The following is a 54,781-nucleotide window of genomic DNA, read 5'->3' as shown; positions in this document are numbered from 1 at the left end:
CACGTTCGTGCTGCGCGACGGCACGAAACGCGCGTTGTTCAGCGTCAGCCTTCGCGGCGCAGCGCCGCGGGTGTGGTGCCGAGCTGGGCGCGCAGCACCCGCGTGAGGTGCTCCTGGTGGGAAAACCCGCAGCGGACGGCGATCTCGGCGATCGGGTCGTCGCCCGTGCGCAGCAGCAGCCCGGCCTGTTCGACGCGCAGCCGCAGCAGGTAGCGGTGCGGTGGCAAGCCGGTGCGGGCCTTGAACCGGCGGGAGAACCGGCTGACGCTCAGCCCGGTGAGCGCGGCCAGGTCGGCCAGCGGCACCGGCTCGGCGAGCCGTTCGGCCATCAGGTCGCGGACCCGCGCGAACTGGCGGTCGGAGAGGCCGTGGGCCGGCTCGGGTTCGGGGACCCGCCCGGCCCGGTGCCGGCGCACGAGCTGCGCGGCGACGAGGGCGCCGAGCTGGTCGGCGTAGGTGCGGGCGCCCGGCTCCCAGTCGCGGACGACGCCGTCGAGGCCGAGCACGAGCTGTTCGAGCAGCGGATCGTGGCTGCCGAGCTCCTCGGCGAGCCGCACCGGCGCGTGCTCCCCGGCGGCGTCCTGCACGGCGTCGTCGGCGAGGTAGACGTGCACGGTGTCGAGCGCTCCGCCCAGCTCGACGGACAACTCGGCGTGCGACGGCTGCAGGAAGAGCCCGCCGGCGGGCATCCGCCGGCTCTGTTCGCGCGCGGTCCCGACCCCGCGGCGGACGGTGACCGGGCCGTCGACGTGCAGGATCAGCTGGTGGCTGCGGGCGGCCCCGAACTCGGCGCGGTAGGGACGTTCCCGCTGGCGGGAGACGTAGACCCGGTCCCAGCCGAGGCCGGCGCTGGTCCGGTCGGGGCGGACCCAGGGCAGCGCGAGGATGCCGTTGGTGTCGGCCAGCCCGAGTTCGCCCACGCTGCCTCCTCGACGTCGAGGCTGAGCGCGATGGTACCCGCCCTAAGCTGGGCGGCCGGACAGTCAGACACCGGGGGGAGTCCGTTGCCGTTCACGTTCGCGCACCCGGCCGCCGTGGTGCCGCTGGCCCGGTGGCTGTGGCTGCCCGGCCTGGTCGCGGGTTCGCTCGCGCCCGACGTCGCCTACTACGTGCCCATCCCGGGTGGCGCCCTGACCCACGAGCCCGCCGGCCTGGTGAGCGTGGACCTGCTGCCCGGGCTGGCCCTGGTGGCGGTCGGGCACGCGGTCCTCGCGCCGGTCCTGGCGTTGGGGCCGGCCGGCTGGCGGGAGCGGGTGCCGCGCCCGGCCGGCCGGGTCCCGTGGCTCGGCGCGGTGGTCTCGGTCGTGGTGGGAGCGGCGACCCACCTGCTCTGGGACGCCTTCACCCACACCGGCGGCTTCGCCGTGCGGCACTGGGGGTGGCTGCGGGTTTCCGTCGCCGGCCCGCACCGGCTGTACAACGTCATCGGGTACGTGTCGTCGGCCGGTGGCCTGGTCCTGCTCGCGGTGCTGGTCGTGCGCTGGTACCGCCGGGCACCGCGGGCCGAGCGGGCGTGGCGAGCGCTGCCCCGCACCGGCCGGGCGGTGGTGGCGGCCGGCCTCGGCGCGGGGCTGGTGGTGGGAGCGCTGCTCGGGCTGACGGACCCGGTGAGCCGGGTCAGCGGCTACGACTGGGTCCGGTGCTTGCTGATCGGCGCGGTCCGCGGCGGTCTGGCCGCGGCGGCCGGGTACGTCGTCGCGTGGCCGCTGATCGGCCCGCGGGTTCGGACTCAGCCGGGTGCTGCGCGGCCGTGGCGCCAGTAGCCGAGGAACGCGATGCCGGCCTTCGTCCAGCCGCGGTCGCGCACCAGGTGGCGGCGCACGCCCGTGGCCAGGGCGGCTTCCCCGGCGACCCACGCGTAGGCGGGACCGGACGGCAGGACGGCTTCGCGGATCGTCTCCAGGGCCAGCGTGCCCGGACGCCCGCCGGGCCCCGCGCGCGGCAGCCAGTGCACCCGCACCCCGGGCGGTGCCTCGACCTGCCGGACGTCCGCCGCCGAAGGCACCTCCAGGAACACCTCCGCCACGAGGTCGTCCCGGGCGTGCTCGAGGATCGCCAGGATCGCGGGCAGCGCGCTCTCGTCCCCGGCCAGCAGCTGCCAGGACACCCCGGACGGCGGCAGGTAGCTGACGCCGAGGTCGAAGACGCCGGCCGGATCGCCGGGACGCGCCCGCCGCGCCCAGGCGGTGGCCGGGGCGTCGCCGTCGTGGAGGGCGAACTCGATGTCGATCTCGCCGGGCCGCGCCCGCCGGATCGTGTAGTTGCGGACCCACGGGCGGCGGGACTTCGGCAGTACGAGCAGCTCCGCCATCCAGCCCTCGTTGTCCAGTGTGGGCATGCGGAGCCTGCTCTGGCCGCTGCGCGGGAAGAACAGCCGCACGGCCTGGTCGTCGCCGGCCGGCTCGAACTCCGCCAAGCCGGGACCGCCGAGGGTGATGGTGCGGAACGCCGGGCTGGGGGCGGTGTTCGCGCGGACTTCCAGGGTGATCATCCGCCGCGTCCGGGGGCGGCGCACCTTCGGGATCATCAGACGTCCAGCACGAGCCGGGGTGACAGCGAGCGGGACACGCACGGGTACATCCGGCCCGGAGCGGCACCGATGTCGTCGCGGTGCTCGGGTTCCCCTTCGAGGACCGTGATCTCGCAGCTGCCGCAGACCCCTTCCCGGCACGCGGACGCCACCGGCCGTCCGGCGTGGTTCAGCGCGTCGAGCAGCGACTCGTCCGCCGGGACCTGGATCGTGCCCCCGGACCGGGCGCACCCCACCTCGAACGCGGTGTCCGGCCCGAACGTCCGCCGGGTGGGCTCGAACCGCTCGGTGTGCACCCCGGGGACCACCGCCTCGGCCGCGTCCACCATCGACGCCGGGCCGCAGCAGTACACCTCCGCGGCCGGGAACTCCGCCGCCAGCGCCGCGAAATCGGGACGCGCGAGCCGCACGCGATCTCCGTACCGCGAAGAGAGTTCCGCGGCGAACGGCCGGGACCGGCCCGCGTACACGAGCGTCACCGCGGCACCGGACGCGACGGCCGAGTGCAGCATCGGCATGATCGGCGTGATCCCGATCCCGCCCGCCACGAACAGGTACTCCGCCGCCGGGAGCAGCGGGAAGTGGTTGCGGGGCACCGAAACCGACAGCGTCCGGCCCGGCCGCAGGAAGAGGTGGACGTACTCGGAGCCACCGCGGCTCAGCGGGTCGTGGCGGACCGCGATGCGGTAGGCCGACAGGTCACCGGGGTCGCCGCACAGCGAGTACTGGCGCGTCAGCCAGTTCGGCAGCTCCAGGTCGATGTGCGCGCCCGGCTCCCACGGGGCCAAGGGACCTTCGTCGCCGCGCAGGACCAGCGAGACGACGTCGTCGGTGACGTGCTCGACGCGGTCCAGGATCGTCTTCTGCATGTCGGGCACGTCAGTACAGCTTCCGGTAGCCGTCTTCGAGGAGCTGCTCGAACAGCACCGGGTCGACGTTCATCTTCTCGGCGGCCATCTCGCCCGCCGACGGCAGTTCCGCCGCCAGCGCCTGGCTCGCCGGGTCCCACAGGCGCGACCGGATCAGCGCGCGCCCGCAGTGGAAGTACACCTCGGCGACGTCGACGACGATCGCCAGCATCGGCGCCTTCGCCTCGGTGCGCATCCGGGCGAGCACGTCCGGGTCGTCGGTGACGTACGCGCTTCCGTTGACCCGCAGGGTTTCCCGCACGCCGGGGACGAAGAACAGCAGGCCGACGCCGTCGTTCTCGGCGATGTTGCGGAAGGAGTCGGCGATCTTGTTGCCGACCCGGTCGGGCAGCGCGACCGTGCGGTCGTCGAGAACTTTGACGAAGCCGGGGTAGTCGCCGCGGGGCGAGCAGTCGGCGCGGCCCGCGGCGTCGGCGGTGGCCAGCGTCAGGAACGGCGAGTGCGCGATGAAGCGGCGGGCGTGGGAGTCGATGCGGTCGCCGATCTTGGCCTTGATCATCGCCTCCGGCTCGCCCAGCTGGGCCCGCACGTCGGCCGGGGAGACACGATGCAGCGTATTTGTGCTGGTCATGGCACAATTATGAGCAAACATTCAGATCTTGACTACTCGCTTTCCCGGAGGCTTCGGTGACGCCGGACCAGCGCCGCATCCAGCCACGTAAACAGCCGCGTCAGGTGCGCGCCGAGCTGACCCGGCAACGGATCCTGACCGCGGCTGCTCACGTTTTCGCCGACCACGGCTACCCGGCCGGCACCACCAACCGCATCGCCGAGCGCGCCGGCATCTCGATCGGCTCGCTGTACCAGTACTTCCCGAACAAGGACGCGATCCTCGCCGAACTGCTGACCCGGCACCTCGACGACGGCACGGCGGCATTGGCGAAGCTCCTGACCGGCCCGCTGCCCGGCCCGATCGAGGAGGTCTTCCGCGTCTTCGTCCGGCTGGCGGTCGAAGCCCACCTCGACGACCCCCACCTGCTGCGGATGCTGCGGGAGCAGGCCCCGCGGTCGGACGAGCTGATCGAGCGGCTCGACGGGATGAAGCGGACCATGGTCGACCACACCCGCGCCCTCCTGGCGGGTCACCCCGAGGTCCGCGTCGCCGACACCGCCACCGCGGCCCGCCTGATCTTCGCGACGGTCGAGCTGGCCGTCCACGACCTGCTGGCCGAGCCCGACCCGATCGACGCCCGGCGGCTCGAGGACGAGATGGTCGCGATGCTGACGCGGTACGTCAAGGGGTGAACTGGTAGGCGCCGGCGTCGATCCGGGTGCCGACGGTGTTGCCGTCGACGTCGATGCCCGCGTACTTCTTGACGCCGAGCCCGATGGCCGGGCTGCCGGTCTTGAGGACGAGATTCGTCGCGGAGGTGAACTTCGGATCGGCGACCTTGTCCGTGGCGCCCGGGGTGAACTGCCGCTGGCCGCCGTAGAAGACGTTGTGGTCGGTCGCGGTCCAGCCGGGGTCGGCGTACCCGACCTTCATCGCGGCCTGGATGACGTTCTGGGTCAGCTGGAGCGTCTGGTTGGTGCAACCGCCGTAGCAGACGAAGCCTTCGGATTCGGCGTGGCTGAGCCGGACGGAGTTGTTGCGGAAGACCGTGCCGGTCACCGGCCCGTTGCCGTCCTGGGCGCCGCGCGTCACGATGCCGCCGCGCGTCTTGGCACCGAAAACCGCGTTGTACTCGTAGACGTTGTTGCGGGACACGCCGTCCGGGTCCTTCGCGTCGGTGCCGAGCTCGGTGAAGGACTCGTTGTCCTCGGAAATGTTGTGGTGGATGACGTTGTCGGAACCGTAGAAGACCTCGACCGCGGCCCCGTCGAGCCCGCCGAAGTCCTCGCTCGCGGCGATCGACCCGCTGATCCGGTTCCAGCCGATGTCGGAGCCGTTGCCCTGCACCAGGATCGCGAACGCACCCGAGTCGTCGTTGCCGCCCGGCGTCACGACGGTCATGTGGTTGTTGTCGACGAGGTCGTTCTGGGTGACTTCGGTCCCGTCGGCGCTCGGCGCGATGTAGACGCCCGCGCCGGCGCCGGTGATGTAGTTCGAGAGGACCTTGTCGTGGTCCCCGCCGATCTCGACGCCGGCCCAGGAGCAGCGCCCGGCATCGGCCGCGACGCCGATCTGCAGGTCTTGCACGATGAGGTGGTCGCCGGGCAGGTTGATGCAGGCTTCCTCGTTGCCTTGGACGATCGGGCGCGCGCCGTCACCGTAGGCGCCGATGGTCACGGGCGCGGAATCCGACCCGTTGCCGAAGACGCTGAGCCCGCCGGTCCAGGTCCGGCCGCGGCGGAGCAGCACGGTTTCGCCGGGTTTCAGTTCCGTCGCGGCGACCTTGGCGAGCGACTTCCAGGGGGCGGCCGCGGTTCCGGCCGCGTTGTCGTTGCCGAGGTTTTGATCGACGTAGTAGGTGTTCGGCGCGGCGGCGGCATCGGGGGCGGTGACTGTGCCGGCCACGAGCGAGGCGAACACGCCGAGCGAGAGCAGTTTCCACTGGTTCGACATGGCCCGCGACGGTAAGCCGGGCCGGTACACGCGACGTACAAGGCCCGGCTCCGCCTCACTTCACCGCTTGCGTCACCAGCGCGGCGATCCTCTTTTCGACCGCGGGCGTCACTTCGGTCAGTGCGAAGCCGGCCGCCCACATCGCCCCGTCGTCCAGGTTCGCCTGGTCACTGAACCCGAGGGTCGCGTAGCGCGCCTTGAACTTCTCCGCGCTCTGGAAGAAGCAGACGATCTTGCCGTCGATGGCGTACGAGGGCATGCCGTACCACAGCTTCGGTTCCAGGACCGGCGCGTGGCCCTTGACGATGGCGTGCACGCGTTCGGCCAGGGCCCGGTCCGACGGCGCCATCTCGGCGATCTTCGCGAGCACGTCCTGCTCCGCCTGGGCCGCCTTGTCCGCCTGCGAAGCCCGGCGCGCCGCGGTCTTCAGTTCCCTGGCGTGCTCCTTCATCGCGGCGCGTTCTTCGGCCGTGAACGTCCCCATGGTGTCTCCTTAGTTTATCGGCACGACCCGTGCCGTTGGCGGCAATTTTGGAGCCTGGAAGTGGCGGCTGTCAATGGCACGGTGCGTGCCGATAAGATCCGGGCATGGCCGCTGAACCCGCACCGCCGCGACGTCGAGGCGCCGCCCGGACCGCCGGACTCCTCGACGCGACGCTCGAGCTCGCCGGTGAGGTCGGCTACGCGGGGCTGAACGTCGAGGCGGTCGCCCGGCGCGCCGGCGTCGGGAAGCACACGATCTACCGGCGCTGGCCGTCCATGGCGGCGCTCCTGCTGGACGCGCTCAGCCGCGCCTGGACCACCGACCTCGACTACCACGACACCGGCGACGTCCGCGCGGACCTGCGCGAGCAGTTCCTGCGTTCGGCCCCCGCGCTCGCCGCCCCGCCGATCGGGCCGGTCTACCGGGCGGTGATCGCCGAGGCGCAGGCCGACGAAACCCTGCGCGCCACGCTGCACGACCGGTTCCTGCGGACCGTCGAGCAGAGCACCCTCAACCGGATCACCCGCGCCCAGGAGGCGGGCGAACTCGTCGAGGGCGTGGACCTGACCTTCCCGGCCGAGGTGCTGTGCGGCACCCTCTACTACCGCCACCTGCTCTCGACCCGCGCCGTGGACGAGAAGGCGGTCGACGACCTGCTGGACATGTTCATGGCCGCGTACGGCCGTTAGTCAGGCGTTGGCGCAGCGCAGGCGTTCGGCTGCTTGGGCGCGCACGGCGGCCGGCGGCGACACGTTCGCGAACGCGCCGCACGCCGCTCCCGCCAGCGCTTCGAAGTCCGCGTGGCCCAGCACGCAGGGCAGGTTCGCGACCAGCAAACACTCGCGCAGCCGTCTCGATCGCGGGCCACAGTCCGGGATCGCGGTTGTCCCACCGCACCTGACGTCAGGCGAGTCGTCGGGCAGCCCCTCGCTGCCGGGCCGGAACTCCTCGGCCTGCACGGCCGGCCCGTCGACGGCCGCCACGGGCGTGAGCGGCCGGGAACCCGGGCTTCGCCAGCCGGTCTGCGCGGCGACGCACGACTTCGACCGGTTCCGCGCCCAGGTGCGCCGCGCACCAGGGCGAAAGCCGGATCACCGGTCCTTCGCCACGAGGGCCGCCTGCGTGCGGCTGGTGACCCCCAGCTTCGCCAGCACGTTGCCGACGTGCACCTTCACCGTCCGCTCGGCCAGCCGGAGCCGGGCCGCTATGTCGCGATTGGACAGTCCCTCACCCAGCAGCTCCAGCACATCCCGCTCCCGCGGTGTCAGCACACCGCCGCCGCTCAGGGCCGATGCCGCTGCCGGGCTCAGTGCCGTCACGCCCTGGTGGGCCGCTCGGACGGCCGCCGCGAGTTCGTCGCCCGATGCCTCCTTCAGCACGAACCCGGCCGCGCCCGCGCCGAGAGCTTCGCGGATTTCGCGGGGACGGCCGACCGTCGTCAGCATCAGCACGCGTGGCGCCGAAGGGCGCAGCCGGCGCAGGACTTCGAGGCCGTCCATGCCGGGCAGGTACAGATCGAGCAGCACGACGTCGGCTTCCACAGCCGAAGCGAGCAGTTCCGGGCCGCTCGCGTACTGCGCGACGACGTCGAGGTCCGGCTGCGCGCCCAGAATCAGCGCGATGCCCTCGCGCACCAGCGCGTGGTCGTCGACGATCTGAACCCGGATCATGCCCGCACTCTAGAGTGTCGGCGCATGCGCCAGTCTCTCGTCACGACGACGGCCGTCGCCGCGGTGTTCTTCGCCAGCGGGGCGTGGACGCCGCAGCAGGGGTGGCTCGCCGCCGGGCTCAGTGCGGCCCAGCTCGTCCCGCTGCTGTGGTCGCGCCGCGCCCCGGCCGTCGTGCTCGTCGTGGTGACCCTCGCGACGGCCGGGCACCTGCTGCTCGACCAGCCGCGCAACACGATGTACGTGCCGGTGCTGCTCGCCCTGTACAGCACGCCGCAGCGGTGGCTCGCGGCGGCCTCGGCGCTGGTCGTCGGCGCCGCCGTGTTCCCGGCGAAAGGACCGCTCGACGGCACGGTCCTCGCGATCACGATCGCCGCGGTGGCCTGGCTGCTCGGCGCCGAACGCCGCCGCGCGCTCGCCGACCGGGCCGAGCGCGCGGCCCGGCGACTGCACGACACGCTCGCCCAGACCACGGCCGTCATGCTGGTGCAGGCCGAGACGCTGCGCGCGGTCGGCGACCTGACCGACGCCGACCGCGAACGCCTCGACACCCTCCTGGCCGCCGGCCGGGGCGCGCTGACCCTCGTCCGCCGCACGCTGGACGACCTGCGTGCCGACGCCGAACGCGCCCCGGACCTCGCCGAGGTGCTGGCCCGGCTCCGCACCGCGGGGCTGGTGCTCGACCGCGACCCGGTGCTGCCCGCGCTGCCGCGTCCGGTGCGGGAGCTGGCCGAGCGGTTCGTCGCGGAAACGGCGGTGAACGCCTTGCGCCACAACGGTCCCGGCATCCGGCTTCGGCTCGACGTCGAAGCGGGTGAGCGGCTGACGATCACGGCGCGGAACACGCTCAAGAAGACTTCGCACGAAGGCGGCGGCCACGGGCTGGCCGGGCTCGCGGAGCAGGCCGCGGCGGCCGGGGGAGCGCTGACCCGCGGCCCGCGGGACGGCGAGTGGGTGGTCAGCGTCGAGCTGCCAGCAGCTGCGTCACGGTCACGAACCGGTAGCCGCGCTGCTTGAGCCCGTCGAGGACCGGCCCGATCGCCCGCCGGGTCTGCTCGCGGGAGCCGTACATCGCGTGCAGCAGCACGATCGAGCCCGGCCGGACCTGGCCGAGGACAGCGCTTTCGACGGTGGCCGCGTCCGGGGTGCCGTCGGAATCCGGTGCGACGTCCCAGGTGATCGTCGTGCGGTGGTGTTCGGCCAGGTAGTGCGGGAGGGCGAAGAGCTTCTTGCCGTTCGGTGGCCGGAAGAGGATTTCGCCGTGGTACCCGGCCGCGCGGATGAGGGCGTCGGTGGCTTCGACCTCGTCGGCGACCCACGACGGCGTCACGCCGATCATCCGGTCGTGGCTGAAGCTGTGGTTGCCGAGCTCGTGCCCGGCGGCGGCGATGTCGCGGGCGAGGTCCGGGTGCGCGGCCATGTCCCGGCCGATGAGGAAGAAGGTCGCGGGCACCTGACGGCTGTTCAGCGTGTCCAGGACCGCGTGGGCGCCCGCCGGATCGGGCCCGTCGTCGAAGGTGAGGGCGACGAGCTTTTCGGTGGTGTCGACGCGGTCCACCAGGGTGCCGAAGAACTGGAAGGTCCGCGACTTCGACACCTCGAACAGCACGACCGCACCGGTGAGCACGACGACCAGCACGCTCGCCACGACGATCGTCCACTTCCGGGCACGGCGGGATTTCAAGATCATGCCGCCACCCTGGCGGCGGTGCCGCGACGCGGGAAGCCGCAAAGGTACTAGTACCCGTCAGCATATGTTGACGACCCCATCGAGTCAGCATATGCTGACGACGTGAGCCTGATGACCGATTTCGAGCACACCGTGCGCAGCGCCGACCCGGACATCGCGTTGCGGGCCGTCGCGCGGTTGCGGCGCTTGGCCGAGCAGCTGGAGACCGAGCAGGTGGCGGCGGCCCGGCGAGCCGGCTGGTCGTGGCAGGACATCGCCGACCGGCTCGGCGTCACCAAGCAGACCGTGCACCGCAAGCACCGTGGCCGGGAGGGCTGATGTTCCGAGGTGACGATCCGGCGGTCGGCCGGGTGTTCCGCCGCGCCGGTGAGCTGGCGCGGGAGTACGGGCACGCCCGCGTCGGCAGCGAACACCTGCTGCTCGCCCTCACGGAGGGACCGCTGACCGGGCTCGCCGGGATCGAGCGGGCGGTCCTGCGGGCGGCCCCGGACGGCGCCGGCGTGGCCGCCGACCGCGAGGCGCTGACCGTGCTGGGCATCGATCTGGGCCCGCTGCCGGCGGAACTGGCGGACCGGCCACCGGTCAAGGAGCCCCTGCTGCCGCTCGGGGTCGCCCGGGTCCGGCAGCGGTGCGCCCGCGCGAAGCCGCCGATCGGCCTGGACGTCCAGGCGGCCTACGCGGCGTCGCTGCGCCTCGCCCTCGCCCGGCGGGAACGTGAGCACCGGATCGAGCACGTCGCGTTGGCGCTGTTCGCGCTCGATCCCGGCGCCGACTGGGCGGTGCGCACGGCCGGTGCTGACCGCCGGGAGTTGCTTGCGCGGCTGGCCTCGGCCTACCCGCCGCCGCGGCGTAACCGGCTGCTGCGGGTCGAGCGCCGGCTGGGGCGGCAGGCCCGCTGCCGCGACATCGTGCGCGGTTATCAGCGCACGACGGGCCGGGCGCCGGTTGCCCCGGCGGCGCTGGCCGCCCTGGTGCACTGAGGTGCTCCACTCCGGCCTGGTTTGACATGCGGCCGGATTGGGCGAAATCGGACAGCGGTAGGGCTGAAGGTGTCAGGGTCGTCGGGTGAAACCGCTCCCGGGGTGGGAATTCCGCTCGTGCGAAGACCGCGTTGTCGCCGGCGGTTCCGCCACCCCGAAGCCTGATTGTGACTACGGCCGGCGGCACCTTGTCAAGGCGGGAAAGCGTGCCTTGACAAGGTGTCGCCGGCCGTGTTTTGGCTTCGGATCGGGGTTGCGGGGGTCTGGATGCCCCTTCGGGGCTGAGGCCTTCGGCCTCCTTCGGCCTCCTCTGGTAGGTCAGAGGGGGTTGAACACGCCCAGTGGTGCTGTGCAGAACGGGCCGCCGACGTACTCGGCCGCGGGGCCCGTCGGGGCCGGCTTCGATGCCAGCTGGTCCGCGTACACCTCCGCGTCGTCCAGGGACTTGTAGCCCAAGGCCTCCGCCTCCGCCAGGGAGTAGATGCGGCGTGTGTTGTCCGAGACGCCCCAGATCAGCCGATAGCCCGGCGAAGGCGCCGAAAGGCACGCCTCGAACAGCCGCGCGCCGTCGTCGGGGGAGAGCCAGGTCGTCAGGCCGCGCGGGCCCAGGGGCAACGGTGTCTCGAAGCACGAACCGATCCGGATCACGATCACGTCCATGCCGAAGCGGGAGTGGTACAGGCTTCCCAGCGCCTCGATCGCCGCCTTCGAAACCCCGTAGAACGTGTCCGGCCGCGGCGATGAGTCCGCCGGCAGGTCGGAATCGACGCGGCGGAAGCCCACCGCGTGGTTGCTCGACGCCAGGATCACCCGCTGGATCCCGGCCGCCCGCGCCGCCTCCAGGACCGTCTGCGTTCCGTTGATGTTGACGTCCAGGGTCGCTTCCCACGAGTTCTCGCGGCTGTGCCCGCCCAGGTGGATCAGCGCGTCGACGCCTTCGCACGCTTCCGCCATCGCCGCCGGATCGGTCACCGAGGCCGTCACGACCTCTTCGGAGACGTCGGACGCCGTCTGCGGGGCCAGGTCGAGCAGGCGCAGCACCCGGCCCGGGCGCCGCAGGCGGGGGCGCATCAGGGTGCCGACGACTCCCGCCGACCCGGTGATGAGCACGCGCTGGTCCGTCATGGGGTTCCTCTCACGCAGAAGGGTTAACGGATGCCGGCCCGGCGCAGCTGCTGCCCGAGCTCGGCGGTGGTCTCGGCGAGCAGTTCGCCGACGCGGCGGGCGTCGTCGTCGGTCACCTGGGCGATGGGCATCGAGCAGCTGATCGCGTCGGTGGCCGGGATGCGGTAGGGGATCACCGCGGCGACGCACCGGACGCCCAGCGTGCCTTCCTCGACCTCGGCGGCGTACCCGCGTTCGCGGGTGGCGGCGAACTCGGCGTGCAGGCCTTCGAGCGTGGTGATGGTGTTCGGCGTCAGCGCGGTCAGCGTCGCCGGCATCAGCGCCTCGATCTCGTCGTGCGTCAGCTCGGCCAGCAGCGCCTTGCCCAGCGCGGTCGCGTGCGCGGGCAGCGTGCGCCCGACGCGGGAGACGAGGTGCGTCGACCGCTGCGACTCGCGCGTCTCCAGGTAGACGACCTCGGTGCCGTTGCGGCGCGCGAAGTGGGCGGTGAAGCCGGTCTTCTCCCGGATGCGCTCCAGCGCTTCGGTGGCGAACGGGACGACGGCGTCGCGGTCCAGGTACGCCGTGCCGCAGATCAGCGCCCTGACGCCGAGGCGGTAGCGGGCGGTGTTCGCGTCCGCCTCCAGCCAGCCGGCTTCCAGCAGCGTCCGCAGCAGGCCGTGCAGCGACGAGCGCGGGAAGCCCGTGCGCGCGTGCAGGTCCGACAGGGACAGCCAGACGTCGTTCGCCGCGAAGGTCTCGATGAGGTCGACGGCCCGCCGTGCGGACTTGACGCCCGAACTCTCGGCGGGGGCGCCGTCGGCCGCTGCCGGGTTGTCCACCTTCTGCGGCATTTGTGCGCCTCCGTCCGGCCGTTGACTTGTGACCCCGGCCATATTAGCGTCCCGAACAACGTTCTTATGGATGAACATAATCACTATAACAGACTCCGTTCATAGATGTGAACAGTGGCACCACATCGATGTGGACGCGGAAGGGAGCCTGCGGTGCACGCACTCGACTGGGCGATGGTCTGCGCGTACTTCGCGCTGATGATCGTGATCGGCTGGTGGTCGCACAAGAGAGTCAGCGACGTCAAGGACTTCTTCACGGCCGGCGGCAAGATGCCGTGGTGGCTGGCGGGCATCTCGCACCACATGTCCGGCTACAGCGCCGTGCTCTTCGTCGCGTACGCGGGCGTCGCGTACACCAGCGGCGTCACCGTGTACTTCTGGGGCTTCGCCAGCATCGGCATCGGCGTGGGCATCGGCAGCTGGCTGTTCGCCGCCCGCTGGAACCGGTTGCGCTCGAAGCTCGGCGTCGCCTCCCCGCTGGAGTACCTCGCCAAGCGGTACAACGTGCCGACCCAGCAGGCCCTCGCGTGGAGCGGCAGCCTGCTGAAGATCTTCGACATCGCGGCCAAGTGGTTCGCCGTGGCGACGCTGCTGCACGTCTTCGCCGGGCTGGACTACAACCTCGGCATCCTCATCACCGGCGCGGTCACCCTGGTCTACTGCACCATCGGCGGCCTGTGGGCCGACGCGCTCACCGACTTCGGCCAGTTCGTCATCCAGGCCATCGCCGCGGTCGTGATGATCGTCGTGGTGCTGGGCAAGCTGGGCGGGATCTCGGCGCTCTGGACGATGTGGGACAAGCTGCCCGAAGGCCACGTCGACCCGGTGACGTCCAAGTACACCACCATCTTCCTGCTCGTCTACGTGCTCGTGAAGACGCTGGAGTACAACGGAGGCATGTGGAACCTGGCGCAGCGGTACATGGCCGCGCCCACCACCCAAGAGGCCCGGCGCGGCGCGCGGCTTTCGTCCGCGCTGTACCTGTTGTGGCCGCTGGTGCTGATGTTCCCGATGTTCGCCGCGCCGCTGCTCATCCCCGGCGTCAAGGACCCCACGCAGTCGTACGCGATCATGACGACGACGTTCCTGCCGCCGGGCCTGGTCGGCCTGGTGCTGGCCGGGATCTTCTCGCACACCATGGCGATGGTGTCCTCCGACGCCAACGCGATCTCCGCGGTGATCACCCGCGACATGATCCCGGCGATGTTCCGCCGCACCCGGCAGTGGACCGACGTCCAGGGCCTCAAGGCCGCGCGGATCACCACGGTGATCTTCGTCGCGCTGACCATGCTGGTGGCCACCCAGGCGCAGAACCTCGGCGGCGTGCTGCAGATCGTCGTCAACTGGGTCGCCGCGCTGATGGGCCCGATCTCGATCCCGCTGCTGCTGGGCATGCTGCCGTGGTTCCGCAAGTGCGGCCCCCGTGCGGCGCTGATCTCCTGGGCGGGCGGCCTGCTCGACTACGCGCTGGTGTACTACGTGTTCAAGGCGAACCAGACCGTGCTGGTCGCGACGCCGATCCTGGTCTCGCTCGCCCTGTACGTCGGTCTCGGCCTGCTCGCCCCCGAGCGCAGTGCGGCCGCCGATGAGATCGTCGACACCGTGAACGCCGACGACGACGTCGACCGCAAGAAGGAAGGCACGACCGTGCCCGCCTGACGCAGGCCACACCCGGCCGAACCCGAAAAAGGACGAGAGAGCAGAAGACTGATGGCACAGAACGAGATCGAGCTGGACGGCCTGCTGGCGTTCCCCCTCACCCCGTTCACCGAGGACCTCGAGGTCAACCTCGACGCACTCGCGGAGAACGTGGAGAGCCACATCGCGGCGGGCGCCGGTGCGCTGTTCGTCGCGTGCGGCACCGGCGAGTTCAGCTCGCTCTCGCCCGCCGAGCACGCCTCGGTGCTCACCCGGGCCCGGGAGGTGGCCGCCGGCCGCGTCCCGGTCTGGGTGGGTGCCGGGGGCGGCGCGGCGTCGGCGCGGGCCGGCATCGCGGCGGCCCAGGCCGGGGGTGCGGACGGCGTCCTGCTGCTGCCACCGTACCTCGTGTCCGGGCCGCAGGCCGGGCTGGTCGACTTCGTCCGCTACGCCGTCGGCGACTCGTCGGTGCCGGTGATCGTCTACCACCGCGGCACCGGCGTGTTCTCCGCGCCGGCCGCGGCTTCCCTGCTGGACATCCCGTCGGTCGTCGGGCTGAAGGACGGCTACGGCGACGTCGAGGTGATGACCCGGATCGTCACCACGATCCGGTCGCTGGACACCGAGCGGGCGCGGAACTTCCTGTTCTTCAACGGGTTGCCGACCGCGGAGGTCTCGGCCAAGGCGTACGCCGCGATCGGTGTCGCCCGGTACTCCTCGGCGGTGCACTGCTTCGCGCCGGAGATCGCCCACCGCTTCCACCGCGCGCTCGGCGAAGGCGACACGCGGGTGATGGACGCCCTGCTCACCGGGTTCTACCTGCCGCTGGTGGCGTTGCGGGACGAAACGCCCGGCTTCGCCGTCTCGCTCGTGAAGGCCGCCGCCCGGTTGCGCGGCGACAAGGTGGGCCCGGTCCGGCCGCCGCTCGTCGAACCGACGCCGGAGCAGGTCCGCCGGCTCGAGAAGGTCGTGGAGGACGGCTTCGTGACGCTGAAGGGGCTCGGCTGATGCGGATCCTCGACGTGGTGCTCACCCCGGTCGCGTTCGCGGACCCGCCCCTGCTCAACGTCATGGGCGTGCACGAGCCGTTCGCGCTGCGCAGCGTCGTCCAGGTCAAGTGCGAGGACGGGATCGTCGGGCTCGGCGAGTCCTACGGCGACGACGCCTTCCTCGGCGAGGTGCGCAAGGTGCTGCCGCGGCTGCGCGGCCACGACGTGTTCGACCTGCCCGGCCTGCAGCGGCTGGTCGCGGAAGCACTGTCGGACACGGTGCTGACCGACGCGCACGGCCTGATCGGCGGGTTCTCCATCCGCAAGACGATCGCGAGCGTGTACTCGCTGTTCGAGGTCGCCTGCCTGGACGCGCAGGGGCACCTCCTGGGCCGTCCGGTGACCGACCTGCTCGGCGGCCGGGCCCGTGACGCGGTCGAGTTCTCCGCCTACCTGTTCTACAAGTACGGCAAGCACATCGACGGCCGCGAAGACTCCTGGGGCGAGATCACCACGCCCGAGACGCTGGTCGGGTCGGCGAAGCGGATGTTCGACGAGTACGGCTTCCGCTCGATCAAGCTCAAGGGCGGGGTCTACGAGCCGGCGCAGGAGATCGAGGGCGTCCGCGCGCTGGCCGAAGCGTTCCCCGGGCACCCGCTGCGGATCGACCCGAACGGCGCCTGGACGGTCGAAACGAGCATCCGCGTCGCCGAAGAGCTCGACGGTGTCCTCGAATACCTGGAGGACCCGACGCCGGGCATCGAAGGCATGGCGCGGGTGGCCGAGCGGGCGTCGATGCCGCTGGCCACCAACATGTGCGTGGTCAACTTCGGCGACGTCGAGCCGGGCTTCCGGGCGCGCGCGATCGGCGTGCTGCTGTCCGACCACCACTTCTGGGGCGGGTTGCGGGCCACGCAGGCGTTGTCGGTGACGTGCGAGAGCTTCGGCGTCGGCCTGTCGATGCACTCGAACAGCCACCTCGGGATCAGCCTGGCCGCGATGGTGCAGGTCGCCGCGGCGACGCCGCACCTGACCTACGCCTGCGACACCCACTGGCCGTGGAAGGTCGAGGACGTCATCGAACCCGGGGTGCTGGAGTTCGCCGACGGCGCCGTCGCGGTGCCGACGACGCCGGGGCTCGGGATCACGCTCGACGAGGACGCGCTGGCGAAGCTGCACGAGAACTACGTCCGATGTGGACTGACCAAGCGGGACGACGGGACCTACATGCGCCAGTACGTGCCCGGGTTCGAAGCGAACACGGCGAGGTGGTGAGCCGGTGAAGGTGACGGGATACGCCTACCCCTGGGACGTCCTGGAATCCGATTTCGTTTCGCGGGTTCAGGCGCTCGGCGTCGACGAGGTGGCCGTGGCGCTGTCGTACCACAGCGCCCGCGCGGCAACGCCGTGGTCGCCGTCCCGGACGGCCGTCGTGGCGCGGCACGCGGCGTTCTACCGCCCGGTTTCCGGGGAGTGGGGCACGCTGCGTCCGTCCACTCCGGACTGGGTCTCCTCCGGGGACTCCGGCGGTGATGCCGTCCGGCTGCTCAACGAGGCCGGGATCCCGGCCGCCGCCTGGATCGTGCTGACCCACAATTCCCAGCTCGGCTACGAGCACCCGGACGTCGTGGTCCGCAACTGCTTCGGCGAGGCTTACCCGTGGGCGCTGTGCCCTGCGCAGCCTGCCGTGCGCGAATACGCGGCCAAGGTGACCGCGGAGGCCGTCGCGGGGCTGGAGCTGGCTTCGGTGATCCTCGAGGCCTGCGGCCCGCTCGGCGCGGTGCACCAGCACCAGCACGAAAAGACCGACGGTGTGTGGGCGCCCGCGGTGGCCCGGCTGCTGTCGATCTGCTGCTGCGACGCCTGCGCCGCGTCCTGGGACGTCGACGCGGACGCCGTCCGGGCCCAGCTCGTCGAGGAGGTCCGGCGGCTGATCGCCACCGGGGACCTGCAGATCACCGGAGACCGGCTGCCGCCGGAGCTGACCCAGCTGCTGCTGAGGGGGCGACAGCGGGCGACCGACGAACTCCGGGCCGCGGTTTTGGCGACGCTGCCGGAGGGCATCCGGATCGTGCTGCACGGCGCGCTCGACCCGTGGGTCACCGGCGCGCTGCCCGGGCTGACGCCGTCGGCGCCCGACGACGTCGACGCGGTCGTATTGTTCGGGTGGGCCCCCGCGACGGGTGCCGAGGCCGTCGCGGCGGCCCGGGAGGCCCTGCCCGAACGGGTCGCGATCGCCAGCTACATCACGGCGGTCGCGGCCGCGCCGGTGCCGGACATCGCCGCGTACGTCGGCGAGCTCGCCAAGGCGGGAGCCGCCGAGCTGCACCTGTACCACCTCGGACTGGCCGGTCCGGGTCGCTGGGGCGACCTGGGCACGGCCACCGCCGCCGCCCATGAGAACTGAGGAGCTGTTCCACCCATGAGCCAGGCCACCGACGCCGCCACGCTCGAGAAGATCCTGGCGGGAGCCGCCGACGCCGCCCGTCCCGCCGCCGAGGCGACCCCGGCCGAACGCGCCGGCTGGCTGACCGCCGTCGCCGACGCCCTCGACGCCGCCGCGGGCGAACTGGTCCCGCTGGCGCACGCCGAGACGCACCTGCCGGAGACCCCGCGGCTGGCCGGCGAGCTGAAGCGCACGACGTTCCAGCTGCGCCTGTTCGCCGAGGTCCTCACCGACGGCGAGTACCTCGGCGCCACCGTCGACCACGCCGACCCGGACTGGCCGATGGGCCCCCGCCCGGACATCCGCCGCGTCAAGACCGCGATCGGGCCGGTGCTGGTGTTCGCGGCCAGCAACTTCCCGTTCGCGTTCAGCGTCGCCGGCGGGGACACCGCCTCCGCGCTGGCCGCGGGCTGCCCGGTGGTCCTCAAGGCCCACCCCGGGCACCCGGAGCTGTCCGCACAGACCGGTTCGGTGGTGCGGGAGGCGCTGATCAAGGCAGGCGCCCCGGCCGCTCTGTTCAACGTGATCTTCGGCCAGGAGGAAGGCGTCACCGCGCTGAAGGACCCGCGGATCGCGGCGGCGTCGTTCACCGGCTCGATCCCCGGCGGGCGCGCGCTGTTCGACATCGCGAACGCGCGACCGCGGCCGATCCCGTTCTACGGCGAGCTGGGCAGCGTCAACCCGGTGGTGGTCACCGAGGCCGCGATCGCCGCGCGCGGGGAAGCGGTGGCGAAGGGCTACGCCGGGTCGTTCACCCTCGGCGCCGGCCAGTTCTGCACCAAGCCGGGCCTGCTGTTCCTGCCGGAGGACCACGGCCTGACCGACACGTTGCGCGCGGCCCTGGACGGCGCCCCGGCGCAGCCGATGCTCAACGACCGGATCGCTTCCGGGTTCTCGTCGCAGCTGTCTGCGCTGCGGGAGGTCCCGGGTGTCGAGGTCGTGTCTTCGTCGGATTCTTCTTCGCCCGCGTTCACACCGACGCTGCTGGCCACGACGGCCAAGCAGTTCCTCGAGGGCGGCGACACCGTGCACGAGGAGTGCTTCGGACCGGCGTCGCTGATCGTCACCTACGCCGACCAGGCCGAGCTGCTGCGCCTGCTCGACGTGGTCGAACCGGGGCTCACTGCCACGATCCACGGCGAGGAGTCCGATGTGGACTGGCTCCGGCCGGTGCTGCCGTCGCTGGCCCGCATCGCCGGCCGGCTGCTGTGGAACGACTGGCCCACGGGAGTGACGGTGAGCTGGGCCCAGCAGCACGGCGGCCCGTACCCGGCCACGACGGCCCCGACGACGACATCCGTCGGCACCGCGGCGATCGAGCGGTTCCTGCGCCCGATCGCCTGGCAGGGCTTCCCGGACGCCCTGCTTCCCGAACCCCTGCAGGAGGCCAACCCCTGGCAGCTGCCCCGCCGCACCGACGGCTCCCGCTGACCCACTGGTACCACTGACCCACTGGTACCACTGGCACCACTGATCCCACTGGCACCACCGGGATCGCCGACCCGCGGGGGCGCCCCCCGTTTCCACTCTATCGTTCGGCACCGACAGTTTCCGTTGATCCGGCGCCCTCGATCGCGGGGGCGCCCCCCGATTCCAGCCTATCGCTCGGCACCGACAGTTTCGGCGCCGAGCGCCGTGAAAGGCCACCTTCAAGGCGTCCACTGCCCTGAAGGTGGCCCTCACAGAACAAAATCCGCCGCCGCACAACTGAATCCCCGTTCCCCCGCAAGCCAAGGATGTCTTGATCCTGGGAGGCGTTGTCATGCCCGTGAACCGGAGAAATGCCCTGCGCGGCGGTGCCCTGGCGGCCGCTTCCACCGTGCTCCTCACCCGTCCGGCCTTCGCCGCTGCCGGTGCACCGGCAGCGAAAGCGGCCAGCCCGGTGCCCGCCGCGACCGCACCGATCGTCGCCGCGTACCGGCAGTTGCAGACCGGCATCAACCGTCCGTCGCCGGAACGGGCCGCGGCGCTGGCCAACCTGGGCCGCGTGGCCAAGGCCTACAACGCGAGCCTGTCCGTCGCCGGTGGTGGTGCTCCACTGTGGACGGACCTGCCGCTCGGCCCGGGCAGCGACTACACCACCTCGATGTACGCGCGGCTGCGCGCGATCGCCGTCGACTGGGGCACCCCGGGCGGGGCGCTGTCCGGCGACCCCGTCGTGCTCGACCGCATCAAGGCCGCGCTGGAACTGATCCACGCCAGCCAGTACAACGAAAACGTCGGCGAAATCGGCAACTGGTACACCTACGAAATCGGCATCCCGTACTACCTGCTGCACACGCTGTCGGTGGTCGCCGACCAGCTCACCGCGGAGCAGCTGGCCCGCTACCTGGCGCCGGTCAAGCGGTTCGTCGGCAACCCGAACCTGCGCGCCAACAACGCGTCCGTGGTCGAAACCGGCGCCAACCGCGCGGACAAGGCCCTCATCTCGATCGTCTCGGGCGCGCTGCTCGGCGACACCGCGTGGATCAAGACCGGCATCGACGCGCTCACCGACGTCGCGGGCGGGGGTGCGGCGAGCGTCGTCGCGAAGCTGGACCGCGCGGCGGGCGACGGCTTCCACGTCGACGGCTCGTTCATCCAGCACGACACCATCCCGTACCCCGGGCACTACGGCATCGTGCTGCTGACCGCGCTCGCCGGCGCCATCCACGTCACGCAGGGCACCGCGTACGCGCTCCCGCAGCCGCTCAAGGACAAGATCTACGCGCTCGTCGCCGACAGCTTCGCGCCCTTCGTCTACGCGGGCGCGCTGATGGAGCCGGTGCGCGGGCGGATGCTGTCGCGCCAGGGGGAGACCGGCCACGACATCGGCCACCAGCTCACCGTCGCGACGCTGGTGCTGGCCCGGACGGCGGCGGGCAAGACGAAGACCGACCTCAACGCGCTGGCCGCGAAGTGGATCAAGGAAGGCGAGTACGCGCCGTTCCTGAAGATCCCGGACCCGGAGCGGTTCGCGCCCGGCCCGGACCTGGTGGCGACGCCGGGGATCGAGTTCGCGCAGGACATGCTCGCGTCGGGGGCGCGCCCGGCGCGGGTCGTGGCGACGCACCGGATCTTCGGCCAGCAGGACCGGATGGTCCACGTCGCCGACGACTGGTCGGCGTCCCTGGGCGTCAGCTCGACGCGGATCTCCCGCTACGAAGCGATCAACGGCCAGAACATGAAGGGCTACCACGTCGGCGACGGCGTGCTCTACACCTTCCTGCCGAACGCCAAAGGTCATTACACCGACGCCTACTGGCCGACGGTGGACCCGCTGCTGCTGCCGGGCACGACCGAGCACGACGGCCCGGTCGACCCCAAGTTCGGCGGGGTGCCGGTCGGGCCGGACGCCCACACCGGCGGCGTCCGCTGGGACGCGCGGCACGGCGCGTACGCGTTCGGCTTCAAGAACTGGGACGGCTCGCTGGTCGCGAAGAAGTCGTGGTTCTTCACCCCGGACGGCATCCTCTGCCTCGGCGCCGGGATCACCAGCACGTCTACCTACGCGGTGCGCACGACGATCGAGAACCGCAACCTCGGCGAGGGCGGCCGCGGGACGTTGCTGGCCGACGGCCGGCGCGTGGCCACCGACCTCGGGAAAGCCTCCGCGCTGCGGCGGCCGCGCTGGGCGCACCTGGAGAACGTCGGCGGGTATCTGCTCCTCGACGACGCCTCGGTGACGGCGGTGCGCGAAGACCGGACGGGCGCGTGGCGCGACATCGACACGGGCGCCAACACCAAGGGCACCACGACACCGAACACGCGCCGGTACCAGAAGCTGGTCTTGGAACACGGCGTGAAGCCGACGGACGCGAAGTACGCGTACGCGGTGCTCCCGGGCGCTTCGGTGATCGACACGCTGACGGCGTCCTGGGCGTGGCGGGTGCTCGCGAACACCCCGGTGGTGCAGGCGATCCGCGTGGCCGGCGGCACGGTGCTGGCGAACTTCTTCGCGGCCGGCTCGGCCGGCGACATCGGCGTGTCGGGGCCGGCCTCGGTGGCGATCGGGCGGTGCGGGGCCCGGACCCAGCTCGCGGTGTCGGATCCGACGCAGCTGCAGGACAGCGTCACGGTGACGGTGCGCGGCCGGTCCGTGGAGGTGCCGCTGAAGGGCACGTTCGGCGCGACGCAGGTTGCCCTGGTGTAGGCAGACGTCCCCGCCGGGCCGGTGCCCCGACCCGGTCCGGCGGGGTCCCCACCTCGGTTACGCTGCCGGGCATGACCGAGCACGTGGACGTCCTGATCGTGGGCGCCGGCCTGTCGGGGATCGGCGCGGCCTGCCGCCTGCAGGAACGCCTCCCGGGCAAGACGTATGCGGTGCTCGAAGCGCGCGAAACCATCGGCGGCACCTGGGACCTGTTCCGGTACCCGGGCATCCGGTCCGGTTCGGACATGTTCACCCTCGGCTACCCGTTCCGGCCGTGGAAGGACCCGAAGGCGATCGCGGACGGGCCGTCGATCCTGAGTTACATCCGCTCGACGGCCGAGGTGTTCGGCGTGACCGCCCACATTCGCTTCGGGCACCGGGCCGCGCGGAGTTCGCCGGGGAGATCGTGCACCCGCAGCACTGGCCGGATTCTTTGGACTACCAGGACAAGCGGGTCGTGGTGATCGGCAGTGGGGCGACGGCGGTGACGCTGGTCCCGGCGCTCGCGTCGCGCGCTTCGCACGTGACGATGCTGCAGCGGTCACCGTCGTACATCGTGGCGCGCCCGGGCCGGGACGCGCTGGCCGACCGGCTCCGGGCGCTGCTGCCGGAGAAGCCGGCCCACCGGGTGATCCGCGGCAAGAACGTGGTCATGGGCACGCTGTACTTCCAGCTGATGCGGCGGCTGCCGGGCCGGACGTCGCCGTCGTACGACCCGTGGGACCAGCGGCTGTGCCTGGTCCCGGACGCGGACCTCTTCCGGGCGCTGCGGTCGGGCCGAGCGGGCATCGTGACGGATCGGATCGCGCGGTTCACGGCGTCCGGTGTGTCGCTGGAATCGGGTCGCACGCTGGCGGCCGACGTCATCGTGACGGCGACGGGCCTGCGGCTGGTGGCGTTCGGCGGGATCGCGCTTTCGGTCGACGGGCGGGCCGTCGAGCCGGGGGAGCAGCGGGCGTACAAGGGCACGATGTTCGGCGGGGTGCCGAACCTGGCGTGGTGCGTGGGGTACACGAACAGCTCGTGGACGCTGCGGGCGGACCTGGCGTCGCAGTACGTGTGCCGGCTGCCGGCCCACCTGGACCGCCACGGGTTCGCGTTCTGCGTGCCGGACGCGGACGCGGCCTCGGCGTCGGGCGCGGGCCGGCCCCGCCCGATCGTGGACCTGCAGTCGGGGTACATCAAGCGGGCCGCCCCCGGCCTGCCGAAGCAAGGCGGGCGGCGGCCCTGGACGATGCGCCAGAACTACCTGCTGGACCTGGCGGACATGCGGTTCGCCCATGTGGACGACGGCGTGCTGCGGTTCGCCCGCGCGGGCTGAAGTTCTCAGCTTTCGTGTTCTCGTAGGAGCCTGCGGACCGCGTTCCGGTCGCCCTCGATCGTCACTTTGTTGTCGGCAATGGCCTTCTCGAGGTGGTGAGGCCGGTCGAGCAGGGCGTTCAGCGTCGAGGGATCGGTCCGGATCGTCGCGTCCGGGGCGCCGGGCTCGCCCGGCTCGATCGTCATGCGGCCCGGTTCGGTGCGGACCGTCCACACGCGAGCGTCCAGTTCGACGCGGTAACAAGCGGTGCTGCGCGGGCGGGCGGACCCGCGGAGGAACAGCAGCACGGACGTGACGCCGAGTGACGCGGGCTGCGGGAGCGGGACTCGCGCGCCCCACGCTCCCAGCGCCAGTACGACCGGCTCCAGTTCGCGGCCCCAGCCGGTGAGCTCGTAGACCGTCGAGGCGGCCGGGGGCGGCAGCTGCCGGCGCGTCACGACGCCGCGGCCCTCGAGCTCGCGGAGCCGGTCGGTGACGAGGTTCGAGCTGGCACCGGGGAGCGCGCGGCGGACGTCGGAAAACCGCTGCGGCCCGAGCAGCAGCTCGCGCACCACGAGCAGGGCCCAGCGTTCACCGACGACGTCCAGGGCGCGGGCGATCGTGCAGGCGTCCCCGTAGCTGCGGCTCGTCGGCATGTGCTTAATATACAACTCGATGGTTGTTTTTAACAACTGGATGGGCGTACGGTCGGCCGGGTCCGGATGTCGACGGGAAGGAACGGTCATGGGACGGCCGGTCGTGCACTTCGAGATCATCGGTACCGACCCGGCGGGGCTGCGCGGGTACTACGGCGAGCTGTTCGGCTGGGAGTTCGACACGTCCGGCCCGGTGTCGGACCAGGTGTCGGAATCGGGTGCCTACGGGTTCGTGGAGACGGAGACCATCCCGGGCGGCGTCGGCGGCGGCGCGGGTTTCGACGGTCACGTGGTGTTCTATGTGGGCGTCCCGGACGTCGCGGCGGCGCTCGCGGAGGCCGAACGCCTCGGTGGCACCCGCCGGATGGGCCCGGACCGCGCCCCGGGGCGGGATCTGGTGGTCGCCCACTTCACCGATCCGGAAGGCAACCTCATCGGCCTCGCGGGCCCGGCCTGACAGGGTGCGCCAAGGGGCGTCTCCCGTGATTGGGGAGTCATCTCGCGTGATTGAGGGGGCATCTCGCGTGATTGAGGGGGCATCTCGCGTGATTGGAGGGGCATCTCGCGTGATTGGGGAGGCATCTCGCGTGATTGGAGGGGCATCTCGCGTGATTGGAGGGGCATCGGCCTGATGCCCCTCCAATCACGGTTGATGCCCGGCCGGTCACGCGAGATGCCCGGCCGGTCACGCCTGCGTCAGCCTTGGCGGGCCTTCGAGCGCGGGTTGTCCTTGTTGATCACCAGCACCTTGGACCCCCGGCGGATGACCTGGGCACCCGGCTGGCGGGCGAGTGAGCGGATCGAGCTGCGGACCTTCATGGCGAGCCGTCCTTCCTGCGGGAGCTGTCCCACACCGTCGTCAACCACCACGGGGTCGGTTTGATTCCGCAACTCAGCTGCTCTCGCGGGCTGCCCAGCTTTGGAGGTCGTCGCCGCGGATGGCTGCGGCCATCAGGTCCGGGAACTGGTCCGGGGTGCACGCGAAGGCCGGGATGCCCAGCTCGGCGAGGGCCGCCGCGTTCTCGTGGTCGTACGACGGTGCGCCCGAGTCCGACAGCGCCAGCAGCGTCACCACCTGGACACCCGCGCCGGCCAGCTCGGCGATCCGGTGCAGCAGTTCGTCCTCGTCGCCGCCTTCGTAGAGGTCGCTGATCAGCACCAGCAGCGTCCGCTCCGGGCGCTCGACCAGGCCCTGGCAGTACGCGATCGCCCGGTTGATGTCCGTGCCGCCGCCCAGCTGCGTGCCGAACAGGACGTCGACCGGGTCGGCGAGGTGCTCGGTGAGGTCCGCGACCTCCGTGTCGAACGCCACGAACGACGTCTTCAACGCCCGCATCGACGCCAGGACCGCGCCGAACAGCCCCGAGTACACCACCGACTCCGCCATCGAGCCCGACTGGTCGACGGCCAGGATCACGTCCCGCTGCACCGCCTGCTGCCGCCGGCCGAAGCCGATCAGCTTCTCCGGGACGATCGTGCGCAGTTCGGGGGAGTAGTGCTTGAGGTTCGCGTGGATCGTGCGGGCCCAGTCGACGTCGCCGGGGCGGGGCCGGTGCGTGCGCGACGCCTTGTCCAGTGCGCCCCGGATCGCCGCGCGGGTGCGTTCGGCGAGCCGTTGCTCCAGCTCGGTGACGACCTTGCGGACCACCTCGCGCGCGGTCTCCTTGGTCTCCTCCGGCAGCACGCCGTTCAGCGACAGCAGCGTGCCGACCAGGTGGACGTCCGGCTCGACCGCCGACAGCAGCTCCTTCTCCAGCAGCATCCGGGTGAGCCCCAGCCGGTCGACCGCGTCGCGCTGCATGACCTGCACGACGGTGCTCGGGAAGTAGCGCCGGATGTCGCCGAGCCAGCGCGCGACCCGCGGCGCCGAGGCACCCAGGCTCGCGCTGCGCGGCCCGCCCGCCGCTTCCTCGTCGGGCTTGTCGTAGAGGGCGGCCAGCACCGCGTCCACCCCACTGTCCTCTTCGGACAGCTGGGCGTCGGTCAGCCCGGGACCGGCGCCGTCGCCGCCCAGTACCAGCCGCCAGCGCCGCACCCGGTCGGCATCCACGGTCACGTCGGTCACGCCCCCACCCCCAGCAGCGTCGCCAGGACGGGCAGCACCCGCTCGGCCCGGTCCTCGTCCAGTTCGTCGGCCACCGCCACGGTCCGCGCGGCGCCGGTGAGCCCGGCCGCCCGTTGCCCGATCGCCCGCTTTTCCGGACCGCTGAACGCCCCGAACGTGCGGCGCAGCAACGGAAGCACCTCGGTGAAGACGTCGGCGTGGATCCCGGCCAGCCACGCGTCGATCACCCGCAGCAGGCCTTCGTCGTGCACCAGCAGCAGCGCGCCGCCGTCGAAGAAGCCTTCGACGTACGCGGCGCCCGCCGACGGCACGACCCCCGGCGTGAGGGCCCGGCCCAGCCGCAGTTCGACGTCGAGCGCGTCGAACAGCCCGGCGTCGTGCAGGATCCGGGTGAGCCGCCCGGCCAGCAGCGGGGGCAGCGACGGCCGTTCCGCCAGCCGGGCCAGCGCCGCCAGCCAACGTTCCTTCGCCTCGTCGCCCAGCAGCGAGGTCGCGTCGTGCACGCCGTCGACGAGCTTGGCCAGCCGGGCCGCGGCGTCGTTGTCGATGCCGTGGGCGGCCGGGGGCAGGCCGGCGCAGATCCGGTCGAGCATCCGGTCGGCGACCGCCCGCAGCGCGCCGGTGTCCGTGCCGCGGACGTTGCCGTACCGGGTCGCCCTGGCCAGCGCGGGCAGGGCCGACATCAGCCGGGCGACGTCCGCGTCCGCCGCCGCCCGCGCGTCGAGCGCCGCGAGCGCTTCGGGCAGCGCCTCCGGCAGGTCGGCGAGCAGGCAGTTCTCGACGGCCGTGGTGACTTCGTCCAGCGGTGGCGTGCCTTCGACGGTGCCCCGGACCGCGGCGGTGGCCGCCGACGGCACGGTGGTGCCGTGCACCGCGGCCGCGACCAGGTCGACCTCGAACGACGGTTCCCAGGCCAGCGCCCAGGTTTCGCGGAAGGTGCCCTTGTTCCGCCGCGCCGACGCCTCCCGGCTGCCCCACTCGATGCCGAGGATCCGCAGCCGGTGCAGCAGCTTCGAGCGGTCGAGCCCGCCCGGCGTGCGCAGGTCGAGGTCGAGCTCCTTGACGACCGGGTCCTTCTTGAGCCGCAGGCGTTTCGCGGTCGCGGTCAGGTCCGCGGCCAGCGGCGGTTGCGGGACGCGCTCGGGCACCTCGCCGAGCCGTTCGCCGACCACCAGCCGCCGCGTGACCAGCTCGACCTGCACCTCGTCCCCGCCGCACAGCACGGACCGGGTGGCTTCGGTGACCTCCGCGAGCCCGGCCGACGACCGCCCCCGCAGCGTCGCGAGCGTCTCGGCCAGGCGGACCGCCTCGATGACGTGCGCGGTCGAGACCGGCAGATCCTCCTCCCGCAGCACCCCGGCGACGCCGGTCAGCCAGCGCGTGGTGACGTCTTCGGGGGTGGTGAAGAGGTGGTGGTACCAGCCCGGCGACCGCACACCGGCGCCGTAGCCGCTGGCCGTGGCGAGGCGCCCGTGCGTCCACGGCACCCAGGTGCACGCGACCTTCCGCTTCGGGAGTCCTTTGAGGACAGCCTGGTCGTGCGACGCCGGTGGCAGCGGGTCCGCCAGCGCGGGCACGTGCCACGCGCCGCAGACGACGGCGATGTTCTCGAAGCCGTCCTTGCGGGTGCGGCGCAGCACCGAGCGCATGTACGCCTCGCGCCGGGCTTCGTTGCCCTGCGCGGGTTCTTCGTCCTCCCGCACCGCGCTCATCGCCTCGGCGATCACTTCGAACGGGCTTTCGGTGTCCCGCCGCGACTCGACGACGTCGTCCCACCAGCGTTCCGGGTCGTCGTACCCACCGGCCGAGGCCAGCAGGGCCAGGGGATCGACCGGCGGGCCCGCGTGCTCGTCCGGCGCCGCGGCGAACGTGTGCGCGGCCGGCAGGTCGCAGAACCGCACCGGGATGCCGGCTTCGCGGGCGTAGGCGAGCGCCTGCCATTCGGGGCTGAAGACGGCGAACGGCCAGAACGCGGCGCGCGAGACGTCGTCGGTCGCGTAGGCCAAGAGCGCGACCGGCGGCCGCATGGCCGGGTCTTCGGTGAGCTCGACCAGGGCGTCGGCTTCGGGTGGCCCCTCGATGAGGACGACGTCGGGTTCGAGCTCGGCGAGCCGCGCCGCCACAGCCCGGGCGGATCCCGGGCCGTGGTGGCGGATGCCGAGCAGGTGGGTCGCCGTCACGAAAGCTCCTGGCCCGCCCGGTAGAAGTCGGCCCAGCCGTCGCGCTCGCGGACCACGGTCTCCAGGTATTCGATCCAGATCGCGCGGTCGGCCACCGGGTCCTTGACCACCGCGCCGTGGATGCCCGCCGCGATGTCGTGCGGGCGCAGCACGCCGTCGCCGAAGTGGGTGGCCAGGGCGAGCCCGCCGGTGAGCACGCTGATCGCCTCCGCGGTCGACAGCGTGCCGGACGGCGACTTCACCGCCGTGCGGCCGTCTTCGGTGCGGCCCGAGCGCAGCTCGCGGAACACCGTGACCACGCGGCGGATCTCGGCCAGCTCGGCGGCTTCCACCGGCAGCTGCAGCGACGTGCCGAGCTCGGCGACCCGCCGGCTGACGATCTCGACCTCCGCCTCGGCGCTGTCCGGCAGCGGCAGCACGACCGTGTTGAACCGCCGCCGCAGCGCGCTGGACAGCTCGTTGACGCCCTTGTCGCGGTTGTTCGCCGTCGCGATCAGGTTGAAGCCCGGCCGGGCCTGCACCTCGGTGCCCAGTTCCGGGATCGGCAGCGTCTTCTCGGACAGGATGGTGATCAGCGAGTCCTGGACGTCGGCCGGGATGCGCGTCAGCTCCTCGAGGCGGGCGAGCTTGCCGTCCCGCATCGCGTGCACCAGCGGGCTTTCGACCAGCGCGGCCGCGCTCGGGCCCTCGGCGATCAGCCGGGCGTAGTTCCAACCGTAGCGGATCGACTCCTCGGACGTGCCCGCGGTGCCCTGCACCAGCAGCGTCGAATCGCCGCTGATGGCCGCGGAGAGGTGCTCCGAAACCCACGTCTTCGCCGTGCCGGGTACGCCGAGCAGCAGCAGCGCGCGGTCGGTGGCGAGCGTGGCGACGGCCACCTCGATCAGCCGCCGCGGGCCGACGTACTTCGGCGTGATCACGGTGCCGTCGGGCAGGGTGCCGCCGAGCAGGTACTCGACGACGGCCCAGGGCGAGAGGTTCCAGTTCGGCGGCTTCGCCCGTTCGTCGGCGGCGGCCAGCGCGGCCAGCTCGGCGGCGTGGTCCTGCTCGGCGTGCGGCCGGAGGACGGTGGCGGGGGCGGTCATGCGAGCTCCTCGTACATTTCGCGGCGGAAGTTCAGCGTTTCGGTGAGCGCCCGGCGCCACGGCCCGGCGTCCATGGTCAGCCGGGTGGTGGCCAGCGGGTGGCGCAGGCACTGCGGCGGCACCGCGCGCGCGATCACGACGGCGGCGTGCGAGACGAGGCGGTGGTCGGCCTGGCGGGCGATCCAGTCGAGCAGCGCGGTGCCGAGTTCCTTCGTCCACGGCCGGGGCAGTTCGTGCACCAGCCGCGCGAACGACTCGACGGGCAGCCGGCTCACCAGGTGCCCGACGGTGGCGGCCTGGCCGGCTGGGCTCAGCACCCCGAGCAGCGGCGGCGTGGTGCGGCCGCCGGGGTCGGCGCCGATGAGGGCCCGCGCCCAGGTTTCGTCGCGCTGGCGCAGGGCGGCGGTGGCCCAGGACTCCCGCAGCACGGCGGCCGGGCAGCCTTCGACGGCCATCCGCACGACCTCGGCCGGCGGCCCGAACTCGGTCCAGAAGGAGAGCGGCGCGGCCGCGACGAGGGTGCGCAGCCGGACGGTGCCGTCGCCGCGTTCGCCGTGGGGCAGGGCGACGGTGAGCACCCGGTTCCGGCGGTGGACCAGTGGTCGCAGCCGTTCGGCCATGCTCCGGCCGTAGCGCGTGCCCGGCAGCCGGCCGAGCAGCTCGGCGGCCTGTTCGCGGACGGCGGCGGCCCGATCGGTGAGCGCGGCTTCGAGGAAAGCTTCGTCGCCGGCGCGGACGTGCCCGGCCAGAACGCCGAGGAAGTCGGCACGGACGTCGGCGGGTTCGGTCTTCCACGACGTGGTGAGGGCTTCGCGGGCGGCGTCGGGCTCCTGGGCGAGCTTGGCGCCGAGCCACCGGCGGCGCTGGGCGAGGCTGCCGTACTGCCAGACGTCGCCGGATTCTTCGGCAGGAGCGGCCAGGAAGGCCCAGTCGGGGTTCCGCTGCCCGAGCCAGGCGCCGAGGGGCCCGGCGACGGCGACCAGCGGCCCGCGCAGGGCCGCCTTGGTGCGCGCGGCCTCGGCGAGCAGCGGCAGGGTTTCCGGGGGGACGCGGTAATCGGTGCCGGCGACGATGCCGAGCCACTCGAGCAGGAGGTCGGGGTGACTGGCGGCGAGCAGCCGGCCGAGCCGCTCCCGGGCGAGCGGCGGCACGAAGGGCCGTTCGTCGCCGGCGGCCACGGGAAGCGGCCGGACGTCGTGCAGCGGCCGCCGCCCGGCCCGCCGGTAGGTGCTGAGCACGGCCGCGGCGGCGAGCAGCTGTTCGGCCGGGTCGGCGCGGCCGACGACGAGCTCTTGGACGGCGGCCGGCTGGGCGGCGGGGTCCAGGGTGCGCCGCCGGGTGCCGAGGAGGGCGGTGCCGACGAGGTCTTCCCAGGCTTTCATCGGGACACCTCGGCTTCCTGTTCGTAGTCGGGGAAAACCTTCACAGCCGCACCGCCCGGTTCTCGTGCCAGCACATCAGCGGCCGCAATCCCGCCGGGCTCCACTCGCCGGCCACCGTCAACGGGCGGCCCGCCGAGAGGGCCAGCAGTGACCACGGGAACGCGTACGGCACCAGCGGCATCGCCGTGCCGTCCGGTTCGGACAGACACCAGCCGCCCGCGTGCTCGGCCGGGGTGACGCCCGACAACAGCACCGGCCAGCGCTCCAGCCACGGGTCCGCCGCCATCGCCCGCGTGTGCGCCGCCAGGGCGTCCGCGATCGACCCACCTTCGGCCGCCGGAGCCGCAAGCGGGATTCCGCGCTCCGCCACCAGGGCCCGCAGCGGCGCCGCGCCCGGGTAGAACGCCAGTTCCGCCGTCAGCCGGTGGCCCGGTGGCAACGTCGCGTCCAGGGGACGGCCCGGCGGCGCGAACGACAGCACCAGCGCGTCCCGGCCCGTGCCGAGGCCGCGCAACCACGTCCGGCGGGTGAGCAGCCGGTCGTTCTCCTCGTCCGCCGCGCCCGTGATCAGCCATTCGTCCGCGACGCGCTCGCCGGTCTCCAGCACCCGGGCCGTCTCCACCGAAAACCCCAGCCGCGTGCGGACGGTCTCCGCCAGCGCGGGCGGCAGCGACTCCAGGCGCGTGGCCGCGTCGGCGAGCAGGTACAGCTGGGACAGCTCGGCCAGCAGCGCCTCCGGCCAGTCGCGGCGGCCGACGAGCCCCGCCGCCCGGCGCAAGCCGCCCGCGAGCCCCGACGCCTGCGCGTCGACCATCCGCGCCGCGACCGTGCGCAGCTCTTCACCGCCGTTGCGCTCGAAGCCCGCGAACCCGGCCCCGATCCGGTCGGTCAGCCACACTTTCAGCTCCGCGACGCCGCCTTCGACGCGGGCCGCGCGATCGGAAGCACGCCGGGCGGCCGCTTCCTCGTCCTTCGGACCTGTCGCCTCGGCGCGGTTCTCCGCCCGGCGGGCGCGGTCGGCGCGTTCGGCCAGCCACGTGTGCACCCACTCGGGTGGTTCCGCGCCGTCGACGCGCCCGGCCGCCCAGAGCAGCAGCAAGCCCAGCGCGTGCTTGCATGGGAACTTCCGGCTGGGACAGGAACACCGGAACGCGGGCTCGGCCAGCTCGACGCACGTCTGGTACGGCTTCTTGCCACTGCCCTGGCAGAAGCCCCACACGGCGTCTTCGGACGCACCTGCGCCCGACCACCGCGCCGGCGTGGCGAGCGCCCGGCCCGCCTTCTCCGAAGCGGGATCCGGCGCCAGCCCGGCCACGCGTTCCGCGGTCCACGGCACCGCCGTCACCACCTGTCCCCCCACTGTGCTCCCTCGCTTTCCGGTACGAGGTGAAGCATGCCAGCACCCACCGACAATTTCCGGACGCTGAGTATTCTAGTGCTAGAGTACGGCCGTGCTGACCGACGCGGAACTGACGGTGCTCGGCCTGGTGGTCGAGCGGCCGAGGCACGGCTACGAGCTGGACGAGGTCGTCTCGGAGCGCGGCATGCGCGACTGGACGGCTCTCGGCTTCAGCTCGATCTACTACGTCCTGGGGAAACTCCGCGAGAGAGGCCTGGTCGCCGAGGTCGCGGGGGAACGCGCGCACGCCAAGGCCAAGAAAACGTTCACGGCCACCGAAGCGGGCCGCAAGGCGTGCGCGGCGGCCGCCGAAGCCGCCGTCGCGGAGCTGCGCCCGGTGCACCCGCCGGTGCTCGTCGGCCTGGCGAACAGCCCGGCCGTCCCGCCCGAACGGCTTGCGGCCGCGCTGGCTCGTCGCGCGGAAGCCGTAAAAGAGCGGCTCACCGAGGTCCGCCGCGCCGCCGCGGCCCAGGAACACGCCCCGCCGTTCGTCCGCGCGATCTTCGACTACTCCATCGTCCAACTCGAGGCGGAAGCCCGGTGGCTGGAAGGAATGACCTGATGCCCTACGACATCAAGAAGGACCTGAAGCAGCTCTACGCGCCCAAGAACACCGACTGGGCCCTGGTGGACGTCCCCGAACAGCGGTTCCTCGCGATAGACGGCCGCGGCAACCCGAACACGGCGGAGAGCTACCGGAAGGCCGTCGAAGCGCTTTACGCCTTCGCCTACACGATCAAGATGGCGGCGAAACAGCGTGGTGAGGACTTCGTCGTGGGGCCGTTGGAGGGCTTGTGGTGGGCCGAGGACTACGCGGCTTTCACCGTGCGCGCCAAGGATTCCTGGCAGTGGACCATGCTCATCGCGCAACCTTCGTGGATCGAGGAGGCCGCCGTCGAGGAGGCCAGGGAAACGGTGCGGCGCAAGAAGAAGCTCGAGGCGCCGGTCCGGCTGGAGAAGCTGCACCAGGGCCGCTGCGCGCAGGTGCTCCACGTCGGCTCGTACGACGACGAAGGTCCGCTGCTGGCCCGCCTGCACGACGAATACCTTGCGGCGCAAGGCTTGAAGCCGACCGGACTGCACCACGAGGTGTACCTCGGCGACCCGAGACGCGTCGAGCCCGCGAAGCTGCGGACGGTGCTGCGTCAGCCGGTCGGCTGAGCCGGCCGCTCGTTGGCCGGTCGCCAGCGCCCCAATGTGGCCTTCGGTGCGTTCAACGCACCGAAGGCCACCTTGGGTGCGTTGAACGCAACCAAGGCCACATTGGGGCGCTTGGTCGGAGTCGTGCGGTCAGTATTCGCTGGTCGCCGGCCAGGTGTCGTCGTGGAGGAGGCGCTTGAGGATCTTGCCCGTCGCGTTGCGGGGCAGGTCCGGCACGAAATAGACGTCCCGTGGCACCGCGAACCGGGCCAGGCGGTGGTGGATGTACTGGCGGATGTCCTCCGCGTGCAGCGACGCGCCCCGCCGCGGGACGACGTACGCCGCCAGGCGCTGGCCCCACTCCGCGTCGGCCACGCCGACCACCGCCGCGTCGTGCACGCCCGGGAGCGCCACCAGCGCCTCTTCCACTGGGCGGGGGAACACGTTCTCGCCGCCCGAGACGATCATTTCGTCGGCCCGGCCGGTGACGAACAGGCGGCCCGCCGCGTCGAGGTAGCCGACGTCGCCGCTGGCCATCATGTCCGCCGCGCGGGCCGGGTCGGTTCCGCTCGTGTAGCCCTCGAACAGCATGTCGTTGCCGACGAAGATCTGGCCCTCGCCGCCCGGCGGCACCGGCTTGCGGTCCTCGTCCAGGATCGCGAGCCGCGTGCCGAGCGGGCAGCGGCCGGCCGTCGTCGGCGCCGCGCGCAGGTCGGCCGGGTCGGCGATGCTCGCCCAGGACACCTCGGTCGAGCCGTAGAAGTTGTAGAGGACGTCGCCGAAGGTGTCCATGAAGGACGTCACGAACGGCCCGGACATCGCCGAGCCGCTGCTGGCCACGATCCGCAGCGACGACAGGTCGTAGCGCGCGCGGACCCGCTCGGGCAGGTCCATGATCCGCTGCAGCATGATCGGCACGGCGAACAGCGCGTCGCACTTCTGCTCGGCGATCGTCCGCAACGTCTCTTCGGCGTCGAACTTGCGGATCAGCGCGAGCGACGCCCGCAGCGCCATCCCGATCTGCATCGCCGCGAGGCCCCACGTGTGGAACAGCGGCGCGGCCACGAGCAGCCGGTCGCCGGAGCGCAGCGGGATCCGGTCGAGGATCGCCGCGGCGGTGCCCAGCCCCTTCGGCGTGGGCCGCCGCGCGCCCTTCGGCGTCCCGGTGGTGCCGGAGGTGAGCACGATCAGCCGGCCGGGCCGCTCGACCGGCTTCGGGCGGTCGGCGGGCGCGGCTTGGATCAGCTCGTCGACGGTCGGGTAGCCGGCGTCGGCGTCCGGCCAGGTGCTGATCCGCGCGAAGTCGCCCGGCACGTTCGCGATGGTCTGCGCGAACTCGTCGTCGGCCAGCACGGCGGACGGCTGGTGCTCGGCGAGCACGTCCTTGACCGAGGCGGCGGACAGGCCGGTGTTCAGCAGGATGACGTCGGCGCCGAGCTTGCTGGCCGCGACGAACGACTCGATCATCGCGGCGTGGTTGCGGCACATCAGCGCGATCCGGTCGCGTTCGACGACGCCGAGTTCGCTCAGCGCGTTGGCGAGCCGGTCGCTGCGCTCCTGGACCTGGCGGAAGGTGCGGACGCTGCGCTCGTCGTGCAGGGCGAGCTCGTCCGGGACGCGGGCCGCGGCGGCCTGGTAGCCGCCCGCGACCGTGGCGCCCCACTGCGCGAGGGAGTTCAGCTGGCGCGCGAGCTTGTCCGGTCGCCCGGCGCTGAGCACGCCGGCGCGCAGCAGGATGCTCGTGGTGCGCAGCTTGGTGGCCTTGTTGGTCTCGCTGTCGGTGCCGGGGTCGTGCTCGCCGGCCAGGTGCAGGTCGAGGCGCCGGGCGAGGGCGCGGACGTCCTTCTTGATCGTCGACACCAGTTCCAGGTGCGACGGCGGCAGCATCATCCGCACGAACAGCTCGGTCTGGCCGCCGGCCAGCGATCTCAGCTCCAGGGAGACCCAGGTGCCCTCGTCGGGGACGCCGCACCACACGACGTGCTCGCCCGGCCGGTAGACGACGGCCTGCATCTGCGTCTCGAGCATCGGTCCCCGCGCCGGGACGATCCGGACCACGCCCTTCGGGCCGCGCCCGCGCCCGGCCGGCTCCTGGATCTCGCACCAGCTGATCTCCGGCACGAACCGCGAGTACCACTCCGGCGATCCGACGATCTGCCACACCACGTCGGGCGGGTGTCCGACCACGGCACTCGCCTCGACCACATCGTCACGCATTGTCTGCCCTCACCGAAGTGTCGCCGAACGCACGTTCAGGTCACGGAGGCGTCACAATAGCAGCAAACGGGTGATCAGGGATACTCCGAACGGCCAGATACCGGCGGGTAACGGACACTCCGAGTGTTCCCGCCCGGTGTCCATTGTAGACCGATGAACGGCGTTCACCAAGCTGAGGGGTGATCACGGCCATTCGACATGATCGACGAGCAAGGTTCGGAAAGTGTGCAAGTGCCTTTCAGCAGGTGCGGAGGCCGGACGACGCGTTTCCGACATCTCGTGTCATAACGGGCAGCGATCACGTCCCGTAGCGCGCAACCAGCTCCGCGCCGAGCCGGGCCAGTTCCGCCTGCACCGACTCCGGGCCCTCGACCTCGACCAGCCCGCCCCACCCCGCCAGCTCCTGCGCGATCATGATCGGCGCCGGTGCGGCCACCCGCGCGCGGACCCGCTCCCCGGGCAGCTCCGCGACGAGCTCGCAGTGCCGCCCGAACCGGTTCTGGAGCACCCGGAAGTGCCGGCGGGCGAGCACCACGTCCGCGCTCAGCAACGAACGGCGCTTTTCCATCTCCTCGACGACCTCCCGCCAGACCGCCGCCAGCTCGAGGTCCGACGGCCGGTCCGCGGGCTCGTCGGTCGGGATGGCGGAGACGATCCGGTCGACGCGGAAGGTGCGGCGGCCCTTCGCCGTCCCCGCGACCAGGTACCAGACGTCGTCCTTGTCGACCAGGCCCCACGGGTCCACGAGCCGCTCGGACTTCTCGCGCCCGGCGTAGGCGAGCCGGACCCGGCGGCGGGCGATGACGGCGTCCCGCAGCAGCGAGACCATCGGCGGCCGTTCCTTCGGGCGCTCACCCCAGCCGGCCTGGTCGACGACGACCGCGTCCGCCGCCGCCTCGGCGTCCGCCCGGAACGTGCCCGGCAGCGCGCCCATCAGCTTCCGCAGCGCTGATTTGACCTCCGGTGCGCCCGCCGCGGCCGGGCCGGCCAGCAGGAAGAGCGCCTGCGCCTCGCGGGCGCTCAGACCGGAGAGGTCGGTGCGCGCGCCGCCGACGAGCTGCCAGCCGCCGCCGCGGCCCGGCTGCGGGTAGACGGGCACCCCGGCCGCCGAGAGGGCTTCGAGGTCGCGGCGCGCGGTGGCGACCGAGATTTCCAGCTCCGCCGCCAGTTCGGCGGCCGTGACGCGGCCGCGCGTCTGCATCAGCAGGAGGGTGGCCACGAGGCGGTCGGCGCGCATGGGAGAAGTGTCGCAAATAAAGTGGTCACTTGGTGAGCACTTTTACCCCGCATGATGACTCCACACCGCTTGAACGAGGCGCTTCAGAGGAGCCGGACATGCTGCGAGGAATGGCCACCGTGACGTACTACGCCGAGGACCTCGAGGCCGCGAAGGCCTGGTACACGGAGTTCCTGGGGGTCGAGCCGTACTTCAACGTCCCCGGGTACTCGGAGTTCCGGATCGGCGACTACCAGCACGAACTCGGCATCATCGACCGCAAGTACGCCCCGTCCGCGCTCACCGAGCCGGGCGGCGAGATCGTCCGCTGGCACGTCGACAACCTCGAAGCGACGTTCGCGCGCCTCCTGGAGCTGGGCGCGAAGGAGTACGAGCCGATCATCGAACGCGGGCCCGGGTTCGTGACGGCCTCGGTCGTCGACCCGTTCGGCAACGTCCTCGGGATCATGACGAACGTGCACTATCTCGCGGTGCTGGCGGAACGCTCATGAGCCGGTACGCCTCTTTGACGCACTTCTCGCACCGCTCGTGCCGCTCGGTCCGGCCCGCCGGATCGGTGCCGTAGAAGGGGAAGCACCCCGCGCCGCAGCTCGCGAAGTAAATCAGGCCGAGCCGCACCTCGCCGCGGCCGACGTAGTGGGACAGGCGGCGCCGCGGCTCCGGCCCGCACTCGGGGATCCAGCCGTGGGCGGGCAGCCGCGCGGCGGCGATCTCGTCGAGCACGCCCGCGCGGCTGATCAGGTCCGCGCCGAGACAGCTGAGGCGCTCGCCGAGGTCGCGCAGGCCGTCCGCGCGCAAGGGCGGTCCGGTCAGCCAGGCGAGGTCGCCGGGGAGCGTTTCGGCGAGATCGCGAAGACGGGTCAGAAGTGCGTGGTCCGGGTCCATGACCAGCAGCGAACCTGACGCGGATCCGCGACACCAGGCGGGCGGCCGGCGAAGGGAAATGTCGGACCCCGCTGACAGAATGCGGTCATGGCGACACCCTTCGCGACACCCCGGGCGAGAGCGCTCGGGTTCGGGCTGCGCACCTGCCGGGAAGCGCGGAACCTCGGCGTGCGGCAACTGGCCCGGAAGATCGGCGTGCATGCGCAGGAGCTGTCCAACTGGGAGTACGGGAAGCGGATCCCCAAGGTGGAGCAGGTGGCGCTGCTGATGGGGGTGCTGGTTGTCGAGCCGGGGGAGCGAGCGAGGTTGCTGGAGCTGGCCCACACCGCCCGCGAGCTGAGCTGGTTGGAGAAGGCGGTGCCCGGCGTGGCACCCAGCGCCTCCAGTTACGCGGAGAACGAGCGCGCGGCAACGGCGATCTTCGATTGGGAGCCCGCGGTGATTCCGGGACTTTTCCAGACTCCGGACTACATCCGGGCCTTGCTGAGCGGTCAGGAGCAGCCTGAGCGGATCGAGCGGGTCGTGCATGCGCGGCTGGCGCGGCGAGAAGTGCTGACGAGGCACGACCCGCTGGACTACCACGTGCTGGTCGGCGAGGGCGCTGTGCGAGCCGAGGTTGGCGGGGCGTCGGTGATGGTGGAGCAACTTCGGCACCTGCTGCGTGCTTCGATGCGGCGGAACATCCGGCTTCAGGTGCTCCCGATGCGTGCCAGCGCGCAGGCGGTCACCCACAACTTCGGTGTGCTTGAGTTCGAGGCCCTCCCGGAGATTGTCTTCGTGGAGCTCCACCGGGCGAGTGCCTACCTCTACGATGCTGATCAGGTGGCCAGTTACCGCGCGGCGGCGAAGACCATGGCGGCCCTGGCGATGGATGAGCACAAGAGCGGCGAGTTCATCCGGGAGGTGATCGCCGACCTGGAGAGGCAGCATGACCTGGCGGAAATCGACTTACAGCGCAACTGAAGACAAGTGCGTGGAAGTGGCGCTCGGACCTGCGGCAAAAGTCCGCGACACCAAGGACCGCTCCGGCGGCACCCTCGAAATCTCCACCCGATCGTGGGACGCCTTACTCTCCGCGTTGTGTCGGCCCACCACACTGGATCTTCCTGAGGTGTAGCCCTTCCGCACATAGCTAGCGACCGGGGTCACGCTTACCGTTCCCGTCCATGACCAGCGATCTGGACGGGCGCACCGCCCTCGTCACCGGCGGTGCGAGCGGCATCGGCCTCGCCTGCGTCCGGGCTCTCGCCGCGGCCGGGGCGAAGGTGCACGTCGTCGACATCGACGAACACCGCACCGAAGCCGCCGCCTCCGAGGTGGGCGGCTGGGCGCACGTCGCCGACCTCACCGAACCCGCCTCGATCGACGGCCTGCCCGCCGAGGTCGACATCCTGGTGAACAACGCCGGGATCCAGCACGTCTCGCCCCTCGAAGACTTCCCGCCCGACGTCTTCACGCGGATCCAGGCCCTGATGGTCACCGCTCCCTTCCTCCTCATCCGGCGCACCCTTCCCGCGATGTACGCGCGGGGGTGGGGCCGGATCGTCAACATGTCGAGCGTCCACGGGCTGCGCGCCTCCGCCTACAAGGCCGCTTACGTCGCCGCCAAGCACGGGCTCGAAGGCCTCTCCAAGGTCGCCGCCCTGGAAGGCGCCGAACACGGCGTGACCAGCAACTGCGTGAACCCCGGGTATGTGCGCACTCCGCTCGTCGACGGGCAGATCGACGCCCAGGCCGCCGAGCACGACATCCCGCGTGAGGACGTCGTCGCCGAGGTGCTCCTCAAGCGGGCCGCGATCAAGAAGCTCATCGAACCCGAAGACGTCGCTTCCCTGGTGGTGTGGCTGTGCTCTCCGCACGCCGGCCACATCACCGGGGCCTCGATTCCCCTCGACGGCGGTTGGACCGCTGCCTGAAAAACGCCGTGAACAACCGCTCAACCACAAGGAAGTGGAGCCCGCAGTGAGCCAACCCCACCGGTCGGCGATCGCCAAGATCGTCGGCGCGAGCCTGATCGGCACCACCATCGAGTGGTACGACTTCTTCCTCTACACCTCGGCCGCCGCCCTCGTCTTCAACAAGCTGTTCTTCCCGACGGCGAACCCGCTCACCGGCACGCTGCTGGCGTTCCTGACCTACGCCGTCGGGTTCCTCGCCCGGCCGGTCGGCGGGCTGGTCTTCGGCCACTTCGGCGACCGGCTCGGCCGGAAGAAACTCCTGATCGTCAGCCTCGTCCTGATGGGCGGCTCGACCTGCCTGATGGGCGTCCTGCCGACGTACGCCACCGCCGGCGTCCTGGCTCCGCTGCTGCTCACGCTGCTCCGGCTCGTCCAGGGCTTCGCGCTCGGCGGCGAATGGGGTGGCGCCGTCCTGATCGTCTCCGAACACGGTGACGACCGCCGCCGCGGCTTCTGGGCGAGCTGGCCGCAGTGCGGCGCGCCCGGCGGGAACCTCCTGGCCACCGCGGTGCTGGCGATTCTTTCGGCCACCCAGTCCGACGCCACCTTCATGTCCTGGGGCTGGCGCGTCCCGTTCCTGCTTTCGGGCGTGCTGCTGCTGATCGGCCTGTGGATCCGGCTGGCCGTCACCGAGTCGCCCGTCTTCCTCGCGGCTCAGCGTCAGGCCGAGCTGCGCGCCGAGAAGCACGTGCCGGTCGTCGACGTCTTCCGCAACAGCTGGCGCCAGGTGCTGATCACCATCGGCGCGCGGATGGCCGAGAACGTCTCGTACTACGTGATCACCGCGTTCATCCTGGTGTACGTCACGACCGGGCTGCACCTGCCGAAGGGTGTCGGCCTGACCGCGGTGCTCATCGGCTCGGCCGTGCACTTCGTGACGATCCCGTTGTGGGGCGCGTTGTCGGACCGCGTCGGACGCCGTCCGGTCTACCTGTTCGGCGCGATCGGGATGGCCTTGTGGAGCTTCGCGTTCTTCGCGCTGCTCGACACGAAGTCGTCGGCGGTGATCGTGCTGGCCACGACCGTCGGGCTGGTGCTGCACGGCGCGATGTACGGCCCGCAGGCCGCGTTCTTCGCCGAGCAATTCCCGACCCGGGTGCGCTACACCGGCCTTTCCGTCGGCGGGCAGCTCTCGTCGATCGCCGCCGGGGCCGTCGCGCCGCTGGTCGCCGTCGCGCTGTTCTCCAGCTGGGGCAGCACCGTGCCGGTGTCGCTGTACGTCACGGCGATGTGCCTGATCACGGTGATCGCGCTGCTTTCCGCCCGGGAAACCCGGGGCGAATCGCTGCACGACGACGTCGAAGCGGAGAAGGCAGCCGTCTCGCCCTAGCATGACCGCCGTGACCGCACCCTCGGACGCGCTGCGCCGGCTGCTCGACCTGCTCGCCTCCGGGGCGAGCACCGAGCAGCTGGCGCACGTCGTCGTGGCCGCCCGCGCCGAGGGCGCCCTCGACGCGGCCGACCTGGCCGCGCTGGCCAGCGCGGGCGAGCTGGCCCTGCGGATCCGCGAGACCCTGGCCGAGCACCGGCGGCGCGAGGCCCGGCTCACCGCGCTGTTCGAGACCGCGAGCGAGCTCGCCGCACTGTCCGATCCGGACACCGTGCTGCGCTCGATCGTCCGGCGGGCACGGGCCCTGCTCGGCGTCGACGTCTCCTACCTCAGCCTCAACAACGAAGCCGAGGGCAAGACCTACATCCGGGTCAGCGACGGCTCGGTGTCGGCGGAGTTCCAGCAGATCGTGCTCGGCATGGGGGAGGGCCTCGGCGGGCTGGTCGCGCAGACCGCGCGGCCGTACGCGACCTCGGACTACTTCAACGACGACCGGTTCAAGCACACCCGGCACATCGACTCCGGCGTCGAAGACGAGGGCCTGACCGCCATCCTCGGCGTCCCGCTGGCCATCGGGCCGAAGGTGCTGGGCGTGCTCTTCGCGTCCGACCGCGCCGCCCGGGAGTTCTCCGCCGACGAGGTGGCGCTGCTGTCGTCGCTCGCCGACCACGCGGCGATCGCCCTGGACAGCGCGAACCTCCTGGACCAGACCCGCCGCGCGGTCGCGGAACTCAACGAGGCCAACGCGACGATGGAACGCGCCGAGGACGCCCACGACCGGCTCACCGACCTCGTCCTGCGCGGCGGCGACCTGCCGGACGTGGCCGACGCGGTCGCGGCGGTGCTGCACGGCGAGCTCACGGTGTACGACGCCGACGGCACGCTCCTGGCGAGTTCGGCGGATCCCGTGGCGCTCGACCCGGACGCGTTGGCGTCGGCCCGCACCACCGGGCGTGCGGTGTCCACAAAGGACAACTGGGTGTGCGCGGTGCAGGCGGGACCGGAACTGCTCGGCTGCCTGGTGCTGGCCGGCCGTCCCGGGCTCACCGATCCCGACCGGCGGCTGTTCGAACGCGCCGGCGTCGTGACGGCGTTGCTGCTGATGCTGCGGCGGTCGGTGGTGCGCGCCGAGGACGAGGTCCGCGGCGAGCTGCTGACCGACCTGCTCACCGCACCCGGCCGCAACCCCCGCGCGCTGCTGGCCCGCGGCCGCCGCCTGGGCATCGACCTGTCGGCGCCGCACGCGGTGCTGGTCGCGCACGCGGACGGCGGCTCGCGGCGGCGCGTGGCGAGTGCGGCCGCCCGGCACGCGACGCTGGTCGGGGTGCACGCGGAGGAGGTCGTGTTGCTCGCGACCGGCGACCCGGACGAGCTGGCCCGCCGCGTCGCGGCCGACCTCGGCTCGGCGACCGGCCGCCCGGTCACGGTGGGCGCGGCGGGGCCGGCGAGCGGCCCCTCGGCGATCGCGGAGGCCCACGCGGAGGCCGCGCGCTGCGTCCGGGCGTTGCTGGCGCTCGGCCGGACGGGCGAAGGCGCGGCGATGGCCGGCCTGGGTTTCCTCGGCCAGCTCCTCGGCGACCGGGCGGACCTGGACGCGTTCGTCCGCCGCACGCTGGGGCCGGTCCTGGACTACGACGAGCGCCGCGGCACCGAGCTGGTGGCGACGCTGCGAGCCTACTTCGCGAACGGTGCGCAGCTGGCGCGCACGAAGGACGTGCTGCACGTCCACGTGAACACCGTGGTGCAGCGGCTGGAGCGGGTGGCGTCGCTGCTGGGGGAGGACTGGCAGGCGCCGGACCGGGCCCTGGAAATCCAGCTGGCGCTGCGGTTGCACCGGCTCGGCGAGTCCCGGTGATTTTCTTCGAAAATGCCGCGGACCAGTACCCGTTGAGCTGCTCGGCAGTCCGGGCGTCCACCGCCTGGCGCTAGCGGACCGCAGCGTGGCCGGGCATCGTTGAAGCCACGGAAAACAACAATTGACGGGGGTCCCATGAAGAATTTCGAAAGCGCACTCGCAGCGGCGTTCGAGGTCGATCCGGCCGCGGTACCCGGGCTGACGATCGACCAGCTCGACGGCCGGCAGCCGACCGGGTCCGGCCCGGCGCCGCTGTGCTACACCTGGGTGGCGGACCCGGTTCGCCCGTCGGTCAGCCCCTGTCGGTGACCGCGATCGCCGGGTGACCGGACCGGTCCCGCCGAAGTCCCCCGTCCGGCTCTGACGCACCGGTGACGCGCTCGGCACAATGGGAGTTGCCAAGCGGCGACATCGAGGGGGAATTTCGTGAGCCCATTCAAGAGCGCACTCGAAGCAGCTTTCGGAACGGGGACGGCCGAGCTGCCGGAACTGAAAATCGACCAGCTCGACGGCCCGTCGGTCGCCGGGCAGCCGGCGCCCCTCTGCGCGACTTGCGCCTGCCTGGCCGAGCCGGTGCCGGCGAGCTACTGCCGGGCCGAAACGCCCGGGCCGGTTCTGGCCACCTTGTGCCAGGCGGAGCCGGTCCGCACCTGTTACTGCCGGGCCGAGAGCCCCGAGCCGGTGACCGCGATCGCCGGGTGACCGAACCGTCTCCGCCGGTCGTCGGGTTCAAGCGGCACCTCAGCACCGCCGTGGTGCCCGGCGACGCGGCCTACGTGCTGTCCGAAGAGGGCACGACGGCGCTGAGCGGGCCGCACCTGGAGTCCCTGGTCCCGTTGCTCGACGGCACCAGGGATTTCGCGGCCCTGCGCCGGGAACTGCCTGCCGACGTCCCCGCCGAAGAGGCTTCCGGGGTGCTGACCCGGCTCGCCGAAGCCGGGCTGATCGGCCTGCGCCCGGCAGCGTCCACGCCCGAATCGGCTTACTGGGACGCCGTGGGCGGCGACGCCGCGAGCGCACGCGGCCGGGTCGCGCTGATCGGCGGGGATCCCGCGGCGGCGGACGTGCTGCGGTCAGCCGGGCTCACCGTGGCCGAAGACGAAGCCGACCTGTCCATCGTGCTGTGCCACGACTACCTCGCCGAACGACTGTCCGAAGTGGACGCCGAGCACCGCGCGGCCGGGCGGCCGTGGCTGCCGGCCAAACCGGTCGGCACGCGGCTCTGGGTCGGCCCGTTCTTCACCCCCGGCGACGGCCCGTGCTGGCACTGCCTCGCCGCGCGGCTGTGGGGCAACCGGCCCGCCGAGGCCCACATCCGCGACGCGCTCGGCCTGCCCGGGCCGCTGCCGCGTCCGGAAGTGGCGCTCACGCCGCTGACCGCCGTCGCGCTCAACCTGGTCGCCCTCGAAGCCGTCAAGTGGCTGGCCGGACAGCGGCACCCGGGCCAGCGTGCCCTGTGGACGTTCGACAGCCGCGACCTCAGCGGGGAGCGGCACGAGGTGCGCGCCCGGCCGCAGTGCGCGTCCTGCGGGAACCCGGACCTGGTGCGCGAACGGACGCGCCGGCCCGTCGTGTTCGAGCCGCGGCCCAAGGCCCGCACCGACGGCGGCGGCCACCGCGCCCTGCCGCCGGAGCAGGTCCTCGAGACCTACCGGCACCTCGTCAGCCCGCTGACCGGGGTCGTCAAGGAACTGCGCCGCGACACGCGCGGCCCGGCCCTGTTCACCTCGTTCCGGTCGGGACCGAACATCGCGCTGGGCCGGCGCGGCGCCGACCGGCTGCGCACGGCGCTGCGCAGCCAGAACGGCGGCAAGGGCGTCAACCCGCTCCAGGCCGAGGTGGGCGCGCTGTGCGAGGCCCTCGAACGGCACAGCGGCCACCACGACGGCGACGAAGAGCGGGTGCGGGCCAGTTTCCGCTCACTGGGCGACAAGGCGGTGCACCCCGACACGTGCCAGCTGTTCCACGAACGCCAGTTCGCCGACCGGGCGCGCAGCAACGCGGAGCACGGGCCGTTCCAGCACGTCGTCGAGCCGTTCGACGAAGACGCCGAGCTGGACTGGACCCCCGTGTGGTCGCTCACCCGCGGCGAGCACCGGCTGTTCCCCACCGCACTGCTGTACTTCGGCGCATCCGGGCCGCCGTCCCTGCTCGCCGACTCCAACGGCAACGCCGCGGGCGGCACCCTGGAAGATGCCGCCTTGCAGGGCATGCTCGAGGTCGTCGAGCGCGACGCCGTCGCCCTGTGGTGGTACAACCGCACCCGGCAGCCGGCGGTCGATCTGGACGCGTCCGGTGACCCTTGGATCGCCGAGCTGCGGCAGGCGTACGCCGACCTGGGCCGCGAGGTCTGGGTCCTCGACGTCACCGCCGACCTCGGGGTACCGGTGATGGTTGCGCTGTCCCGGCAGACCGGTGGGGCCCGCGAGGCGATCATGCTGGGGTTCGGCGCGCACCTCGACCCGGCCGTCGCCCTGCGGCGCGCGCTGACCGAACTGAACCAGATGATGCCCGTCGTCCTCGACGGGTGGGACGGCGGCGACGACCCGGACGCGGTGCGGTGGTTGCGGGACGCGACCGTGGCCGGCCGGCCGTACCTCCGGCCCGACCCGGCCCGCGGACCGGCCGAGTTGGCCGACGCCTCCTCGACCGACCTGCTGGCGGACGTGAAACTGGTGCAGGCCAGGCTCGAAGCCGCCGGGCTGGAGGTGTTCGTGCTCGACCAGACGCGGCCCGACATCGGCCTGCCGGTGGTCAAGGTGATCGTCCCGGGCCTGCGCGGGTTCTGGGGGCGCTTCGCGCCCGGGCGGCTCTACGACGTGCCGGTGCGGCTCGGCCGCCTGGCCGAGCCGACCGCCTACGAAGACCTCAACCCGATGCGGATCTTCCTTTAGGTGTGCAGGTCGGTCAGCGCGGCTGGTCCGATGCAGTGAATGACTCATTCCTGTCGTCCGACGACAGGAATGAGTCATTCACTGCATCGCCGCGCCGCGCGGGGTGGCGGAGCCCCGGTCAACACTGCCCGTCGGCGAGGATCCAGTAACCCGGGGACGTCTCCCGCAGCGCGTGGACGGTGAAGGTGTTCCACAGCCCCATGGCCTGGTTCGAACCGTTCGCGTACGTCTGCCCGGCGCTCTGGTGCGCCCGGCCCGCCTGCGTGTGGGCGTAGTTGCTCGCGCTCACGCAGGTGCCCGACGGCGTGGTGGTGGTGGTCGTCGTCGTCGGTGCGGCCGTCGTCGTGGTGCCCGAACCCTTGTCCAGCCCGAAGAACACGCCCGTGTAGTAGCTCGAACAGATCCCGGCGAGGAAGTACGCGCCGGTGCTACCGCACTGCGTCGTGCCCGTGCCGGGGTCGACCGCGGTGCCGTGGCCCATGCCCGCGATGGAGTACAGCTGCACCTTGCCGGAGTAGTTCGTCAACGTCGTGCCGCCGGGCAAGGACTGCGTGCTCGTCGGCGTCTGGGACACGCCGTGCACCGCGGTCCACTGGTCGCGCAGCTCGGTGCCGTTGACCGGGTAGACGGTGTAGTCGCCGGTGCCCTGCCAGATCGCGACCCGCGGCCACGGGCCGCCGTAGCCGGGGTACTGCGCCTTGACCTTCGCCGCCCACTGCGCCGGCGTCAGGTGCTGGTCGTTCTGCTGGCAGTTCGTCGCTTCGGTGACGCTCGTGGCGCACTGGGCCGGCAGCCCGGCGTTGATCCCGCCCGCGGCGAAGACGTCCGGGTACGCGGCGAGCAGGTCGGCGGTCATCCCGCCGCCGGCCGACAGGCCGGTGACGAACACCCGGGCGGGGTCCGAGCCGTGGTCGGCGATCGCCTTGTCCACCATGGACTTGACGGAGGCGGCTTCGCCGTTGCCGCGGGTGTCGTCGGCGGTGGAGAACCAGTTGAAGCACTTCAGCGAGTTGTTCGCCGTCGACTGCTGCGGGAACACGACCTCGAACCCCCAGCGGTCGGCCAGGGCGGGCCAGCCCGAGTGGGCGTAGTAGTCCGCCGCGCTCTGCGTGCAGCCGTGCAGCGCGACGACCACCGGACGGCCGGTCCCGAGCCCGGCGGGGGTGTAGGTGTACATCGCCAGCGCCCCGGGATTGGCGCCGAAACTGCTGACCGGTACGAGGGATGACGGCGGCGGATCGGCGGCGGCCACGCCGACGGTGGTGAGCACGGCGGCGGTGATCGCGGCGAGTCCGGCGAAGGCGAGCTTGCGCATGTGAGCTCCTTCTCGTCGTTGAGAGGGTCCCGGTGACGTTAAGACGGCCGCGCGGCCGCGGACCATGTGGCCGTCCACCACATCGGCTCGCCCGTTCATGGTGACCGGCGGGATGGCTCCGGGGCGCCGCACGCGGTTGGGTTCGGGTATCGCGACGAGGCGGAGGTGGACCGTGCGGGGTTGGCTGGCTGGGGTTCTGGCGGGAGCGCTCGCGGTGGCGGTGCCCGCACCGGCGTCGGCTTCGGCCGGGCGCTGCTCGGGGCACGTGCCCGGTGCCGAAATGTCCGTGGCCGCGTGCCTGGACGACCTGACGACGACCGGAACCGTCGCGTCCGGGCACACCGTCGAGGCCGACTGGGCCGGGCTGACTTCGGCCGGGCTGCCCACCTTCGGCGCCGTGCCCGGCGTGCAGGTCGACGGCTACTTCCCGGACACGTCCACGGCGAACACCAACCACGGCTGGAACCACGACGCGCAGTTCGTGCTGCGGCTGCCGGACCGGTGGAACGGCGGCCTGGTCGTCTCCGGCTCACCCGGCGTGCGGCGCCAGTACGCGAACGACCGCGCGATCGGCGACCAGGCGCTGGCGGAGGGCTACGCGTTCGCCGCCACCGACAAGGGCAACACCGGCGCGGCGTTCTTCACCGACGGCATCCGGCCGGGGGACGCGCCGGCGGAGTGGAATTCCCGCGTCACGCAGCTGACGCTCGCCGCTCGCGCCGCCGCGGCCCGGCACTACGGCCGTCCGGTCACGAAGACCCTCGCCGCCGGGCTGTCCAACGGCGGGTACCTCGTGCGGTGGCAGCTGGAGAACCGGCCGTGGCTCTACGACGGCGGCGTCGACTGGGAAGGGACGCTGTGGCGGGCCGACGGGCCGAACCTGCTCACGTTCCTGCCGCCGGCGCTGCGCGCGTATCCGGCGTACGCGGCGGGATCGCCGTCGGCCCACCAGTCCATTTTGGACGCCGGGTTCGCGCCGGGGTCGGAGTTCCTGTGGGACTACCACTACCGCGTCTACTGGGACCTGACACAGCGGATCTACCGCGAAGAGGTCGACCCGTCGTTCGACGGTCCGCTGGAGGCGGGGACTCCGTTCTGCGCTTCGGGAACGCCGTCCTGCGACGCGGACTACGCGTATGCGTCCCGGCCGCCGTCCGTGGCGCGCGCGGTCGAGCGGATCTCGTTGACCGGCCGGATCGGCAAGCCGCTGCTGACGCTGCACGGCACGCTCGACACGCTGCTGCCGATCACCCGTGACTCCGACGTCTACGACCGCATGATCACGGCCGCGGGACGCGGCGCACTGCACCGGTACTACCGGATCGAGGGCGGCAACCACGTCGACGGGCTGGCCGACGCCTTCCCGGACCGGCTGCGCCCGCTGGGCCCGTGCTTCCGGACGGCGTTCGACGCGCTGGCGGGGTGGCTGCGCGGCCACCGTCCGCCGTCCTCGGCGACGATCGCCCGCCCCGCCGGCGCGACCCCGGCGGAGCTGGCGACGTCGTGTGACCTGGGCTGAGCGCCCGGTCAGTCCAGTTTGCGCAAACCGTCGAGGATGCGGCGCATCAAGTCCGAGTCCGGCGGTGCGAACGCGAACCGCGGGGCCGCGAACCCGGCGGTGACCGGGGCCGGTGGCGGGAGGAAGCCGGCCACGCGGGACGGCAGCCGGGCCGGGGCCGGTTCGCGGCGGGTCTGCGCCGGGATCGGCAGCGTCGGCAGGGCGACCGTGCCCGCGTCGGCCAGCTGCCGCGTGGCCACCTCGCGGCGGAGGCGTGACTGGATCCCGGCGACGGTGAAGTCCGGTTCCGGGTCGGGGGCGGCCGGGGACCGGCGCGGCCGCCGCTCCAGGGTGATCGCCCAGGCCGCCGCGGCGAGGGCCGGCAGCAGCAGCCCGGCGACGATCGCGAGACCCGGCAGGTCGACGGCCATCAGGCGGCCCCGGGCACAGGTAGGAGCATGACGTTCACTTCCGGACGGACGGTACTTCCGCAGCATGGCCGACACCTGGATATTCGACATCAATGAATTTTCGCGGACCCCGAAGCCATCATGAATGACGGTCGACGCTCTCGCAAGCGGCCGAACGGGGTCGACCGTCCGGACGGTAAAACAGCAGCTCAACGCGGGTTTCGCGGCGGGTAGACCGCGCCTCTCACCCAGTAATACGGCCGGCGGTTCGATCCGGTTCACCGCATTCTCGCGCGATTGGACGCCTCAGCGGGAAAGGTGCATCGGCGGCACCCCGCCGGAGGCCGCCGCGGCGCTCACGAACCCAGGGCCGCCGGGGACTCGGCGTCCGGGATCAGCAGCCGGGCGGCGCCGGAGCCGTCGGCCGGGACCGACCAGACGTCCGCGTGGCCCGGGCCGCGGGGCAGGCCGTAGCCGATCGTGTGGTCGTCGAGCCACGCCGGCTGGTCGTCGACGCTGCGGGTCTCCGCCAGCGGTGTCACCTTCGAGGCCGCCAGGTCCAGCACCGACAGGCGCCAGCCCTTGGCCGGGTCGCCGTCCACGGCGGACTTGAACGCCACGCGCGTCCCGTCCGGGGACAGCGACGGGCACTCGACGTTCTCGCGCAGCGTGCGGATCGTGTGCGCGGTGAAGTCGCCCGCGACCAGGTAACGGTGGCCGGCCGTCGACATCGTCGCGTAGAAGTGCCGGTCGTCGCGGGTGAAGGTCACGCCCCAGAAGTTGAGGTCCGGGGCCTGGTACGGCTTCCCGTCGAGCGTCACCGCGTAGTCCTCCAGCGTGCCCGCGAGGTCGCCGGTCGCCGTGTCGAGGATGCCGGCGCGGGTGGAGAACATGCCGCCGTTGTACGAATCGCCGGTGACGAAGACCGTCCACGCGAGCATCCGGCCGCTCGCCGACACCCGCGCCCGGTTCGGCAGCCCGACCAGCGGGATCTCCCGCCGCACGGCCAGCCCCCGGTCGAGCACCGCCAGCTGGTAGGTGGTCAGGTCGCCGTCCTGGCGCAGGCAGAGCCCGGTGCCGCCGGCGGCGTACACCCGCGCGCACGACAGCGGCGACACCGTCCGCGGGCCGCCGGGGTCGGTGGCGGATACCGTCGCGACGTGCCCGCGGTCGGCGTCGCCGGTGCTGCGGAACAGCAGCCGCGGGCCGGGGTCGAGGCTGACGGCGCCGGTCGGGGTGACATCGTGGCCGCGCGCGCTCGCGAACCCGACGTACGCGACCGCCGCCCCGGCGAGCACGAGCACGCCGACGACCGCGATGAGGATCCGGGTCTTCACGCCGGCACCTTCCGCGGGGAGAGCACCGCGAACGTGACGGCGATCGCGACCACGGCCCCGCCCGCGGCAACCGCGATCGCGAGGTTCGCGCCCCAGAACTGCCACGCCAGTCCGAAGAGGACGGACGAGGCGAAGTAGGCGAGCGCCTGTGCGGTCTGGACGAGCGAAATCCCCGTGGTGCGCAACGACTCCGGCAGCAACGGGCCGGCGAGCGCCATCAGGACGCCGTCGGTCGCCGCGTAGAACGCGCCGTACAACGCCAGGGCTCCGGCGAACAGCGGCCAGCCGGACACCGGCCCGGCCAGCAGCAGGTAGACCAGCGCCAGCGCGCCGTAGCCGCCGAGCACCACCGGCAGCCGCCCGACCCGGTCGGCGAGCACGCCCAGCGGCGCGGCGAGCAGCAGGTAGCTGAGGTTCGTGCCGACCGCGAGCAGCGGGAACCAGCCGGTGGCGATGTCCTCCTTGTGCTGCAGCAGCAGGTAGACGAACCCGTCGCCGACCGTGGCCAGCCCGAGCACGCACGCGGCCACCAGCAGCCGCCGCACGCCGCTGCCGCGCAGCAACGCGGCCGCCGCGCGCGGCGAGACCGGTGTCGCGGCCGCTTTCGGCGTCCGGCGGTCGCGGACGAACAGCACCAGCAGCAGCACCCCGATCGCGGCGATGCAGAAGCTGACGACGAACACGGCGTCGAACGCTTCGGGGTCGGTGGCCCCGACGGTGGCCAGCACGGCGAGCGCGACCAGCGGCCCGGCGAACGCGCCCACGCTGTCCATCGCGCGGTGCACGCCGAAGGCCCGCCCGAGCAGCGGCTCGGGTGCCGACAGCGTGATCAGCGCGTCCCGGGGCGCCGTCCGCAGGCCCTTGCCGGCGCGGTCGAGGGTGATCACCGCGCCGATCGCGGCCGCCGACGCTCCGGCGGCGAGCAGGCCGAGCTTCGCCACCGCGGACAGCGCGTACCCGGCGCCGGCGACGACCTTGCGCCGCCGGACCCGGTCGGCGACGTACCCGCCGACGATCCGCAGCAACGCCGTCGCGCCGGTGTATAGGCCGTCGACCAGCCCGTACGCGGCGGGGCTCAGGTGCAGCCCGAGGACGAGGTACACCGGCAGGACCGCGGTGACCATCTCCGAGGAGACGTCCGTGACGAGGCTGACGGCACCCAGTGCGAAGACGTTCGCGCCGACCGCCGAGAGCTTGCGCTTGGACACCGTCCCAGCATGCTCTCGGCGGCCGATGGTGGACAGGTACACGCGGTTACTGCCAGACGTCGAGGATCGGCGACTTGCTCGCGGCGTTGCCGATGCCGGGCAGGCCGTAGGCCGCCTCGATCGTGCGCAGGACGGTGTAGTGGTTGATCGACTCGCTGTAGCTGCCGACCTTGACGCCTGCTCCGGTGAACGTCGTGAAGATCTGGTTGACCGACGTGCCGCTGTCCTCGTCGAAGGTGGTGATCAGCAGGCTGTTGTGGGTCTTGGCCCACTGGGCGTACGCGTCGAGGTTCTTCTTCAGCCAGGTGTCGCCGGTGCCGACGCCGCAATCGTGCATGTCGTTGCACATATCGGGCGTGACGAACGAAACGGTCGGCAGCTGGGTGAAGTCGGCCGGGAAGCCCGAGAACCGGACGTTGCTCGCGGCGGGGACGTTCGAGAAGTCGACCCAGCTGTTGTGCTTGCGCCGGTAGGTGCCGCTGGAGCAGCCGGTGTAGCCGTCCGAAGGCATGGCTTCGGAGTAGCCCTTGAAGGTCTTGCCCGCGCCGATCAGCTGCTGGCCGAGGTTGGCCTTCGCGCCGAGGTTGGCCGGGCAGGTGTCGTCGGTGACACCCTGCGTCGCGCCGGAGAAGAGGGCGACGTAGTTGGGCTGGCTCGGGTGGGTGATCGCGAAGGAGTTCGTGAACTTCGCGCTCTGCGAGGCGAGGGTGTTGAAGTAGGGCGCGCTGGAACTGCCGTTGATCGAGGAGTACTTCTTGTTCTCGAACATCACCAGGACGATGTGGTCGAACGCCGGCACGGCCGCGGCGGTCGGCCGGACGGCGGCGGACTCGTCCGTCCGGGTGACGACGGCCGCCGTGGCGACGCCGGCGGTGACCAGGGTGGCCGCGGCGAACGCGGCGAAGATCCGCTTGCGGATCATGGGTCCTCCAGCACTGAGGGGGTGGGCGCCTCATGGTGCCCACGGCAGGGGGCCGGTGCGTGAGGTGCTGTGGTCCGGTTCGTGAACACCAGGAAACCTCCGGCGGACAACGGAAAGAGTGGGTGAATGGCTTTCCGGTGTCAACCTCCTTTGGTTGGGGCGTCAGGGCTTTGACAGGTCGTTCCCAGCTCGTTCAAAGGAACGGCGCCGACACTCGGTGCCATGGAACCCATCACCCCGGCCGGACCCGCCCGCCGCGAGCAGGGACGCCGCAAGGCCGCACTGGCGACGGCGGCCGCCGCGGTACTGGGCGCGGCCGCGGTCGGCGCCATCGGCTTCGGCCTGTCGGCGGCTTCGGCCGACACGACGCAGAACACCACGACCACTTCGACTGATTCTCAGGACCAGCTCGAGGCGCCGGACAGCGGCTTGAGCGGCGGCTCCGGCCACGCGCACACGGGCTCGGGTGCGTCGTGACCACGGCATTCCCGGCCCTGGGCACGACGGCGGAGCTGCTGGTGACCGACCCGGCCCGGCTGGGGGCGGCGGTCACGGTGCTGCGGGAGGAGCTGGCGGCGATCGATGCGGCGTGCAGCCGGTTCCGCCCGGATTCGGAGATCTCACGGCTGCACGAGGCGGCCGGGCGGGAGGTCCGGGTGGGGCCGTTGCTGGCGGAGGCCTTGGCGGTGGCGTTGCGCGCGGCCCGCTTGACGGACGGACTGGTCGACCCGACGGTGGGGGCGGCGGTGCGGGCGCTGGGGTACGACCGCGACTTCGCTTTGGTTGCCGGTGACCGGAACACCGCGGTTTCGAACGTCGCGAATGACTCATTCGGGACCTCCGACGTCCCGAATGAGTCATTCGCGACTCCCTTCGGTCGCGCGCCCGGCTGGCACCGGATCCTCTTCGATCCGGTCCGGCGGCTCGTCGTCCTGCCCCGGGGTGTCCACCTCGACCTCGGCGCGACCGCCAAGGCCCTCGCCGCCGACCGGGCCGCCCGGCGGATCCACGCCACCGCCGGCTGCGGGACCCTCGTGAACCTCGGCGGCGATCTGCGCGCCGCCGGGCCGCCGCCCGACGGCGGCTGGCTGGTCGCGCTCGGCGACGATCACGCCGACGCCGTCAGGCGGCCGGACGCCACCGTCGCCCTGCACCGGGACGGCGCGCTCGCCACCTCCGGGACCACCCGGCGGCGCTGGCGCCACGGCGGCCGGACCGTGCACCATATCGTCGATCCGCGCACCGGCGACGTCCCCGAACCGCGGTGGCGCACGGTCACCGTCGCCGCCAAGTCCACTGTGGACGCCAACACCGCGAGCACCGCCGCGATCGTCCTCGGGGCCGGCGCACCCGCCTGGCTCGAGCGACGGCACCTGCCCGCGCGGCTGGCCGGCGTCGACGGCGACGTCGTCACGACCCCCGGCTGGCCCGCAGAGCGGGAGGCGGCATGAGCTCCGCGGTCTGGTACTTCAGCCGCGCGACCGGGCTCGTTTCGCTGGTGCTGTTCACCGGCGTCGTCGTCCTCGGCGCGCTCGGCGCCGGCCGGTTCGCCACGCGCGAGTGGCCGCGGTTCGCCGTCGCCGCCGTGCACCGGAACCTGGCGCTGGCCAGCCTCGCGTTCCTCGCGGCGCACATCGCGTCGGCGGTCCTCGACGGGTACGTCCCGCTCGGCTGGCTCGACGTCGTCGTCCCGTTCGGCGCGGACTACCAGCCGCTGTGGGTCGGGCTCGGCGCCGTCGCGATCGACCTGGTGCTCGCGATCGTCGTCACCAGCCTCGTGCGCACCCGCCTGCCGGCGCGCGGGTGGCGCACCGTGCACTGGCTCGCCTACCTGTGCTGGCCGGTCGCGCTGGTGCACGGCTTCGGCATGGCCGAGGACGACTCCGCGTACGGCTGGATCGTCGCGCTCGACGTGTTGTGCGTGCTGGCCGTGCTCGGGTCCGCCGGGTACCGCGCGGCCCACGTCCGCAAGTTCGCTGCCCTGGGAGGCACCCGATGAGCATCCTGCCCCCGCACCGGCTCGACCTGGCCGGCCACCGGCGCCGCAACGGCGTCGTGCCGTGGGTCGCCTACCACGGCGACGACGGCCGCGACCGGCTGATCGACGCCGTCGAGGCGGCTGACCTGCGCGGCCGTGGCGGGGCGGGCTTCCCGACGGCGGTGAAGCTGCGCGCGGCCCGGTCGAAGCGCTCGATCGTCGTCGCGAACGGGTGTGAAGGCGACCCGCTGAGCCAAAAAGACGCCGCGCTGCTGACCCTTTCGCCGCACCTCGTCCTCGACGGCCTGCAGCTCGCCGCGCACGCCATCGGTGCCGCCGAGGCCGTCCTCTGCGTGCACGCGGGCAGCCCGGCCCTGCCGGGTGTCGGCGCCGCTCTCGCCGAGCGCGAAGACCGGGTGCCGGTGCGGGTCGCGGAGATCCCGCGCCGGTACGTCGCCAGCGAGGAGACCGCGCTCGTCCGCTACCTGACGTCGGGGGACGCGCGGCCGCTCGGCAAACGGCCCCGGCCGGCCGAACGCGGGGTGCGCGGGCGCCCGACGCTCGTGTCCAATGTGGAGACA

At 72.3% G+C, this 54,781-nt stretch carries 55 protein-coding genes and 1 pseudogene (1 of these 56 cut by a window edge); 30 read left to right on the top strand and 26 right to left on the bottom strand.

Annotated features, from left to right (window positions below; genetic code table 11):
• Positions 1–44: 44 nt before the first annotated feature.
• Positions 45–920 carry an AraC family transcriptional regulator gene (locus AB0F52_RS33605; RefSeq protein ID WP_360179778.1) on the bottom strand — a complete coding sequence of 292 codons (876 nt, stop codon included), beginning with the start codon at positions 918–920 and terminating at the stop codon, positions 45–47.
• Positions 921–1,004: 84 nt separating this feature from the next.
• On the opposite strand from AB0F52_RS33605, the gene AB0F52_RS33600 reads away from it, so the two are divergent.
• Positions 1,005–1,763, top strand: a complete 759-nt coding sequence (locus tag AB0F52_RS33600) for a DUF4184 family protein (protein WP_360179776.1) — start codon at positions 1,005–1,007, stop codon at positions 1,761–1,763.
• Here the strand turns inward: AB0F52_RS33600 and AB0F52_RS33595 are convergent.
• Genes AB0F52_RS33595 through AB0F52_RS33585 form a run of 3 tightly spaced genes read right to left on the bottom strand, consistent with a single transcriptional unit; the run spans position 1,730 to position 4,030 of the window.
• Positions 1,730–2,527, bottom strand: a complete 798-nt coding sequence (locus tag AB0F52_RS33595; protein ID WP_360179774.1) for a siderophore-interacting protein — start codon at positions 2,525–2,527, stop codon at positions 1,730–1,732. The genes AB0F52_RS33600 and AB0F52_RS33595 overlap by 34 nt on opposite strands.
• Positions 2,527–3,399, bottom strand: a complete 873-nt coding sequence (locus AB0F52_RS33590) for a PDR/VanB family oxidoreductase (RefSeq protein WP_360179772.1) — start codon at positions 3,397–3,399, stop codon at positions 2,527–2,529. Before AB0F52_RS33590 ends, AB0F52_RS33595 begins: the two co-directional genes overlap by 1 nt.
• 10 nt (positions 3,400–3,409) lie before the next feature.
• Positions 3,410–4,030, bottom strand: a complete 621-nt coding sequence (locus AB0F52_RS33585) for an MSMEG_1061 family FMN-dependent PPOX-type flavoprotein (RefSeq protein WP_360179770.1) — start codon at positions 4,028–4,030, stop codon at positions 3,410–3,412.
• 56 nt (positions 4,031–4,086) lie between these two features.
• Between AB0F52_RS33585 and AB0F52_RS33580 the strand changes: the two genes are divergently transcribed.
• Positions 4,087–4,704, top strand: a complete 618-nt coding sequence (locus tag AB0F52_RS33580; protein ID WP_360179768.1) for a TetR/AcrR family transcriptional regulator — start codon at positions 4,087–4,089, stop codon at positions 4,702–4,704.
• Here the strand turns inward: AB0F52_RS33580 and AB0F52_RS33575 are convergent.
• Both AB0F52_RS33575 and AB0F52_RS33570 read right to left on the bottom strand, forming a co-directional pair.
• Positions 4,694–5,965 carry a right-handed parallel beta-helix repeat-containing protein gene (locus tag AB0F52_RS33575; protein ID WP_360179766.1) on the bottom strand — a complete coding sequence of 424 codons (1,272 nt, stop codon included), beginning with the start codon at positions 5,963–5,965 and terminating at the stop codon, positions 4,694–4,696. The genes AB0F52_RS33580 and AB0F52_RS33575 overlap by 11 nt on opposite strands.
• A gap of 55 nt (positions 5,966–6,020) precedes the next feature.
• Complete coding sequence (locus AB0F52_RS33570) at positions 6,021–6,449, bottom strand: DUF1801 domain-containing protein (protein WP_360179764.1); 429 nt, start codon at positions 6,447–6,449, stop codon at positions 6,021–6,023.
• A 104-nt stretch (positions 6,450–6,553) separates the two neighbouring features.
• On the opposite strand from AB0F52_RS33570, the gene AB0F52_RS33565 reads away from it, so the two are divergent.
• Positions 6,554–7,138 carry a TetR/AcrR family transcriptional regulator gene (locus AB0F52_RS33565; protein WP_360179762.1) on the top strand — a complete coding sequence of 195 codons (585 nt, stop codon included), beginning with the start codon at positions 6,554–6,556 and terminating at the stop codon, positions 7,136–7,138.
• Here the strand turns inward: AB0F52_RS33565 and AB0F52_RS33560 are convergent, their stop codons facing one another.
• Together AB0F52_RS33560 and AB0F52_RS33555 are read right to left on the bottom strand one after the other, a co-directional pair.
• Positions 7,139–7,432, bottom strand: coding sequence for a hypothetical protein (locus AB0F52_RS33560; protein ID WP_360179760.1), 294 nt, complete (start codon positions 7,430–7,432; stop codon positions 7,139–7,141). It abuts the gene before it with no gap.
• Between the two features lie 108 nt (positions 7,433–7,540).
• Entirely contained in the window at positions 7,541–8,119 is a 579-nt protein-coding gene (locus tag AB0F52_RS33555; RefSeq protein ID WP_360179758.1) for a response regulator transcription factor, read from the bottom strand.
• Between the two features lie 24 nt (positions 8,120–8,143).
• Here AB0F52_RS33555 and AB0F52_RS33550 point away from each other — a divergent pair, with 24 nt between their 5' ends.
• The gene (locus AB0F52_RS33550) at positions 8,144–9,133 is read left to right on the top strand and encodes a histidine kinase (protein WP_360179756.1); all 990 of its coding nucleotides are present in this window, start codon (positions 8,144–8,146) and stop codon (positions 9,131–9,133) included.
• Here AB0F52_RS33550 and AB0F52_RS33545 read toward each other — a convergent pair.
• Positions 9,075–9,806 (bottom strand): polysaccharide deacetylase family protein, encoded by a 732-nt coding sequence (locus AB0F52_RS33545; RefSeq protein ID WP_360179754.1) that lies wholly within the window; start codon positions 9,804–9,806, stop codon positions 9,075–9,077. The two genes, AB0F52_RS33550 and AB0F52_RS33545, sit on opposite strands and share 59 nt — an antisense overlap.
• A gap of 111 nt (positions 9,807–9,917) precedes the next feature.
• Here AB0F52_RS33545 and AB0F52_RS33540 point away from each other — a divergent pair, with 111 nt between their 5' ends.
• Both AB0F52_RS33540 and AB0F52_RS33535 read left to right on the top strand, forming a co-directional pair.
• The gene (locus AB0F52_RS33540) at positions 9,918–10,124 is read left to right on the top strand and encodes a helix-turn-helix domain-containing protein (RefSeq protein WP_360179873.1); all 207 of its coding nucleotides are present in this window, start codon (positions 9,918–9,920) and stop codon (positions 10,122–10,124) included.
• Positions 10,124–10,786, top strand: a complete 663-nt coding sequence (locus tag AB0F52_RS33535) for a Clp protease N-terminal domain-containing protein (RefSeq protein WP_360179752.1) — start codon at positions 10,124–10,126, stop codon at positions 10,784–10,786. Before AB0F52_RS33540 ends, AB0F52_RS33535 begins: the two co-directional genes overlap by 1 nt.
• Positions 10,787–11,104: 318 nt before the next feature.
• Here the strand turns inward: AB0F52_RS33535 and AB0F52_RS33530 are convergent, their stop codons facing one another.
• Both AB0F52_RS33530 and AB0F52_RS33525 read right to left on the bottom strand, forming a co-directional pair.
• On the bottom strand, positions 11,105–11,911 hold the full coding sequence (locus AB0F52_RS33530; protein WP_360179750.1) for an NAD(P)-dependent oxidoreductase: 807 nt from the start codon (positions 11,909–11,911) through the stop codon (positions 11,105–11,107).
• Between the two features lie 23 nt (positions 11,912–11,934).
• Positions 11,935–12,744: an IclR family transcriptional regulator gene (locus AB0F52_RS33525; protein WP_360179748.1), complete on the bottom strand. Its 810-nt coding sequence runs from the start codon at positions 12,742–12,744 to the stop codon at positions 11,935–11,937.
• 153 nt (positions 12,745–12,897) lie between these two features.
• Here AB0F52_RS33525 and AB0F52_RS33520 point away from each other — a divergent pair, with 153 nt between their 5' ends.
• The 7 genes and pseudogenes from AB0F52_RS33520 to AB0F52_RS33490 all read left to right on the top strand — a co-directional run bounded on the left by AB0F52_RS33520 (position 12,898) and on the right by AB0F52_RS33490 (position 23,270).
• Positions 12,898–14,403 carry a sodium:solute symporter family protein gene (locus AB0F52_RS33520; RefSeq protein WP_360179746.1) on the top strand — a complete coding sequence of 502 codons (1,506 nt, stop codon included), beginning with the start codon at positions 12,898–12,900 and terminating at the stop codon, positions 14,401–14,403.
• Positions 14,404–14,454: 51 nt separating this feature from the next.
• On the top strand, positions 14,455–15,390 hold the full coding sequence (locus tag AB0F52_RS33515) for a 5-dehydro-4-deoxyglucarate dehydratase (RefSeq protein WP_360179744.1): 936 nt from the start codon (positions 14,455–14,457) through the stop codon (positions 15,388–15,390).
• Complete coding sequence (locus AB0F52_RS33510) at positions 15,390–16,646, top strand: glucarate dehydratase family protein (RefSeq protein WP_360179742.1); 1,257 nt, start codon at positions 15,390–15,392, stop codon at positions 16,644–16,646. Before AB0F52_RS33515 ends, AB0F52_RS33510 begins: the two co-directional genes overlap by 1 nt.
• A 4-nt stretch (positions 16,647–16,650) precedes the next feature.
• Entirely contained in the window at positions 16,651–17,778 is a 1,128-nt protein-coding gene (locus AB0F52_RS33505) for a hypothetical protein (RefSeq protein ID WP_360179740.1), read from the top strand.
• A gap of 15 nt (positions 17,779–17,793) precedes the next feature.
• Positions 17,794–19,248: an aldehyde dehydrogenase (NADP(+)) gene (locus tag AB0F52_RS33500; protein WP_360179738.1), complete on the top strand. Its 1,455-nt coding sequence runs from the start codon at positions 17,794–17,796 to the stop codon at positions 19,246–19,248.
• A gap of 331 nt (positions 19,249–19,579) precedes the next feature.
• A complete protein-coding gene (locus tag AB0F52_RS33495) occupies positions 19,580–21,949 on the top strand; it encodes a polysaccharide lyase 8 family protein (protein WP_360179736.1) in 2,370 nt (789 codons plus the stop codon).
• 71 nt (positions 21,950–22,020) lie between these two features.
• Positions 22,021–23,270, top strand: a pseudogene (locus AB0F52_RS33490) (NAD(P)/FAD-dependent oxidoreductase).
• Positions 23,271–23,275: 5 nt separating this feature from the next.
• Here the strand turns inward: AB0F52_RS33490 and AB0F52_RS33485 are convergent.
• The gene (locus AB0F52_RS33485; protein ID WP_360179734.1) at positions 23,276–23,905 is read right to left on the bottom strand and encodes a winged helix-turn-helix transcriptional regulator; all 630 of its coding nucleotides are present in this window, start codon (positions 23,903–23,905) and stop codon (positions 23,276–23,278) included.
• A gap of 88 nt (positions 23,906–23,993) precedes the next feature.
• Between AB0F52_RS33485 and AB0F52_RS33480 the strand changes: the two genes are divergently transcribed.
• Positions 23,994–24,362 (top strand): VOC family protein, encoded by a 369-nt coding sequence (locus AB0F52_RS33480; RefSeq protein WP_360179732.1) that lies wholly within the window; start codon positions 23,994–23,996, stop codon positions 24,360–24,362.
• 239 nt (positions 24,363–24,601) lie between these two features.
• On the opposite strand, the gene AB0F52_RS33475 is transcribed toward AB0F52_RS33480, so the two are convergent.
• The 6 genes from AB0F52_RS33475 to AB0F52_RS33450 form a co-directional block, all read right to left on the bottom strand.
• Complete coding sequence (locus AB0F52_RS33475; protein ID WP_103340431.1) at positions 24,602–24,724, bottom strand: ribosomal protein bL36; 123 nt, start codon at positions 24,722–24,724, stop codon at positions 24,602–24,604.
• A gap of 73 nt (positions 24,725–24,797) precedes the next feature.
• On the bottom strand, positions 24,798–25,961 hold the full coding sequence (locus AB0F52_RS33470) for a VWA domain-containing protein (protein ID WP_360179871.1): 1,164 nt from the start codon (positions 25,959–25,961) through the stop codon (positions 24,798–24,800).
• Positions 25,962–25,966: 5 nt separating this feature from the next.
• Positions 25,967–28,150 carry a DUF5682 family protein gene (locus AB0F52_RS33465; RefSeq protein WP_360179730.1) on the bottom strand — a complete coding sequence of 728 codons (2,184 nt, stop codon included), beginning with the start codon at positions 28,148–28,150 and terminating at the stop codon, positions 25,967–25,969.
• Positions 28,147–29,235, bottom strand: a complete 1,089-nt coding sequence (locus AB0F52_RS33460) for an AAA family ATPase (protein ID WP_360179728.1) — start codon at positions 29,233–29,235, stop codon at positions 28,147–28,149. Before AB0F52_RS33460 ends, AB0F52_RS33465 begins: the two co-directional genes overlap by 4 nt.
• On the bottom strand, positions 29,232–30,617 hold the full coding sequence (locus tag AB0F52_RS33455; RefSeq protein WP_360179726.1) for a DUF5691 domain-containing protein: 1,386 nt from the start codon (positions 30,615–30,617) through the stop codon (positions 29,232–29,234). The genes AB0F52_RS33460 and AB0F52_RS33455 overlap by 4 nt, the downstream gene beginning before the upstream one ends.
• Before the next feature lie 40 nt (positions 30,618–30,657).
• Positions 30,658–31,965, bottom strand: a complete 1,308-nt coding sequence (locus AB0F52_RS33450; RefSeq protein ID WP_360179869.1) for an SWIM zinc finger family protein — start codon at positions 31,963–31,965, stop codon at positions 30,658–30,660.
• Between the two features lie 103 nt (positions 31,966–32,068).
• On the opposite strand from AB0F52_RS33450, the gene AB0F52_RS33445 reads away from it, so the two are divergent.
• Together AB0F52_RS33445 and AB0F52_RS33440 are read left to right on the top strand one after the other, a co-directional pair.
• Positions 32,069–32,578, top strand: coding sequence for a PadR family transcriptional regulator (locus AB0F52_RS33445; RefSeq protein WP_360179724.1), 510 nt, complete (start codon positions 32,069–32,071; stop codon positions 32,576–32,578).
• Positions 32,578–33,177, top strand: a complete 600-nt coding sequence (locus AB0F52_RS33440) for a GyrI-like domain-containing protein (protein WP_360179722.1) — start codon at positions 32,578–32,580, stop codon at positions 33,175–33,177. The genes AB0F52_RS33445 and AB0F52_RS33440 overlap by 1 nt, the downstream gene beginning before the upstream one ends.
• 129 nt (positions 33,178–33,306) lie before the next feature.
• Here AB0F52_RS33440 and AB0F52_RS33435 read toward each other — a convergent pair whose 3' ends face one another.
• Positions 33,307–35,373, bottom strand: coding sequence for an AMP-binding protein (locus AB0F52_RS33435; protein WP_360179720.1), 2,067 nt, complete (start codon positions 35,371–35,373; stop codon positions 33,307–33,309).
• 298 nt (positions 35,374–35,671) lie between these two features.
• Entirely contained in the window at positions 35,672–36,610 is a 939-nt protein-coding gene (locus AB0F52_RS33430) for a WYL domain-containing protein (protein WP_360179718.1), read from the bottom strand.
• 98 nt (positions 36,611–36,708) lie between these two features.
• On the opposite strand from AB0F52_RS33430, the gene AB0F52_RS33425 reads away from it, so the two are divergent.
• On the top strand, positions 36,709–37,101 hold the full coding sequence (locus AB0F52_RS33425) for a VOC family protein (protein ID WP_360179716.1): 393 nt from the start codon (positions 36,709–36,711) through the stop codon (positions 37,099–37,101).
• Here AB0F52_RS33425 and AB0F52_RS33420 read toward each other — a convergent pair.
• Entirely contained in the window at positions 37,055–37,495 is a 441-nt protein-coding gene (locus AB0F52_RS33420; protein WP_014467383.1) for a hypothetical protein, read from the bottom strand. The two genes, AB0F52_RS33425 and AB0F52_RS33420, sit on opposite strands and share 47 nt — an antisense overlap.
• 87 nt (positions 37,496–37,582) lie before the next feature.
• Between AB0F52_RS33420 and AB0F52_RS33415 the strand changes: the two genes are divergently transcribed.
• From AB0F52_RS33415 to AB0F52_RS33380, 8 genes are all read left to right on the top strand, one after another.
• A complete protein-coding gene (locus AB0F52_RS33415) occupies positions 37,583–38,458 on the top strand; it encodes a helix-turn-helix transcriptional regulator (RefSeq protein ID WP_360179714.1) in 876 nt (291 codons plus the stop codon).
• On the top strand, positions 38,424–38,612 hold the full coding sequence (locus AB0F52_RS33410) for a DUF397 domain-containing protein (RefSeq protein ID WP_360179712.1): 189 nt from the start codon (positions 38,424–38,426) through the stop codon (positions 38,610–38,612). The genes AB0F52_RS33415 and AB0F52_RS33410 overlap by 35 nt, the downstream gene beginning before the upstream one ends.
• 49 nt (positions 38,613–38,661) lie before the next feature.
• On the top strand, positions 38,662–39,411 hold the full coding sequence (locus AB0F52_RS33405) for a 3-hydroxybutyrate dehydrogenase (RefSeq protein WP_360179710.1): 750 nt from the start codon (positions 38,662–38,664) through the stop codon (positions 39,409–39,411).
• A gap of 46 nt (positions 39,412–39,457) precedes the next feature.
• Positions 39,458–40,783 (top strand): MFS transporter, encoded by a 1,326-nt coding sequence (locus tag AB0F52_RS33400; RefSeq protein WP_360179708.1) that lies wholly within the window; start codon positions 39,458–39,460, stop codon positions 40,781–40,783.
• A 1-nt stretch (position 40,784) separates the two neighbouring features.
• Entirely contained in the window at positions 40,785–42,638 is a 1,854-nt protein-coding gene (locus AB0F52_RS33395; RefSeq protein WP_360179706.1) for a GAF domain-containing protein, read from the top strand.
• 135 nt (positions 42,639–42,773) lie between these two features.
• Entirely contained in the window at positions 42,774–42,947 is a 174-nt protein-coding gene (locus AB0F52_RS33390; RefSeq protein WP_360179704.1) for a hypothetical protein, read from the top strand.
• A 117-nt stretch (positions 42,948–43,064) separates the two neighbouring features.
• On the top strand, positions 43,065–43,340 hold the full coding sequence (locus tag AB0F52_RS33385; protein WP_360179702.1) for a hypothetical protein: 276 nt from the start codon (positions 43,065–43,067) through the stop codon (positions 43,338–43,340).
• Positions 43,337–45,532: a TOMM precursor leader peptide-binding protein gene (locus AB0F52_RS33380; protein WP_360179700.1), complete on the top strand. Its 2,196-nt coding sequence runs from the start codon at positions 43,337–43,339 to the stop codon at positions 45,530–45,532. The genes AB0F52_RS33385 and AB0F52_RS33380 overlap by 4 nt, the downstream gene beginning before the upstream one ends.
• Positions 45,533–45,650: 118 nt before the next feature.
• Here AB0F52_RS33380 and AB0F52_RS33375 read toward each other — a convergent pair whose 3' ends face one another.
• Positions 45,651–46,847 (bottom strand): PHB depolymerase family esterase, encoded by a 1,197-nt coding sequence (locus tag AB0F52_RS33375; protein ID WP_360179698.1) that lies wholly within the window; start codon positions 46,845–46,847, stop codon positions 45,651–45,653.
• Positions 46,848–47,061: 214 nt separating this feature from the next.
• Between AB0F52_RS33375 and AB0F52_RS33370 the strand changes: the two genes are divergently transcribed.
• Positions 47,062–48,366 (top strand): tannase/feruloyl esterase family alpha/beta hydrolase, encoded by a 1,305-nt coding sequence (locus AB0F52_RS33370; RefSeq protein ID WP_360179867.1) that lies wholly within the window; start codon positions 47,062–47,064, stop codon positions 48,364–48,366.
• A gap of 8 nt (positions 48,367–48,374) precedes the next feature.
• On the opposite strand, the gene AB0F52_RS33365 is transcribed toward AB0F52_RS33370, so the two are convergent.
• From AB0F52_RS33365 to AB0F52_RS33350, 4 genes are all read right to left on the bottom strand, one after another.
• The gene (locus AB0F52_RS33365; RefSeq protein WP_360179696.1) at positions 48,375–48,776 is read right to left on the bottom strand and encodes a hypothetical protein; all 402 of its coding nucleotides are present in this window, start codon (positions 48,774–48,776) and stop codon (positions 48,375–48,377) included.
• 335 nt (positions 48,777–49,111) lie between these two features.
• Positions 49,112–50,092, bottom strand: a complete 981-nt coding sequence (locus AB0F52_RS33360) for a hypothetical protein (protein ID WP_360179694.1) — start codon at positions 50,090–50,092, stop codon at positions 49,112–49,114.
• Positions 50,089–51,300 (bottom strand): MFS transporter, encoded by a 1,212-nt coding sequence (locus AB0F52_RS33355; RefSeq protein ID WP_360179692.1) that lies wholly within the window; start codon positions 51,298–51,300, stop codon positions 50,089–50,091. Before AB0F52_RS33355 ends, AB0F52_RS33360 begins: the two co-directional genes overlap by 4 nt.
• Positions 51,301–51,346: 46 nt before the next feature.
• Positions 51,347–52,222, bottom strand: coding sequence for an alkaline phosphatase family protein (locus tag AB0F52_RS33350; RefSeq protein ID WP_360179690.1), 876 nt, complete (start codon positions 52,220–52,222; stop codon positions 51,347–51,349).
• Positions 52,223–52,444: 222 nt separating this feature from the next.
• On the opposite strand from AB0F52_RS33350, the gene AB0F52_RS33345 reads away from it, so the two are divergent.
• The 4 genes in view from AB0F52_RS33345 to AB0F52_RS33330 are tightly spaced (each overlapping or abutting the next) and all read left to right on the top strand, a layout consistent with a single transcriptional unit that may run on beyond the window.
• Positions 52,445–52,699: a hypothetical protein gene (locus AB0F52_RS33345; RefSeq protein WP_360179688.1), complete on the top strand. Its 255-nt coding sequence runs from the start codon at positions 52,445–52,447 to the stop codon at positions 52,697–52,699.
• The gene (locus AB0F52_RS33340) at positions 52,696–53,673 is read left to right on the top strand and encodes an FAD:protein FMN transferase (protein WP_360179686.1); all 978 of its coding nucleotides are present in this window, start codon (positions 52,696–52,698) and stop codon (positions 53,671–53,673) included. Before AB0F52_RS33345 ends, AB0F52_RS33340 begins: the two co-directional genes overlap by 4 nt.
• Positions 53,670–54,221 (top strand): ferric reductase-like transmembrane domain-containing protein, encoded by a 552-nt coding sequence (locus AB0F52_RS33335; protein WP_360179684.1) that lies wholly within the window; start codon positions 53,670–53,672, stop codon positions 54,219–54,221. The genes AB0F52_RS33340 and AB0F52_RS33335 overlap by 4 nt, the downstream gene beginning before the upstream one ends.
• Positions 54,218–54,781 carry the 5' portion of an NADH-ubiquinone oxidoreductase-F iron-sulfur binding region domain-containing protein gene (locus AB0F52_RS33330; protein ID WP_360179682.1) on the top strand. The gene runs 567 nt beyond the window's last position, so the window shows 564 of its 1,131 coding nt (coding positions 1–564); the start codon lies at positions 54,218–54,220; its stop codon lies beyond the right edge, outside the window. The genes AB0F52_RS33335 and AB0F52_RS33330 overlap by 4 nt, the downstream gene beginning before the upstream one ends.

Source organism: Amycolatopsis sp. NPDC024027 (assembly GCF_040638975.1).
GTDB lineage: Bacteria > Actinomycetota > Actinomycetes > Mycobacteriales > Pseudonocardiaceae > Amycolatopsis.
This window is presented reverse-complemented; position numbering and strand designations above follow the sequence as displayed.

Bases quoted from the DNA above. Each gene is read 5' to 3' on its own strand.
- AB0F52_RS33515 (WP_360179744.1), top strand. From the start codon at position 14,455: ATGGCACAGAACGAGATCGAGCTGGACGGCCTGCTGGCGTTCCCCCTC.
- AB0F52_RS33500 (WP_360179738.1), top strand. From the start codon at position 17,794: ATGAGCCAGGCCACCGACGCCGCCACGCTCGAGAAGATCCTGGCGGGA.
- AB0F52_RS33375 (WP_360179698.1), bottom strand. From the start codon at position 46,847: ATGCGCAAGCTCGCCTTCGCCGGACTCGCCGCGATCACCGCCGCCGTG.
- AB0F52_RS33405 (WP_360179710.1), top strand. From the start codon at position 38,662: ATGACCAGCGATCTGGACGGGCGCACCGCCCTCGTCACCGGCGGTGCG.
- AB0F52_RS33585 (WP_360179770.1), bottom strand. From the start codon at position 4,030: ATGACCAGCACAAATACGCTGCATCGTGTCTCCCCGGCCGACGTGCGG.
- AB0F52_RS33390 (WP_360179704.1), top strand. From the start codon at position 42,774: ATGAAGAATTTCGAAAGCGCACTCGCAGCGGCGTTCGAGGTCGATCCG.
- AB0F52_RS33570 (WP_360179764.1), bottom strand. From the start codon at position 6,449: ATGGGGACGTTCACGGCCGAAGAACGCGCCGCGATGAAGGAGCACGCC.
- AB0F52_RS33440 (WP_360179722.1), top strand. From the start codon at position 32,578: ATGCCCTACGACATCAAGAAGGACCTGAAGCAGCTCTACGCGCCCAAG.
- AB0F52_RS33595 (WP_360179774.1), bottom strand. From the start codon at position 2,527: ATGATCCCGAAGGTGCGCCGCCCCCGGACGCGGCGGATGATCACCCTG.
- AB0F52_RS33410 (WP_360179712.1), top strand. From the start codon at position 38,424: ATGACCTGGCGGAAATCGACTTACAGCGCAACTGAAGACAAGTGCGTG.
- AB0F52_RS33540 (WP_360179873.1), top strand. From the start codon at position 9,918: ATGACCGATTTCGAGCACACCGTGCGCAGCGCCGACCCGGACATCGCG.
- AB0F52_RS33525 (WP_360179748.1), bottom strand. From the start codon at position 12,744: ATGCCGCAGAAGGTGGACAACCCGGCAGCGGCCGACGGCGCCCCCGCC.
- AB0F52_RS33590 (WP_360179772.1), bottom strand. From the start codon at position 3,399: ATGCAGAAGACGATCCTGGACCGCGTCGAGCACGTCACCGACGACGTC.
- AB0F52_RS33535 (WP_360179752.1), top strand. From the start codon at position 10,124: ATGTTCCGAGGTGACGATCCGGCGGTCGGCCGGGTGTTCCGCCGCGCC.
- AB0F52_RS33435 (WP_360179720.1), bottom strand. From the start codon at position 35,373: ATGCGTGACGATGTGGTCGAGGCGAGTGCCGTGGTCGGACACCCGCCC.
- AB0F52_RS33565 (WP_360179762.1), top strand. From the start codon at position 6,554: ATGGCCGCTGAACCCGCACCGCCGCGACGTCGAGGCGCCGCCCGGACC.
- AB0F52_RS33550 (WP_360179756.1), top strand. From the start codon at position 8,144: ATGCGCCAGTCTCTCGTCACGACGACGGCCGTCGCCGCGGTGTTCTTC.
- AB0F52_RS33430 (WP_360179718.1), bottom strand. From the start codon at position 36,610: ATGCGCGCCGACCGCCTCGTGGCCACCCTCCTGCTGATGCAGACGCGC.
- AB0F52_RS33475 (WP_103340431.1), bottom strand. From the start codon at position 24,724: ATGAAGGTCCGCAGCTCGATCCGCTCACTCGCCCGCCAGCCGGGTGCC.
- AB0F52_RS33455 (WP_360179726.1), bottom strand. From the start codon at position 30,617: ATGAAAGCCTGGGAAGACCTCGTCGGCACCGCCCTCCTCGGCACCCGG.
- AB0F52_RS33345 (WP_360179688.1), top strand. From the start codon at position 52,445: ATGGAACCCATCACCCCGGCCGGACCCGCCCGCCGCGAGCAGGGACGC.
- AB0F52_RS33365 (WP_360179696.1), bottom strand. From the start codon at position 48,776: ATGGCCGTCGACCTGCCGGGTCTCGCGATCGTCGCCGGGCTGCTGCTG.
- AB0F52_RS33335 (WP_360179684.1), top strand. From the start codon at position 53,670: ATGAGCTCCGCGGTCTGGTACTTCAGCCGCGCGACCGGGCTCGTTTCG.
- AB0F52_RS33350 (WP_360179690.1), bottom strand. From the start codon at position 52,222: ATGATCCGCAAGCGGATCTTCGCCGCGTTCGCCGCGGCCACCCTGGTC.
- AB0F52_RS33460 (WP_360179728.1), bottom strand. From the start codon at position 29,235: ATGACCGCCCCCGCCACCGTCCTCCGGCCGCACGCCGAGCAGGACCAC.
- AB0F52_RS33555 (WP_360179758.1), bottom strand. From the start codon at position 8,119: ATGATCCGGGTTCAGATCGTCGACGACCACGCGCTGGTGCGCGAGGGC.
- AB0F52_RS33395 (WP_360179706.1), top strand. From the start codon at position 40,785: ATGACCGCCGTGACCGCACCCTCGGACGCGCTGCGCCGGCTGCTCGAC.
- AB0F52_RS33485 (WP_360179734.1), bottom strand. From the start codon at position 23,905: ATGCCGACGAGCCGCAGCTACGGGGACGCCTGCACGATCGCCCGCGCC.
- AB0F52_RS33415 (WP_360179714.1), top strand. From the start codon at position 37,583: ATGGCGACACCCTTCGCGACACCCCGGGCGAGAGCGCTCGGGTTCGGG.
- AB0F52_RS33575 (WP_360179766.1), bottom strand. From the start codon at position 5,965: ATGTCGAACCAGTGGAAACTGCTCTCGCTCGGCGTGTTCGCCTCGCTC.
- AB0F52_RS33420 (WP_014467383.1), bottom strand. From the start codon at position 37,495: ATGGACCCGGACCACGCACTTCTGACCCGTCTTCGCGATCTCGCCGAA.
- AB0F52_RS33425 (WP_360179716.1), top strand. From the start codon at position 36,709: ATGCTGCGAGGAATGGCCACCGTGACGTACTACGCCGAGGACCTCGAG.
- AB0F52_RS33530 (WP_360179750.1), bottom strand. From the start codon at position 11,911: ATGACGGACCAGCGCGTGCTCATCACCGGGTCGGCGGGAGTCGTCGGC.
- AB0F52_RS33495 (WP_360179736.1), top strand. From the start codon at position 19,580: ATGCCCGTGAACCGGAGAAATGCCCTGCGCGGCGGTGCCCTGGCGGCC.
- AB0F52_RS33480 (WP_360179732.1), top strand. From the start codon at position 23,994: ATGGGACGGCCGGTCGTGCACTTCGAGATCATCGGTACCGACCCGGCG.
- AB0F52_RS33545 (WP_360179754.1), bottom strand. From the start codon at position 9,806: ATGATCTTGAAATCCCGCCGTGCCCGGAAGTGGACGATCGTCGTGGCG.
- AB0F52_RS33510 (WP_360179742.1), top strand. From the start codon at position 15,390: ATGCGGATCCTCGACGTGGTGCTCACCCCGGTCGCGTTCGCGGACCCG.